Annotated in this window: 44 protein-coding genes and 1 pseudogene (2 of these 45 running past the window's edge); 19 read left to right on the top strand and 26 right to left on the bottom strand. The window is 64.7% G+C overall.

The window, feature by feature from the left end:
* Positions 1-1,916: the 5' portion of a TonB-dependent receptor gene (locus FSB78_RS10765; protein ID WP_422396729.1), read on the bottom strand. It extends 823 nt beyond the left edge of the window; the window shows 1,916 of its 2,739 coding nt (coding positions 1-1,916); its start codon is at positions 1,914-1,916; its stop codon lies off the left edge, out of view.
* 406 nt (positions 1,917-2,322) lie between these two features.
* Between FSB78_RS10765 and FSB78_RS10760 the strand changes: the two genes are divergently transcribed.
* The gene (locus tag FSB78_RS10760; protein WP_199743168.1) at positions 2,323-3,345 is read left to right on the top strand and encodes a LacI family DNA-binding transcriptional regulator; all 1,023 of its coding nucleotides are present in this window, start codon (positions 2,323-2,325) and stop codon (positions 3,343-3,345) included.
* A gap of 11 nt (positions 3,346-3,356) precedes the next feature.
* Here FSB78_RS10760 and FSB78_RS10755 read toward each other — a convergent pair whose 3' ends face one another.
* Positions 3,357-4,037, bottom strand: a complete 681-nt coding sequence (locus tag FSB78_RS10755) for a DUF6445 family protein (RefSeq protein WP_147082580.1) — start codon at positions 4,035-4,037, stop codon at positions 3,357-3,359.
* Positions 4,038-4,166: 129 nt separating this feature from the next.
* Here FSB78_RS10755 and FSB78_RS10750 point away from each other — a divergent pair, with 129 nt between their 5' ends.
* The 3 genes from FSB78_RS10750 (at position 4,167) to FSB78_RS10740 (ending at position 7,759) form a co-directional block, all read left to right on the top strand.
* A complete protein-coding gene (locus tag FSB78_RS10750; RefSeq protein ID WP_147082578.1) occupies positions 4,167-5,675 on the top strand; it encodes an MFS transporter in 1,509 nt (502 codons plus the stop codon).
* Positions 5,675-7,060: an alpha-amylase family glycosyl hydrolase gene (locus FSB78_RS10745; protein WP_147082576.1), complete on the top strand. Its 1,386-nt coding sequence runs from the start codon at positions 5,675-5,677 to the stop codon at positions 7,058-7,060. The genes FSB78_RS10750 and FSB78_RS10745 overlap by 1 nt, the downstream gene beginning before the upstream one ends.
* Positions 7,061-7,426: 366 nt before the next feature.
* Positions 7,427-7,759, top strand: coding sequence for a class I SAM-dependent methyltransferase (locus FSB78_RS10740; protein WP_147082574.1), 333 nt, complete (start codon positions 7,427-7,429; stop codon positions 7,757-7,759).
* An 88-nt stretch (positions 7,760-7,847) separates the two neighbouring features.
* Here the strand turns inward: FSB78_RS10740 and FSB78_RS10735 are convergent, their stop codons facing one another.
* From FSB78_RS10735 to FSB78_RS10725, 3 genes are all read right to left on the bottom strand, one after another.
* The gene (locus FSB78_RS10735; RefSeq protein WP_147082572.1) at positions 7,848-10,295 is read right to left on the bottom strand and encodes a prolyl oligopeptidase family serine peptidase; all 2,448 of its coding nucleotides are present in this window, start codon (positions 10,293-10,295) and stop codon (positions 7,848-7,850) included.
* A 209-nt stretch (positions 10,296-10,504) separates the two neighbouring features.
* On the bottom strand, positions 10,505-13,000 hold the full coding sequence (locus FSB78_RS10730; RefSeq protein WP_422396695.1) for a PAS domain S-box protein: 2,496 nt from the start codon (positions 12,998-13,000) through the stop codon (positions 10,505-10,507).
* Positions 13,001-13,335: 335 nt separating this feature from the next.
* The gene (locus FSB78_RS10725) at positions 13,336-14,079 is read right to left on the bottom strand and encodes an SDR family NAD(P)-dependent oxidoreductase (protein WP_147082570.1); all 744 of its coding nucleotides are present in this window, start codon (positions 14,077-14,079) and stop codon (positions 13,336-13,338) included.
* Positions 14,080-14,153: 74 nt separating this feature from the next.
* Between FSB78_RS10725 and FSB78_RS10720 the strand changes: the two genes are divergently transcribed.
* Positions 14,154-14,714: a TetR/AcrR family transcriptional regulator gene (locus FSB78_RS10720; protein WP_242008195.1), complete on the top strand. Its 561-nt coding sequence runs from the start codon at positions 14,154-14,156 to the stop codon at positions 14,712-14,714.
* A 53-nt stretch (positions 14,715-14,767) separates the two neighbouring features.
* Here FSB78_RS10720 and FSB78_RS10715 read toward each other — a convergent pair whose 3' ends face one another.
* Genes FSB78_RS10715 through FSB78_RS10705 form a run of 3 tightly spaced genes read right to left on the bottom strand, consistent with a single transcriptional unit; the run spans position 14,768 to position 16,708 of the window.
* Complete coding sequence (locus FSB78_RS10715) at positions 14,768-15,301, bottom strand: SRPBCC family protein (RefSeq protein ID WP_147082568.1); 534 nt, start codon at positions 15,299-15,301, stop codon at positions 14,768-14,770.
* 33 nt (positions 15,302-15,334) lie between these two features.
* Entirely contained in the window at positions 15,335-15,808 is a 474-nt protein-coding gene (locus FSB78_RS10710) for an AtaL-like protein (protein ID WP_147082566.1), read from the bottom strand.
* Between the two features lie 36 nt (positions 15,809-15,844).
* Positions 15,845-16,708, bottom strand: a complete 864-nt coding sequence (locus FSB78_RS10705; RefSeq protein ID WP_147082564.1) for an SDR family oxidoreductase — start codon at positions 16,706-16,708, stop codon at positions 15,845-15,847.
* A 104-nt stretch (positions 16,709-16,812) separates the two neighbouring features.
* Here FSB78_RS10705 and FSB78_RS10700 point away from each other — a divergent pair, with 104 nt between their 5' ends.
* Positions 16,813-17,703 carry a LysR family transcriptional regulator gene (locus FSB78_RS10700; protein ID WP_147082562.1) on the top strand — a complete coding sequence of 297 codons (891 nt, stop codon included), beginning with the start codon at positions 16,813-16,815 and terminating at the stop codon, positions 17,701-17,703.
* Positions 17,704-18,367: 664 nt separating this feature from the next.
* Here FSB78_RS10700 and FSB78_RS10695 read toward each other — a convergent pair.
* Positions 18,368-19,300, bottom strand: a complete 933-nt coding sequence (locus FSB78_RS10695) for an AEC family transporter (protein WP_147082559.1) — start codon at positions 19,298-19,300, stop codon at positions 18,368-18,370.
* The gene (locus tag FSB78_RS10690) at positions 19,297-20,778 is read right to left on the bottom strand and encodes an FAD/NAD(P)-binding protein (RefSeq protein WP_158638004.1); all 1,482 of its coding nucleotides are present in this window, start codon (positions 20,776-20,778) and stop codon (positions 19,297-19,299) included. The genes FSB78_RS10695 and FSB78_RS10690 overlap by 4 nt, the downstream gene beginning before the upstream one ends.
* Positions 20,779-21,013: 235 nt before the next feature.
* On the opposite strand from FSB78_RS10690, the gene FSB78_RS10685 reads away from it, so the two are divergent.
* Both FSB78_RS10685 and FSB78_RS19510 read left to right on the top strand, forming a co-directional pair.
* Positions 21,014-22,285 (top strand): PQQ-dependent sugar dehydrogenase, encoded by a 1,272-nt coding sequence (locus FSB78_RS10685; protein WP_147082555.1) that lies wholly within the window; start codon positions 21,014-21,016, stop codon positions 22,283-22,285.
* Positions 22,286-22,299: 14 nt separating this feature from the next.
* Positions 22,300-23,160 carry a hypothetical protein gene (locus FSB78_RS19510; RefSeq protein ID WP_242008193.1) on the top strand — a complete coding sequence of 287 codons (861 nt, stop codon included), beginning with the start codon at positions 22,300-22,302 and terminating at the stop codon, positions 23,158-23,160.
* A 252-nt stretch (positions 23,161-23,412) separates the two neighbouring features.
* On the opposite strand, the gene FSB78_RS10675 is transcribed toward FSB78_RS19510, so the two are convergent.
* The 6 genes from FSB78_RS10675 to FSB78_RS10655 form a co-directional block, all read right to left on the bottom strand.
* Positions 23,413-23,613, bottom strand: coding sequence for a hypothetical protein (locus FSB78_RS10675; protein WP_147082550.1), 201 nt, complete (start codon positions 23,611-23,613; stop codon positions 23,413-23,415).
* A 183-nt stretch (positions 23,614-23,796) separates the two neighbouring features.
* Positions 23,797-23,988 carry a DUF6538 domain-containing protein gene (locus FSB78_RS10670; protein ID WP_147082548.1) on the bottom strand — a complete coding sequence of 64 codons (192 nt, stop codon included), beginning with the start codon at positions 23,986-23,988 and terminating at the stop codon, positions 23,797-23,799.
* Between the two features lie 448 nt (positions 23,989-24,436).
* Positions 24,437-25,720: a DGQHR domain-containing protein gene (locus FSB78_RS10665; RefSeq protein WP_147082546.1), complete on the bottom strand. Its 1,284-nt coding sequence runs from the start codon at positions 25,718-25,720 to the stop codon at positions 24,437-24,439.
* Entirely contained in the window at positions 25,717-26,265 is a 549-nt protein-coding gene (locus tag FSB78_RS10660; RefSeq protein WP_147082544.1) for a hypothetical protein, read from the bottom strand. Before FSB78_RS10660 ends, FSB78_RS10665 begins: the two co-directional genes overlap by 4 nt.
* A 469-nt stretch (positions 26,266-26,734) precedes the next feature.
* On the bottom strand, positions 26,735-26,887 hold the full coding sequence (locus tag FSB78_RS19140) for a hypothetical protein (protein WP_158638003.1): 153 nt from the start codon (positions 26,885-26,887) through the stop codon (positions 26,735-26,737).
* Between the two features lie 437 nt (positions 26,888-27,324).
* The gene (locus FSB78_RS10655) at positions 27,325-28,374 is read right to left on the bottom strand and encodes an aldo/keto reductase (protein WP_147082542.1); all 1,050 of its coding nucleotides are present in this window, start codon (positions 28,372-28,374) and stop codon (positions 27,325-27,327) included.
* Positions 28,375-28,505: 131 nt separating this feature from the next.
* Here FSB78_RS10655 and FSB78_RS10650 point away from each other — a divergent pair, with 131 nt between their 5' ends.
* On the top strand, positions 28,506-29,399 hold the full coding sequence (locus FSB78_RS10650) for an AraC family transcriptional regulator (protein WP_199743167.1): 894 nt from the start codon (positions 28,506-28,508) through the stop codon (positions 29,397-29,399).
* A gap of 332 nt (positions 29,400-29,731) precedes the next feature.
* Here FSB78_RS10650 and FSB78_RS10645 read toward each other — a convergent pair whose 3' ends face one another.
* Complete coding sequence (locus FSB78_RS10645) at positions 29,732-30,910, bottom strand: hypothetical protein (RefSeq protein WP_147082540.1); 1,179 nt, start codon at positions 30,908-30,910, stop codon at positions 29,732-29,734.
* Between the two features lie 652 nt (positions 30,911-31,562).
* Positions 31,563-32,618 carry a sensor histidine kinase gene (locus FSB78_RS10640; protein ID WP_242008191.1) on the bottom strand — a complete coding sequence of 352 codons (1,056 nt, stop codon included), beginning with the start codon at positions 32,616-32,618 and terminating at the stop codon, positions 31,563-31,565.
* 337 nt (positions 32,619-32,955) lie between these two features.
* Between FSB78_RS10640 and FSB78_RS10635 the strand changes: the two genes are divergently transcribed.
* From FSB78_RS10635 to FSB78_RS10620, 4 genes are all read left to right on the top strand, one after another.
* Positions 32,956-37,920, top strand: a complete 4,965-nt coding sequence (locus tag FSB78_RS10635; protein WP_147082538.1) for an AAA domain-containing protein — start codon at positions 32,956-32,958, stop codon at positions 37,918-37,920.
* Entirely contained in the window at positions 37,917-39,386 is a 1,470-nt protein-coding gene (locus FSB78_RS10630) for a hypothetical protein (protein ID WP_147082536.1), read from the top strand. Before FSB78_RS10635 ends, FSB78_RS10630 begins: the two co-directional genes overlap by 4 nt.
* 382 nt (positions 39,387-39,768) lie before the next feature.
* On the top strand, positions 39,769-40,023 hold the full coding sequence (locus FSB78_RS10625) for a DUF6582 domain-containing protein (RefSeq protein ID WP_242008189.1): 255 nt from the start codon (positions 39,769-39,771) through the stop codon (positions 40,021-40,023).
* A gap of 463 nt (positions 40,024-40,486) precedes the next feature.
* Positions 40,487-40,903: a DUF1622 domain-containing protein gene (locus tag FSB78_RS10620; RefSeq protein ID WP_147082534.1), complete on the top strand. Its 417-nt coding sequence runs from the start codon at positions 40,487-40,489 to the stop codon at positions 40,901-40,903.
* A gap of 291 nt (positions 40,904-41,194) precedes the next feature.
* Here the strand turns inward: FSB78_RS10620 and FSB78_RS10615 are convergent, their stop codons facing one another.
* Positions 41,195-41,581, bottom strand: coding sequence for a hypothetical protein (locus FSB78_RS10615; RefSeq protein WP_147082532.1), 387 nt, complete (start codon positions 41,579-41,581; stop codon positions 41,195-41,197).
* Positions 41,582-41,900: 319 nt separating this feature from the next.
* Here FSB78_RS10615 and FSB78_RS10610 point away from each other — a divergent pair, with 319 nt between their 5' ends.
* Both FSB78_RS10610 and FSB78_RS10605 read left to right on the top strand, forming a co-directional pair.
* Positions 41,901-44,309 (top strand): phosphoketolase family protein, encoded by a 2,409-nt coding sequence (locus tag FSB78_RS10610; RefSeq protein WP_147082531.1) that lies wholly within the window; start codon positions 41,901-41,903, stop codon positions 44,307-44,309.
* Positions 44,310-44,404: 95 nt separating this feature from the next.
* Positions 44,405-45,385 (top strand): acetate/propionate family kinase, encoded by a 981-nt coding sequence (locus FSB78_RS10605; protein WP_242008187.1) that lies wholly within the window; start codon positions 44,405-44,407, stop codon positions 45,383-45,385.
* A gap of 36 nt (positions 45,386-45,421) precedes the next feature.
* On the opposite strand, the gene FSB78_RS10600 is transcribed toward FSB78_RS10605, so the two are convergent.
* The 4 genes from FSB78_RS10600 to FSB78_RS19280 all read right to left on the bottom strand — a co-directional run bounded on the left by FSB78_RS10600 (position 45,422) and on the right by FSB78_RS19280 (position 52,186).
* Entirely contained in the window at positions 45,422-46,567 is a 1,146-nt protein-coding gene (locus FSB78_RS10600; RefSeq protein WP_147082527.1) for a GGDEF domain-containing protein, read from the bottom strand.
* 418 nt (positions 46,568-46,985) lie between these two features.
* Positions 46,986-50,696 (bottom strand): AAA family ATPase, encoded by a 3,711-nt coding sequence (locus FSB78_RS10595; RefSeq protein ID WP_147082525.1) that lies wholly within the window; start codon positions 50,694-50,696, stop codon positions 46,986-46,988.
* Entirely contained in the window at positions 50,693-51,925 is a 1,233-nt protein-coding gene (locus tag FSB78_RS10590; RefSeq protein WP_147082523.1) for an exonuclease SbcCD subunit D C-terminal domain-containing protein, read from the bottom strand. The genes FSB78_RS10595 and FSB78_RS10590 overlap by 4 nt, the downstream gene beginning before the upstream one ends.
* An 84-nt stretch (positions 51,926-52,009) precedes the next feature.
* Complete coding sequence (locus tag FSB78_RS19280; protein WP_199743310.1) at positions 52,010-52,186, bottom strand: hypothetical protein; 177 nt, start codon at positions 52,184-52,186, stop codon at positions 52,010-52,012.
* Between the two features lie 23 nt (positions 52,187-52,209).
* Here FSB78_RS19280 and FSB78_RS10585 point away from each other — a divergent pair.
* Positions 52,210-52,644, top strand: a pseudogene (locus FSB78_RS10585) (OB-fold nucleic acid binding domain-containing protein); the annotation flags it as partial.
* A 467-nt stretch (positions 52,645-53,111) separates the two neighbouring features.
* Here the strand turns inward: FSB78_RS10585 and FSB78_RS10575 are convergent.
* The 3 genes from FSB78_RS10575 to FSB78_RS10565 form a co-directional block, all read right to left on the bottom strand.
* On the bottom strand, positions 53,112-54,260 hold the full coding sequence (locus tag FSB78_RS10575; protein ID WP_147082521.1) for a YaaC family protein: 1,149 nt from the start codon (positions 54,258-54,260) through the stop codon (positions 53,112-53,114).
* Positions 54,260-54,919, bottom strand: coding sequence for a hypothetical protein (locus FSB78_RS10570; RefSeq protein ID WP_147082519.1), 660 nt, complete (start codon positions 54,917-54,919; stop codon positions 54,260-54,262). The genes FSB78_RS10575 and FSB78_RS10570 overlap by 1 nt, the downstream gene beginning before the upstream one ends.
* Before the next feature lie 314 nt (positions 54,920-55,233).
* Positions 55,234-55,989, bottom strand: coding sequence for an SDR family NAD(P)-dependent oxidoreductase (locus FSB78_RS10565; protein WP_147082517.1), 756 nt, complete (start codon positions 55,987-55,989; stop codon positions 55,234-55,236).
* A 138-nt stretch (positions 55,990-56,127) separates the two neighbouring features.
* Here FSB78_RS10565 and FSB78_RS10560 point away from each other — a divergent pair, with 138 nt between their 5' ends.
* The 3 genes from FSB78_RS10560 to FSB78_RS10555 form a co-directional block, all read left to right on the top strand.
* Positions 56,128-57,015 carry a LysR family transcriptional regulator gene (locus FSB78_RS10560; protein ID WP_147082515.1) on the top strand — a complete coding sequence of 296 codons (888 nt, stop codon included), beginning with the start codon at positions 56,128-56,130 and terminating at the stop codon, positions 57,013-57,015.
* 97 nt (positions 57,016-57,112) lie between these two features.
* Positions 57,113-57,268, top strand: coding sequence for a hypothetical protein (locus tag FSB78_RS19135; RefSeq protein ID WP_158638002.1), 156 nt, complete (start codon positions 57,113-57,115; stop codon positions 57,266-57,268).
* Positions 57,244-57,671, top strand: the 5' end (the start) of a protein-coding gene (locus FSB78_RS10555; protein ID WP_338419968.1) for a DUF6602 domain-containing protein. Its footprint extends 580 nt past the window's final position; only the first 428 of its 1,008 coding nucleotides appear in the window; the start codon lies at positions 57,244-57,246; the stop codon falls past the right edge of the window. The genes FSB78_RS19135 and FSB78_RS10555 overlap by 25 nt, the downstream gene beginning before the upstream one ends.

Raw genomic sequence — 57,671 nt, 5'->3', positions numbered from 1 at the left:
TCGAGACGCGGACGGACCATCGTCTGCGACGCGCCCAGCTTCACATAGCCGCCGTCGATCAGCTCGACCGACATCGTGCCCGAGGGGAGGATATCGGTGTACTTCTCGGTCTGGTCGGCGGGGGCGATCGTGACCACGCTGTTCACGACGCTGGCGATCTGCCCGACCGAGCGCTGGTCGGAGCGGATGACCTGCACGCCGAGCGCGCCCTTCAGCGCCTTGCCGCCCAGCTCGCCGTCGATGTTGAGCTTGGCATAGCCGGTATAGACGTTCTCGATCACGCGGTTGTCGCGGACCAGCGCCGACGGCCGGTTGTCGAACGCCGGGGTCAGCGCGTTCGCGTAGACGGCGAGCGGATCATAGGTCAGCATCGCGGGGATGCCGAGATAGTCGAGCGCGACGTTCTTGCCGAGCAGCGCGTCGGCGGGGACCGCCAGGCTGGTCGGCGTGCCGCTGGTGACGGTGCAGCCCGTGCCCGCGCCCTTGGGGCACAGGAAATAGGACTTGTAGGCGCTGGTCTTCTCGCGACGGCTATAGTTGGCGCCGGCTTCCCAGCCCTTGACGATGCTGCCCTCGAACTCGCCGTTCAGGCTGGCGCGGAGCGACTTGAGGTCGTCCTTGAAGCTCGGCTGGTTGAGGAAGCCGGCCTGGACCACCGCGGTCGTGCCGTTGTTGCCCCACCCCTGCGGGTCGGTGAGCTTGAAGGTGTTGGTGTTGGTATAGTCGAGCGTCGGCACGATCTTGTAGGTGCCGTTGCCGTTCTTCGTCACCGTGACGCGGTCGGCGACGCCGCTCTTGCCGAAGCCGGTGCCGGTGTTGGTCTCGAGCAGGAAGTCGGTGCGCGTCGCGCGGCTCCAGCTCGCATCGACGTTGAAGTGGATGCTGTCGGTCAGCTTGAGGTCGTTGTTCCAGCCGAGCGACAGGTTCTCCGCCTTGCGCTGGTTATAGTCGTTGCGCTGCACCGCGAACACGTTGGTGAAGGTCGTCGCGGTCGCGAAGCCGTCGGCGACGGTCAGGCCGCTCTGCGCCGGATCGGAGAAGCCGAGCGGGAACTCGATGCCGCGCAGCAGCTGGGTTTCCTCGAAATGCGAATAGAGCGCGTCGAAGGTCGAGTGGAAATTGTCCGACGGCGCCCATTCGACCGTGCCGACCGCGCCGTAGCGCTTGAGCTCGTTCGACTGGACATAGGGCTTGGCGCCGCCGAGCACGAACGGCGAGGCGGCGGTGCCGCTGCCGGCATAACCCCAGGCGTTGTAGCGCTCGTTCTGCGACGGCGCCTGCGTCGCGGACACGCCGATCGCGATGCCCAGCGTGTTGTCGAGGAACTTGTCGACATAGGTCGCCGACGCGCGATAGCCGTAGCGCGACGAATCCGGGTTGAGGTTGTCGATGCCGTTCATCTGGCCGCGCGCGTTGATCGCGAAGATCCGGCCCGACTGTTCGAGCGGGCGCAGCATGCGCAGGTCGACCGTGCCCGAGATGCCCGCCGCGATCAGCGACGCGTCCGCGGACTTGTAGACGTTGACGTTGCGAAAGAATTCCGACGGATACTGGTCGTACTCGACGCCGCGGTTGTCGCCGACGGTGACCTGTTCGCGGCCGTTCAGCAGCGTGGTCGAGAAGTCGGGGCCGAGGCCGCGGATCGACAGGCGCTGGTCGCGACCCTCGAGACGCTGCGCGGTGACGCCGGGAAGGCGTGCGAGCGAGTCGGCGATCGACACGTCGGGCAGCTTGCCGACGTCTTCGGCGGAGACCGAGTCGACAATCAGGACGGACTCGCGCTTGATCTTGGCCGACGAGGCGAGCGAGGCGCGGATGCCGGTGACGACGATGTCGGCGTCGCCGTTGGTGGTGGCGGCGGCCTCGGGGGGCGCGGGCTCGGCGGGCTCCGGCGTCGGCGAGGGCGTCGTCGGCATCGCATCGATCTGCGCGGGGGCGGTCGGGTTCGCGGTCGGCGTGTTCGGCGAGGTGGCCTGCGCGAACGCGGCCTGGCCCGGCAGGATCATCGCGGCGACGAGCGCGGTCGCGCTGACGCGCAGCGCCAGCCGGCCAGAGGCGGAAAGGCCAGCGGTCGCGTCGACCGGTGCGCCGATGATGCGCGTAGCAAGATTGTTCATAATGTCCCCTTCGGCGGCGGAAATCCGCGCATCCTCGACCAGAAATTCAGTGTCCTCGACGTCGTTGCTGCGCGTCGATTGTCCCACCCCGGCTATATTTCCGGCAGGGTCGTTGCAAAAGAGACGAGCATACGTATTCAGGAGCTATGCCGGTCGCTCCCGCCCCGACTGTGTCCTTTGTGTCGCGTCGGCGGTCGCGCTGACGATGGGCAAGCGACCGACCTCGTTCGATATCGCGCAGCTGGCAGGGGTGTCGCAGCCGACGGTGTCGCGCGCACTGCGCGGGGTGAAGTCGGTCAATGCGCAGACGCGCGCGCGGATCGAGGCGATCGCGCGCAGTCTGCATTACGCGGTCGACAAGAATGCCTCGTCGCTGCGCAGCCAGGCGTCGAACACGCTGGCGCTGCTCTTTTTCGAAGAGGTCGCGGCGGACGATGCGACGATCAATCCGTTCTTCCTGTCGATGCTGGGGTCGATCACGCATGCCAGCGCGCGCGCCGGCTATGACCTGCTGATCTCGTTCCAGCAGCTGTCGGGCGACTGGCATGTCGATTACCAGGACAGCCGCAAGGCGGACGGGATCATCCTGCTCGGTTACGGCGATTACGAGGCGTATCGCGACCGGCTCGACCACCTGACCGAACAGGGGACGCATGTCGTGCGCTGGGGCGCAGTGGCGACGGGGCCGGCAGGAATCACGGTCGGCTCGGACAACCGCGGCGGGGGCGAGGCGGCGGTTTCGCACCTGACCGAAGGCGGACGGCGAAGGATCGCCTTCCTCGGCACCGCGGACGGACGCTATCCCGAGCTCGAGGAACGCTATCGCGGCTACCGCGACGCGCTGGCGGCAGCCGGCCTCGCGCCCGATGCGCGGCTGCAGGTCGATTCGATCACCGACGAGGATGCGGGGCAGCAGGCGATGGAGGACCTGCTCCGTCGCGACGTCGCGTTCGATGCGGTATTCGCGGCCAGCGACAGTATCGCGATCGGCGCGATGCGGGCACTCGCCGGCGTTGGACGCTCGGTACCTGGCGACGTCGCGATCGTCGGGTTCGACGATCTCCCCTCGGCGCAACTGACCAGCCCGCCGCTCTCGACCGTCGCGCAGGATTCGCGCCGCGCCGGCGAGGCGCTGGTCGCGCAGTTGCTCGCGCATCTGCGCGGCGAGACGGTCGACGCCGCGCCGCTGCCGACCCGCCTCGTCGTGCGCGCGAGCAGCGGGGGCTGAGCCCCCGGCGCTCAGTCGTCGAACAGGAACAGGTTGAGCGTCAGGCGCCCGACGAGCGGATCGGCACTGAGCGTCACGTCCGGCGGCAGGTCGGCGCAGTGGAGCGTGTTGCCCGCATAGACGAGCGCGCGGTTGAAGCGGCCGGGTTGCACTGCGATCCGTTCGTACAGTGGCGTGTCGCCCGCAATATACGCGGCTTCGGGCAGCCCATGCGTCGCGACGCTGGCCTCAAGCGCGGTCCTGAACCGGTCGAGTCGCGAGGCGTCGACGCTTTCGAACCCGGTGTCGCGCTGGCGGTAGAAGGCGGTGCCGCCCTTTTCGCCATGCCCCAGGAACAGCAGCACCGCGATCCGCCGCGCCTCGACCCCGTCGAAATGCGGCAGCCGCTGGATCGGGCCCAGATCGGCGGGCGCGGTGGTGACCAGCGAATAATAGGCCTCCGACACGGCCGGTGCAGGGTCGAGACCGAAATGCTCGGCGAGCAGAGGCGCGATCCGGCGGCGCATCGTCTCGGCGAGGCGCACCGGCACCTCGGCGCGCACGCCCGGATAATGCGGGCCGATCGCGCCCATCCGCAGGCTCGCCGCATCCTCGCGCAGCGCGTCGGGATCGGACCAGAACTCGTCGATCGCGATCAGCGGGCGGCGTTCCGCCCCCAGATACTGCACGGTCGTCTTCGCCGGATCGCTCATCGTGCTGCCTTGCCGCACCGAGGCCCGGTCCCGCAACATAATCGCCGCGACATTCGTATGCATGGTTGTGCGCGCCGCCGCTTCTCTGCACGCCTGTCCGCCAGGAACGCCGGGCGTTACACGGCGACCATGGGGAGTCGCGTCGTGACCGAGAAACCAGTCCAGGGCTTTGACGGCCTGTGGAACATCAGCTTCGGCTTTTTCGGCATCCAGATCGGCTTCGCGCTCCAGAACGCCAATATGAGCCGCATCTTTCAGACGCTTGGCGGGTCGCTCGACGACCTGTCCTATCTCTGGGTGGCGGCCCCGCTGACCGGGCTGCTGATCCAGCCGATCATCGGCCATTACAGCGACCGCACCTGGACCCGCTTCGGGCGGCGCCGGCCCTATTTCTTCGCCGGCGCAGTGCTCGCGGCGCTGGCGCTGTTCGTGATGCCCGAGGCGCGGGTCCTGTGGCTCGCCGCGGTCACCCTGTGGGTGCTCGACGCCTCGATCAACGTCGCGATGGAGCCGTTCCGCGCGTTCGTCGGCGACATGCTGCGCAAGGACCAGCATACCGCCGGCTATGCGCTGCAGACGATGTTCATCGGTGTCGGCGCGGTCGTCGGCTCGATCTTCCCCTTCGTGCTCGGCCATTTGGGCGTGTCGGGCGACGCGCTGTCCGGCGTGCCCGACACGGTGCGCTACAGCTTCTGGTTCGGCGGCGCCGCGCTGCTGCTCGCCGTGCTGTGGACGATCGGCAACACGAAGGAATACAGCCCGGACCAGATGGCAGCGTTCGCCGACCGCGACGAGGTGGCGATGCAGCCCGTCCGTGCGCTCGCCACGCGCAGCTTCGGCCGCAGCCTCGCCTGGATCGCCGCCGGCGTCGCGGTGATCGTCGCGGTGCCCGAGCTGGCCCTGCAGAAGGAAGTCTATCTGCTCGGTGCGCTGCTGGTCGCGTACGGCGCGGCGAGCATCGCGGCGATCCGCCTCGCGCGCGGAAACAACCCTGACAACGCGCTCAGCGCGATCGTCGGCGACTTCGCCGGCATGCCCCTCGTCATGAAGCGGCTCGCGCTCGCGCAGTTCTTCAGCTGGTCGGCGCTGTTCATCATGTGGATCTTCACCACGCCGGTGGTCGCGCAGTATATGTACGGGTCGAGCGACCCGACCAGCGCGGCCTACAACGCCGGTGGCGACTGGGTCGGCGTGCTGTTCGCGGTCTACAACGCGGTCGCCGCGGTTGCCGCCTTGCTGATCCTGCCGCGCCTCGCCGCGCGGATCGGGCGCGTGAAGACGCATATCGCGTGCCTGCTGTGCGGCGCGGCGGGCTTTGCGAGCTTCCTCGTGGTGCGCGATCCGATGCTGCTGATCCTCAGCGAGATCGGCGTCGGCATCGCCTGGGCGTCGATCCTCGCCATGCCCTATGCGATCCTCGCCTCCAGCCTGCCGCAGGCGAAGCTCGGCATCTATATGGGCCTGTTCAACGTCTTCATCGTCATCCCGCAGCTGCTCGTCGCGACGGTGATGGGGTCGGTGCTGAAGGCGTTCTTCCCGACCGAACCGATCTGGACGATGGCGTTCGCCGCGATCGTGCTGGGAATTGCCGCGCTGGCGATGCTGCGCGTGCCCGAAACCAAGGATGGAGTATCCTGATGCGCGCTCTCGCCGCCGCCCTGTCGCTTGCCCTCGCCGCAACCCCCGCGCTCGCCCAGCGCCCGCCGATCGACCAGCGGACCGAGGCGGACTATGCGCCGCGCCCCTATGTGACGCTGCAGAACGCGCCTTGGGCGAAGGACGCGGTGATCTACCAGATCAACACCCGCCAGTTCACCCGGGAAGGCACGTTCCGCGCGGCGCAGGCCGAGCTGCCGCGGCTGAAGACACTCGGCGTCGACATCCTCTGGCTTATGCCGGTCCAGCCGATCGGCGCGAAGAACCGCAAGGGCACGCTCGGCAGCCCCTATTCGGTGCGCGACTATACCGCGGTGAACCCCGAATTCGGCACCAAGGCCGATCTGAAGGCGTTCGTCGACGCCGCGCACAGGCAGGGCTTCCACGTCATCCTCGACTGGGTCGCCAACCACACCGCCTGGGATCACGCCTGGGTCACCCAGCATCCCGACTGGTACAAACGCGACTGGCACGGCGATTTCCACCCGACCCCGTGGTGGGATTGGACCGACATCATCGATCTCGATTATTCGAAGCCGGCGCTGCGCAAGGCGATGACCGAGGCGATGGCCTATTGGGTGCGCGACATCGGCATCGATGGCTACCGCGCCGATGTCGCGGGCTATGTCCCGCTCGATTTCTGGGAGGGCGTGCGCGTCGATCTCGAGGCGATCCGGCCGGTGTTCATGCTCGCCGAATGGAAGACGCCCGACCTGCTGATGCGCGCGTTCGACGCGACCTATAGCTGGCAATGGTACGAGACGATGGAGGGTATCGCAGCCGGCACCTCCGACGCGACCGCGCTCTACGGCTATTACAGCGAGAACGAAAAGGGCTGGCCCAAGGCGGGGATGCGGATGCTGTGGATCGAGAACCACGACATCAACGCCTGGCACAAGACGCAGTTCGAGGCGTTCGGGCCGATGCTCGACTCCGCAATCACGCTGGAGATGATCGGCGAGGGCATCCCGATGATCTACAACGGCCAGGAAGCGTGCAATCCGAAGCGGCTGAAGTTCTTCGAGAAGGACCCGATCGACTGGTCCAGGCCGTGCCGGCTCGACGCGCTCTACCGCGACCTGATCGCGTTCCGCAAAGGCCATGGCGCGCTCGCCAACGGCAAATGGGGCGCGACGATGATCAAGGTCGAGAACGACAAGCCCGCACAGGTCTTCAGCTTCGTCCGCCGCCAGGGCGACGACCAGGTGTTCGCGGCGTTCAACTTTTCGAAGACCCCGGTGACGGTAAACTTCCCGACCGCACTCCAGGCAGGCCGCTACGTCGAGTTCCGCACCGGTCGCAAGGTGACGCTGAGGGCCGGCGAGACCGTCACCCTGCCGGCCTGGGGCACGCTGCTCCTCGGCTGACGCCGAGGTTAGGGCGGAGGCCGTGTCGGATCGATGCAGCCCTGCCGGCCGTGTTCGTAGCTACGCCGGGGCTCGGACGAGATGATCGCTGCGAGCCCGTTTCGCGTGTGGTTCAGCCAGCGCTGGTGCTGTACCTGCCAGCGAAGGCATGCTGCCTAGCAAAGCGGGGAGCCGCGGTTGCCTGATATCCCGCGGGGTGGTCTCTGTACCTTTCTACTGTACACCGGACGGCTTATCCGCGCGACGCATCGACCGATATTGTGGCGTTTTCGCCGATCCAGGTTAACGGCCAACGCCTTATGCCGGTGCAGTTGCGGGTCGATCGCGCACCTCACATCGCGCTGGCAGGGTCCACCCCATCGGTCGATGTCGTTTCACGACCTCCATACTCCGCTGATCCGGGCCAGGGGCGCCACGGCGAACGCCTTCAACCGGTCCGTCTACGCAGGTCTGAAATCCGGCGGCCGTTACGTCGTCATCGATCACGCCGCCGCAGCCGGGTCGGGCGCCCGCGACACCGAGTCGCTGCATCGCATCGACCCCACGTTGGTCGTCGAGGACGTGCTGGAAGCCGGTTTCGTGCTGGACGCACAGAGCAACCTGCTCGCCAACGATACGGACACCCACGCGATCAGGGTGTTTGATCCCGCGGTAAAGGGGGAGACGGATCGCTTCGCCTACCGGTTCATCAGGCCCTGACGCCTATGCGCGCGGCAGGTGAGGTCGTCCCATCTTCGCCATCTATCGCCGTTTCGGCCGCGCTTTCGGACCGTCACCCGCGCATCGGTCACTCTCGCGCGGCGCTCGCCGCCACCGCCGATCCGGTCTGCTTCGGCTTGACGTAGCGGTCCAGCCAGTCGGTCATCTGCCACAGCGTCTCCTCGGTCGATTCCAGCGCGCGATAGCCATGTGGTTCGTTGGGCAGGACGACATAGCGTACCGTCGCGCCGTTGCCCTTCAGCGCCGCGTACATGCGCTCCGACTGGATCGGGAAGGTGCCGCTATTATCGTCCGCGCCGCCATGGATCAGCAGGATCGGCGCCTTGATCCGGTCTGCGTAGGTGAACGGGCTCATCTCGGTATAGGTCGGCGTCGCCTGCCAGTAGGTGCGCTGCTCGGCCTGAAAGCCGAACGGGGTCAGCGTGCGGTTATAGGCGCCCGACCGCGCGATGCCAGCGCGGAACAGATCGGTATGCGCAAGCAGGTTGGCGGTCATGAACGCACCGTAGCTGTGCCCGCCGACGGCCATTCGGGTACGGTCGCCGACGCCGGACTTGACCACCGCATCGACCGCGGCCTGCGCGTCCTGCTGCAGCTGCTTGACATAGGTATCGTTGGCCTCGGCGCCGCCTTCGCCGATGATCGGCATCGATGGATTGTCGAGGATCGCATAGCCCTGCGTCAGCAGGAACAGGTGGCTGATGCCGCGCGGGCGGACGAACCGGTTGCCCTGATCGACCGTCTGGCCTGCGACCTTCGCGTCGGTGAACTCCGCCGGATACGCCCAGAGCAACGTCGGCAGCGGCCCGTCGCGTTTCGCGTCGTAACCGGCGGGCAGGTACAGCGATCCAGACAGCTGGAGTCCGTCGGCACGCGGATAGGTGATCGTGCGCTGCGTGACACCAGCGAAGACCGGGGCGGGATCGGCGAACGCGGTGATCGCCTTCGCGCTGCCGGCCTTCAAGCCGCGGATCATGTAGTTGGGCGCAAGCTTCGCGCTCTCGCGCCGCGTCAGGATGCGCCGGCCACGCTCGTCGAGCAGTGCGACCACCGTTTCGTAATAGGGCGCCTTGGCGGTCCACAGCCGCGTCTGTTCGCCCCCGGCCAGCGGCATCGTGGCGAGGAAGGGGAACGCCCCCGCTTTCGTCGCGCCGTCGCCGGTGACGTACACGCCGTCATGCGCCGGCGTGAAGCGCATCACCGGCTTCCCGGCGGCATTCTCCTCCACCATCGGCTCGCCGGGATCCCCATATTGATCCTGATAGTTGAGCGTCGCTATCGTCCGCGTCTGGCCCGGTCGCGACGGCGCAACGGCTAGGCGATGCTCGGTCCGCGTGCGCCATTCGCGGTCGACGACCACCGCGAAGCCATCGTCGCCCCATATCGTCGTGGCATAGCGGGCCTGGGTCCGTGCCAGTTCCACCGGTACCGCAGCGAACGGCGCGGCCTGCATCATCACCGTGTCATGGAACGCGATCTTGGCGCGCGGATTGCCGCCGTCCAGCGCTTCGGCCCAGACCAGCGTCGCAGGCGCATCAGACCGCCAGACCGCCTCGCGCGGGCCCTTGACGGTGGCGTTGAAATCGACCGGGAGATCGTCGGCGAGCGGGCGATCGACCAGGGTCTTCACCGGTTGGCCATCCAACGTCGAGACGGCGATCTCGGTCGGGAAGAACCTGGCGGGCAGCAGATAGGAATATGGGCGCTTGAGCCGCTCGGTCAGCAGGTAGCGACCGTCCGGGGAGACGCTGAACTCGGTGATCAAGCCCGGCGTTCCGATCGGCTGCGCGGTGCCGGCAAGGTCGATCCGGACGAGTTGACCGGTGAAATAATGGTCGAACAGCGCCTCGTCATGCGCATCGCCGAGCAGATCCTCATAGGTCCGCGCCGCCGAGGTGCGACCGGCGCTTTCCTGGATCACCGGGCCGGTGGGCGTGCTGCTCGAAACGGGTGCCGCGCCGCGACCGGCGGGCACGGTATAGGCGACGAGCGCCTTGCTGTCCGGCATCCAGGCGAAGGGCGTGCCGAACGTGCCGTTCAGCCCCCGGGCGACCATGCGGGCGCTGCCATCGCGCTCGGCGATCCATAGCGAGAGGGCGTCGGCGTCTTGTGCGTAGAAGGCGAGGCGGGTGCCGTCGGGCGACCAATCGGGGGCGGCGAAGCGCAAGCCCGCGGGCAGCTTGACCGCGACGGTCCGCCCCGAGCCGACGTCCTTGAAGCTCAGCGCGTTCAGCCACTGCACGCGGACCTCGGCCTGGCCATTGGTGGCGGGATCGATGCGGTAGCCGCCCAGCCGCAAGATCGGTTTCGACAGATTGGCGATCGTCGGCAAATTCTCGCGCCCCAGAATCGCCAGCGTGCGGTGATCGGGGCTGACGGCGACGCCGGGGGTCGGCGGCGTCTCGAGTGCCTTGGCGATCGCATCGGGTGCGCGGTGATAGGCGCTGCCGCCGGGCGTCTGGGCGTAGGCCGTGGTGGTCAGGAGCAGGGCAATCAGGCAGGCACCGGCGCGCATTCGAATTCCTTTGTCTCTCCGTCACGCCGTCTGGCATCCGGGTCTGCGAGTGCCAACGACAACGCTAGATGCCGGAGCTTACGGGAGTTTGGTCGTGGAGCAAGGTATCGAACGGACCCTTGGCCTCTCGACGGACGCCGATGAACCAGAAGCGCGATGCAAACGTTCTTGGGGTGATCGTCTGAACGATAGCGGCATCCCCGCACGACCTAGCTCGAGCGGGAGGACTCGTTCATCATTCCGGCGATTTTTGCCGTCAATGCTTCCAGCGTGAAAGGCTTCGTCAACAGCTCCATCCCGGGTTCGAGATGGCCGTTCCCGACGGCGGCGTTCTCGGCATAGCCGGTGATGAAAAGCACCTTCAGACCCGGCTGCAACGATCGCGCAGCATCGGCGACCTGGCGCCCGTTCATACCGTTGGGCAGCCCGACGTCCGTGATGAGGAGCTCGACCTGCGTGACCGCCTGCAGCATCTTCAGTCCAGCGGCCCCATCGGCCGCACCGATCACGGTGTAGCCCGCTTCGCCGAGAACCTCGTCGATCAGATGGCGGATGGTCGCTTCGTCGTCGACGACCAGAACGGTTCCCTTGCCCACCGTCGCGGCGGTAGCGATCGCGGCCTCTTGCTCCGGCAAGACGGCATCGCCGTGGTGGCGTGGCAGGTAGATGCAGATCGTCGTTCCGATTCCCAACTCCGAATAGATCCGGACCTGACCTCCGGACTGGCGGGCAAAGCCGTAGATCATCGACAGGCCAAGGCCGGTACCTTCGCCGAGCGGCTTGGTCGTGAAGAATGGTTCGAAGGCGCGCTCGATGGTGTCCGCACTCATCCCGGTGCCGGTATCGGTGACGCAGATCGAGAGATATTGGCCGGGTGGCAGATCGCGTTCGCGGCCCGAACGATCGTCGAGCCATTTGTTGGCCGTCTCGATCGTCAGCCGCCCGCCATCGGGCATGGCGTCGCGGGCATTGATGCTGAGGTTGAGAAGAGCGTTCTCCAACTGGCCCGCATCGATGCATGCAGGCCAGAGACCGCCCGCACCGACGACCTCGATATCGATGGCGGGCCCGACCGTCCGGCGGAGCAGGTCTTCCATTCCTGCAATCAACCGGTTGATCTCCGTAGGCTTCGGATCGAGCGTCTGGCGTCGCGAGAATGCCAGCAGGCGCTGCGTGAGCGACGCTGCACGCCGCCCTGCGCCCTGCGCTGCAAGCACGAAGCGGTCGAGATCGTCGAGCCGCCCGCGGGCGACGCGCATCTGGAGCAGCTCGAGATTGCCCATCATCCCGGTCAGCAGATTGTTGAAATCATGTGCAAGGCCGCCGGTAAGCTGACCGACCGCCTCCATCTTCTGTGCTTGCCGCAGTTGATCCTGGGTATTGGCCAGTTCCGCTTCGCGCGCCTTCTCCGCGGTAATATCGCGTCCCGTCGCATAGGTCAGGTCGCCGGCGGGCGCGGCAACCCAGGCGATCCACCGGAACGAGCCGTCCTTGTGACAATATCGGTTCTGGATATTGGGCTGCTCACCCGCCTTCGCGGCCTGATAGGCGTCGATGGTGTCATCGTGATCGTCCGGCATGACGAACTCGTTGACATGATGTCCGACCAGTTCCTCGGGTTCATAGCCCAGCACCGTCGTCCACGCCGGATTTACCCGGCGAAAGACGCCGTCGAAATCGATGACGAGCATCAGGTCGGGCGATGTATTCCACATGCGATCGCGTTCGGCGGTCCGCTGCTCGACCTGATCCTCGAGCGTTTCGTTGAGGTCGCGCAAGGCCTCTTCAGCCGTCCGCCGGGCCGAGATGTCGTTGAAGAGAATCGCGATCCGACGGTCCGTCGCGTCGCCGATGCGAAAGGCGTAGACGTCGAACCAGCGACCGAGCGCCGCGGAGCCTTCCTCGAAGCGGACCGGTTCGCCGGTACGCGCGACGCGCCCGTAGATCTCGTAGAAGTGCTCCTCGAGGTCGGGGACCGCCTCACGCAGCCAGCGACCCCGGATCGCTTCGACGAAGCCGGTCTGGCGGTAGAAGGCGGGGTTCGCCTCGATGACGCGATAGTCTACCGGCGCCTGCCCATCGCCGAGGTCGACCTCGACGATGCAGAAGCCGGATTCGATGGAGTCGAACAGGGTACGATAGCGCGCGTCGCTGTGGGTCAACTGTTCCCGGCTGGCCTGAAGCTCGTCGTAGCGGCGATCCCGGTCGGCGACGGTGCGGCGCAGATCGAGCTGTGCCATGACCTGTCGCGCCAGGACGAGCAGCGTCTCCTGCTGGAGTTCGGTGAATTCTCGCGCGCGGTGATCCAGGACACAGAGCGTCCCGATGGCCAGTCCGTCCGCGGTCTTCAGCAGCGCTCCGGCATAGGCCCGGATGTGCGGATCCCCGGTCACCAGGGGGTTGCAGTCGAAGCGGCGATCCTTGGTAAGGTCGGGAACGACGAGGAGGTCGTCCTCCAGCAGCGCCTTGACGCAGAACGAACTTTCGAGCGGCGTCTCGCGCACGCCAAGCCCGACTTCCGCCTTGAAGAACTGTCGGCCATCTCCGATCAGGTTCACGACCGCTATGGGGGCATCGCAGAGCCTTGCGGTAAGCGCCGCCAGCTCGTCAAACGAGCGTTCGCGCGGCGAGTCCATCACGTCATAACACGCCAACGCCGCCAGCCGGTGCTGCTCGGGATCGTTGAACTCGGTGAGATTTGCCAATGGTCTAGTTTCTGTCCCGGGACGTGCGCCAATGGTGCATTATCACCTCCCTACAAACGGGCAACGCACAGAATATCGCCCGCGTCGGAACCTCTTGCGGACGCGTGACGCGATCCGAGGTGTATCATGCCGGACGAACGTCCGAAATCCGTGCGAACTTCGGACCGCATTGACGTCCGCTTGTGGGTCTTGCCGGAAGGGGGTTAGGCAAGGCAGCTTCCAACCAACTCACGTCGTTCGGCGAACGCGGTGTGAATGACCGCTTGAGCTGGAACCTGCCATTTGCCTACGCCGACGTCCGCTGCGCCAAACGCGTCCTCCACGTCAGTTCAGGCTCAGACCGCCGCGACACCGCCATCCACGAAGAGCTCATGCCCCGCGACGAAACTGCTCTCGTCCGACGCCAGGAAGAGCACGGCACGCGCGACATCGTCGAGGCGCGCAATGCGCCCGAGCGGAACCCCTTTGATGACGTCTTCCTCGGCGCCGGGCGTTTTGTCGAAGAAGTCCCGGATCAGCCGCGTCTCGGTGGCACCTGGCGCGATGACGTTCACGCGGATGCCCCGGTCCTTCAGATCGTTGGTCCAACTGCGCGCAAAAGAGCGAACCGCTGCCTTGCTGGCGTTGTAGAGCGACTGGCCCGGATAGGCCTTGGTACCCGCGATCGAGCCACTGAGCACGATCACGCCACCCTGCGCCATCAATGGCAGTGCCTTCTGCACGGTGAAAACCATCGCTTTGACGTTGAGGCCGAACGTGGAATCGAAATGGGATTCCTCGATGGCTTCGAGCGGGACGGGGTCGTGCATGCCGGCATTGGCGAAAACGACATCGACCCTGCCGTGGTCACGCTCGATGCGCGCGTAGAGCGTCGTGAGGTCGGCGAGGTTCGTTACGTCGCCCTGTACGCCGATCGCGCCGTGACCGATCTGGCGGACCGCGTCATCGAGCGAAGCCCGTCGACGCCCAGTGATGTACACCAATGCCCCTTCCTCAGCGAACTGCTCTGCGGTCGCCAACCCGATGCCGTCGCTACCGCCGGTAATCACGACGACCTTGTCTTCGAACCGCTTCGTCATCATACCGTCTTTCAAGTAAGTGGAGGAATGCTCCATTTAAAATATGGAGGACTCCTCCACTTAGCAAGCCGAGGATGAAAGATTTGATCGAGGCAGGCCTACGCGCTGATGCGGAACGGAACCGCCAAAGCATTCTCGTCGCCGCGGAGGAACTCTTCCTCGAGCGGGGCGCGGGCATCCCGCTGGAGGAGGTGGCGAAGCGAGCGAAGGTCGGGATCGGCACGCTCTATCGTCGCTTCCCGACGCGAGAATCGCTTCTGGCGGCCACCAGCAACGAGCGGTTCTTGTCGGTCGCGGAGACGAGTTGCGCGCGCGGTAGAGATCAGGATCCCGCGGACGCGATGCGCCAGTTTCTCGAAGAGCTCGCGATCAATACGAGCGTCTATCAAAGCCTCGCCGCCTCGCTGGGGACGGTCATTCAGCACGGCACGCCCGGCTGTATGGCAATCACGTCGGAAGGGCAGCGATTGCTTGGGCGCACGCAGGAGGCAGGGATCATTCGGAGCGATGCGACCTTCGACGACATCATCTGTGTGGTGAGTGCAATAGCGATCGCGGTCGAAAAGGACACCGCACCCGCGTCGCGCGTTGCGCATCTGGTGGACCTGCTCCTCAACGGCATGCTCGTGCGGTGACGCATCCGGGGCCCTGCACGGGCTGACGTCCCCGGGACCATGGGTGAGAGCCATCAAGGCGCCGCGAGATGCCGGGCGATGTTGGCCATGCAGACCGCCATGTAGCCCTTCCATTGCGCCTGCACGAACAGCCACAGCGGTACTCTGGCGATCCGGTTCTTCGCTGCGAAGGTGTAGGTCCACGTCACCGCGACTTCGCCGCCCTGCTGCTCGAACCAGAATTGTCCGACCGCCCCCGACATCAGATATTTGAGCGCGAAGCTCGGCTGCCAGATGCGATAGGCGAAATAGCGCGCGCGCTGGTAGTGAGTCACCCCTTCCCGGACGGTGCTGCCGTCCGCGAGGTGAACCGTCCGCGTCGAGCCCGGCTGGTCCCACGGGCCTGACACCTGCGAGGTGGAGACGATCCCGGGCAACAGGCCGTAGCCGGTGAGGATCTTGGGCAGGACATCCTCCGCCACGAGGAAGTCGAACACGTCTTCGATCCGTCCCGGGACGCGGATCTGCTGCGTCACGGCCGCGCTGAGCGCCGATGGTATCTGGGGTGCAGAATCCGGCAGCGACGGGTTGAGGGGTGCCGTGGTCATCTTGAGACTCCTTCGTCTGTAGCGGGGTGGGGGTCAGAGCGTGCCGTCGGCGAGCATCTCGCGGGTGCGCTTCAGCGTGGAGAGCAGCGCAGCCTTGTACCCCGTGTCACTGTCGAACTGCGCCTGCTCGGCCTGTTCCTCGGGGCCGCCGGGGGTTTGCCCGCGCAGGCCGAGATAGCAGTAGAATTTGAGCTGAAGCTGACCTGCCGCGTCCTCGAACACTTCGTTGACGATGGCGCCCTCACGCGGGCCGGTTGCCTGGAAGAAGGTGACCTTGGCGTGTCGTTCGAGCACGATGATCTCGCGCAGGTCGTGGCCGGCGATCGTCGCCTCGCGCACGAAGTGAGTGGCGCTCTGCTCGGTCACGTCGCAGCGGGTGCACAGGCCCGGCGGCAGGAACAGGCGCGCGTCGCGGGCCTTGCGCTCCAGCCCCTGCCACACCTGTTCGCGGGTCAGCGGCGTCTCGCCTTCGGGGTTCACGACGACGGTGGCGGTCGAATAGATCATGACGACGGTCCTTGTTCGGATAGGGGGGAAGGGGGTTCAGCCGACGATCTGCGCGATGTGATCGCGGTAGGTGCGCAAGGGGCGGCCGAGCAGCGCGGTCAGCCGGTCGACGTCGCCCGCCTCGGGGATCATGCCGTCGCTCTGGAAGCGCTCGGCCATCTGGCGCATGTCGTACGCCATCCAGCTGGGCATGAAGGCGCGCCAATTCTGTTCGAAGCCGATGGTGTCATTGCCGGGAAAGGCGATTTCGCGACCGAGCACGTCGGACCATATCGCGGCGGCGGCGGCGCCGGTCAGTGTGTCGGGCCCGACCAGGTTGATGTAGGTCGTCGGCAGCGGCTGCGGTGCCTCAGCGCGGCGGATCAGCTCGATCGCGGCGACCTCGCCGACGTCGCGCGCGTCGATCATCGCCAGGCCCTTGTCGCCGATCGGCATGGGATAGATGCCGTAGCCGGTGACCACGTCCTTCACCGTGATCTCATTGTCCATGAAATAGGCGGGGCGCAGGATCGTGGCGTGCAGGTCCATCGCCTCGATCATCCGCTCGACGCCGAACTTGCCGGCAAAATGCGGCACGTTGACGTAGATGTCGCTGTGGATCACCGACAGATAGACGATCCGCTCGATCCCGACCTCGCGGGCGACGTTGAGCGCGATCACCGTCTGTGTGAACTCCTCCGCGACGACGCCGTTCAGCAGGAACAAGGTCGACACGCCCGACATCGCGGCGCGAAGCGAGTCCACGTCGAGCAGGTCGCCCTGGACGATTGTCACGCCGGCGGGGAGGCTGGCCTTGGCAGGATCGCGGACAAGGGCACGGACATCGGCGCCGCGTGCGACGAGCTGGTCGACGACGTTGCGACCGATAGTGCCGGTAGCGCCGGTTACGAGAATGGTCATGGGGGTCACTCCTTGGTTGAGCCGGTTGGCATGTCCCAAATTAGTGATCCACACGCGCGCCAATAGACGCTATGTTTGGACAGCCCGTCTCACAGGTGGAACATATGGATCTCCTCGCGCTTGCCGATTTCAACCTGGTCGCGCGGCATGGCGGGTTCGGTAAGGCGGCCCGCGCCGCTGCACGCCCGAAGGCGACCTTGTCTCGGCGGGTGGCGGAGCTGGAGGCCAGCCTCGACGTGCGCCTGTTCGAGCGGGGCGCGCGCGCGCTCAAGTTGACGGAGGAAGGACGGGCGCTGTTCGAACGAACCGCCATCCTCCTCACCGAGCTTGACGAGACGGCGGCTGCCATCACGTCCCGCGGTCATGCCCCCCGGGGACGGCTGCGGATCAGCGCACCGTTGCTCTTTTCGCAGATCGCGATGGGCAGGATCGCAGCGGGGTTCGCGATCAAGTTCCCGGAGATACGCCTGGAAGTCACGACCGAGGACCGGGCGGTCGACATGGTCGAGGAAGCCTATGATCTGGTGATCAGGGTCAACCCCGCGCCGGATGATGCGTTGGTCGGACGCGCCTTCCTCCAGGATCGTCTCGTCGCGGTGGCAAGTCCGGACTTGCCTCGTTCGGCCGATACTCCGGTGCCGGCCGTCGTGCGCGGGGCGATCGGGCAACGGCAGACATGGGAGTTGGCAACTGCATCGGGCAAGGCGAACCTCCAGGTCGATCCTATCCTCGGACTGTCATCGCTGGTGATGGTGCGCGATGCGGTACGCGCGGGGGCCGGCGTCGCGCGGCTCCCGCTGTCGCTGGTCAGCCACGATCTGCTCGCCGGCACACTGGTGCATTGGGGTGACGTCGAAGGGCCGGGCACAGCGCTATGGGCACTATATCCCTCGCGCCGCTTGCTCAGCGCACGCGTCTCGGCATTCCTCGACCATCTCAAGGAAACCTTCCCGAAGGGGACGCCGGAGGAATTGGCCGCGTATAGTGCGTGGTGACGGGCGAGGGCGCGCTGGGATAAGGTCGAATGACAGTTTCTGACGGAAGCTGCCGTTCAACAAGATCAGGCGCGACGCGCCCACCGATCCTCACGCACGGCTAGCCAAGGTGACCCTCGGCAACCTTCGGTCGATGCAGTCCGGACTCGAACGCACCTCTGGCGAGAACCACGGTCAATGGGCATGGAGCCCCAACTGGATACGGTTCGCGCTGGCCCGCCCCTTTGTCGCTGATCCCGGTACGGCAATGCTCTACTCGACCGGGTCCACCCCCTGCTCTCGGCGGCGCTTACACGAGCGACGGGACAGAATACGCTCGCCAACGCGCGTGTTTTCGGCCAACTGGATCGATCAGAGCTGGGCACCGCGCGCCGTCCCGCGTGGAGTGGGAAGGAGTATGGCTTCGGCTGGTTCCTTACCAAGATGAAGGGCCATTTAGAGCGGTTCGCCTGGAGCCATGGTGGCCAGATGGTCTACGTCATCCCGATCTACGTATGACGGTCGTCATGACGTTGAACCCGAACGACGCAAGGGACACGGGGCACATCGATACGCTGCAGGGCATCGTCGAGAACGCGATAGTGCCTGCTGCTGAGCGGGGTGCGTCGTGAGTTTCGAGTAGCTGCCATCCGCTGAAAGTGGGGACAGCACAGGCAAACCGCGATTACCCCGTCGGCATGGCCGAGTGAAAGACGCCGACAACCAGCAGCACGAGAACAAGGGATACGGCGCTAGACAGCGCGACGAGGATCGCCGCCGCCTTGCGGTTCGTGTCGAGGAGGGTGGCGAACAGCGTCACGTTGCTGGCGACCGGGAACAGGGCGACGAGCCCGACGATCACGCGGTCGCGTGGGCCCAGTACGCCGACGAAGGCCGCTTCGAGTCCTAGCGCTGCGCCGATCAGTATCACGCCGGCGGCCTGCCTGACCGCGAGGATGCGCGTCATCAGCTTCGGCCGCCAGTCGTCGCGACCGGTTTCGGCAAGGTTGAGACCAATCACCGCCATGCCAAGCACCGACACCAATGTGCTGGCGATCGAGACGATCGGCGCTGCCGCGTCAGGCATCGTGACGCCGCCCCACCTGGCCAAGAGCGAGCCGATGACGACATAGACGAGCGGCACCCGCAACGCCTTGGTTGCGGCCTTGCGCGTACCTTCCTTGGTACGCGCAATGAGGAAATACCCGATCGTGTTGCCGTACAGCGCGCTGCCGATATACGCGCATACCACCGTCGATACGCCCACCTCGCCGAACAACGCCTGGCTGACAGGCACCCCGAAGAACGCGACGTTGAAGAACGAGAACGACGCCGACAGCAGTTTTGGATCGAAGTCGTCGCCGACCCGCTTGGCCAACCGGTATGCGGGAATGCTCATCAGGGCGGAGACGACGAACATCAGCGGCGGGATCACCAACAGCTGTCGTGTTTCCGCGCCGAGCACCTTGTCGATGACCAGCAAAGGGATGAGGCCGAAGACGAGGACCTTTGAACACAGCTTCGCTGCCCAGGGCACGCGGGCGCCGACGGCCCAGGCGAGCAGGATCACGCCGTAGAGCGGCAGCAGCGCCGCCGCGATGTTGCCGAGCGCGCTCATTGCTGGCGCAGGATATCGTCGACCGCACGACCGGCGCATTCGACGTTGAACCAGACCGCGTTGGTGTCGCGCAACTCGCCGTTCAACAATTGGCCGAGCGCGTATAGCCGTGGTGCATCGCGCGTGGCGGATATGATCCGACACGTCCCCCGGTGGGCGATGGCCCCACCGACCGGATGTGGTTGCAACCAGTCCTTCGCGAGCAGGTCCTTGACCAGGGTCTCCTTCATCTCGTCGAGCGTGGTGGCCTGGCCCGTAGCGTTGACGACGATCGGCGTGTCGAGCGTATCGCCATTCTCGTACCGGACCGTGAACCCAGTACCCGCCTCGTTGGCAACGGTCTCGTCGATCCGCCCGCGTACGCTGAGCAACCCGCGCGTCATCGCATCCGCCAATCGCCGTGCGTTCGCCATCGGCGTGACAAAGCGCGCCGCGGCGAAATGTGGCGCCAGCCATTGCCCGAACCGTTTCTGGTCGGCGGGTCGCAGCAAATTCCATATTGCCGTCGAATCATGGCGCGCGGCAGTGAGGATGCGCTGGAACGGTTCGTCTCCGGCTTCCGCTGCGGCAATGTCGTGCAGCAAGGCAGCCTCGGCGTCGCCGTCATAGCGGTCCTCCGCCTGCCAGTTGATCGCGCGTCCGGCAGCAGTCTCGGCTTCGAGACGAAAGAGGCGGAACAGGTCCACCACCGAGAAGGCGCGGCCCCGCTCGCGGATCAGCCGATGGACGTTTCCAAGCGTAAGGTGCTGACGCTCATAGCCTGTCTCGGGCGCAGGAATTTCGACGCGCGGTAGCATCCCCTCCTTCGATATCAGGTGGATGTGGCCGCGATGTCCGTTGTCGAGCAGTGTCATCACCGCGTCGATTGCACTCAGGCCGCTGCCGAGAATGACGACGGACTGATCCCGCTGGATGCCCTCAGCCATGCGGTGCGCGGGGTACGGGGAGTCGAAGTAACCAGGCGTACCGTTCAGATTGCCGAAGCGATCCGGATCGGGCGTGCCGATCGTCAGAAGAACGATGTCCGTCGCGATCGTCGACCCGTTGGTGAGCCGAACCGTCGCCGCGGCATGATCGCCCTCGATGGCGATAGCTTCCTCGCGGTGGACCTGGACGTCGATCCCGGCGGTGCGTGCCTGACCTAGCGCCCGGTCGAGAACCTCCTCCATATAAACGCGATACTCGCGACGCTGCGGATATTCGACGCCATCGGGATCGAGCGGGGTGCCCACTGCCGCGCGTCGAGCTTCCAACCAGGCTCGGAAATCGCCCGGCTCGTGGTCGTAGAGCCCCATGAGGCGGGATTCCGTGTTCAGGAGATGTCCGGGTTGCTCCGTGCCGAACGCCAGCCCGCGCGCAAGCTCATCGTCACGTTCGATCAGGTGGATCTTCCAACCTTCGCCCGGATCGTAGCTAAGCCGCGTTACAGCTTCGGCGAATGCGGCAACACCGCAGGCGCCCATGCCGATAATGGTCAATGTTTTCGGCATGAGATCCGTTCGCTGAGGAACGGCGACAACGCGCAGCAGCCTTTTCGTGCCACGGTCGACGTGAAAATTTTGTCATGTTTGATGCTTCGTGCGTTTCCGCGGCCATGGGACGTTGCACCGAGGGCTGGTCGCTCGGCTCCTAATTAATTCGCACGGCTGTCCGGCTCGCGGATATCCCTGATTGTCAGGGGGTTACACTATCGATCATAATCCGGGAGACATTATGAAAACGATCCTTGCCGTCGTCAGCGTTGTAAGTCTGACAAGCGGCGCCGTCGCACAGAAAACACCGGCAGTGGTGGGCTTGAAAACACAAGCAGAGCCCTATGCGACCGCGTCCGTAGTCAACCACCCCAGGACGATCGGCTGGCCCGAGGGACGTAAGCCAAAGGCGCCGCAGGGGTTTGAGGTGATAAAATTCGCTGGCGGACTGGACTATCCTCGCCAGGCGCTGTTGCTACCCAATGGCGATGTGCTGGTCGCAGAGGCTCGTACGAAGGCCAAGCTCGACGCCGAGCCGGACGTCCAGCGTGGCCAAGCGCTGTCGAAAACGACGGGCTTCAGCGCCAACCGTATCACCTTGCTACGCGACGCGAACCGCGACGGCGTCGCCGAACGGCGTTTCGTACTGATGGGCGGGCTCAACCAGCCGTTCGGGATACAGTACGCCAACGGGCGCCTGTATGTCGCCAATACCGACGGCGTCGTCAGCGTCCCGTTCTCGCCTGGTCAGACGCGCGTGACTGTCACGCCCCAGCCGCTCGTGTCGCTGCCCGCGGGTGGCTACAACAACCATTGGACGCGCAACCTGTTGCTCAGTCCTGACGGGCGAACATTGTACGTGTCGGTTGGCTCGGCTTCCAATGTCGGTGAGCACGGCATGGACGAGGAGACACGCAGGGCGGCAATTCTCGCGGTCGATCTTCGTACCGGACGGGAACGTCTCTATGCATACGGGCTTCGCAATCCTGTCGGCATGGCGTGGGCGCCTGGGTCGAATGTGTTGTGGGCCGCCGTCAACGAACGCGATCAGCTCGGCGACGATATCGCGCCGGACTATCTCGTCGGCGTGCGTGACGGCGGGTTCTACGGATGGCCCTACAGCTATTACGGCAAGCAGGATCCACGTCATGCGAACGACAAGCGCGAGTTGCTGGCGACGACGTTGATGCCCGATGTTGCCGTTGGTCCTCATGCCGCGGCGCTGGGCGTGGCGTTCGCAAAGGGAACGCCGGCCGCGCAACAGATTGCGTATGTCGCGCGGCATGGCTCGTGGAACCGGTCTGCGTTCATCGGGTATGACGTGCTCGCGGTACCGTTTGCAAACGGAAGACCAACGGCCGCGCCGCAGCCGTTCCTCACCGGGTTCGTTGCGGACGAGAAGAAGAATGAAGTCTATGGTCGACCGGTGAGCGTGCAGACGCGCGACGACGGTGCGATCTTCGTTGTCGACGATGCCGGGGATACCGTGTGGATGGTGCGACGCACGTCGTGACGACACCGGTATTCATGGTTCTCGCAGCGACGCTCGCCTGCGTCGTCACGCCACTTGCGTCGGCGCAGACCGTGCCGTTCATCGACACCGAGGATGCGACCCTGTCCGAAGTCGACGTGGGCGGCGGCGCCGTTCATCCGATCGTCTCGTTCGATGTCCGCAACGGCGATTACGCGCGCGGAGCGTATGACGACGATGACGCCGGCCTCGGCAGGGTTCCGGTCCATGTCGCGATCGGCGGCGCGGCTGTGCTGAAGCGCCGCGCCGATGGGGAGGGGACCCTGTTCCTGACAGGGCAAAGCTCGAACGGCTTCCATGCGCCGCGATCCGACGAAAGGTCCCGACCGCGTAGCTGGTACGAGAGCAATACGATCGTCGGTCTCGCATGGCGGCCAGTCGCTGGCCTGTCGGCAGCGGGAGCGTATGCCATCAAGGCCAGTCCCAACGGGGTGGCGGGCACGACCCATGAAGCCAGCCTGACGTTCCTCTACACCGGCAAGGACGCGGTAGGGTTTTTTGCACCTCGCTTTGCCGCGACGACGCGAACGAAGGGGCAGGGGGGCTTCTATACGATCGTCGGTATAGCCCCTGCGTTCCCGCTTACGCGCGCGGAGGACGGCCTGACGTTCACGGTGCCGGTTTCGGTCGGTGCCGGTTGGCGCAGCGTCTATGCAGCGGATAGCGGAGACAGGGTGTACGGCAGCGCCGGAATGAGCCTTGCCCAGCCGTTGACGATCGCTGGCGCAAAGGCGTCGTTGCAGGGCGAAATTCTCGCTCTCGTTCGTGACCGTCAGCTTAAACGGCTCGACACTCCCCGCGGCACGACTGCGTCTATCGTGCCGTTGGCAACGATATCGATCGCAATGGCTTGGTAACGTAGACCCCGCATGCGCGGGCCAACGACAACCGAGCGTGAGCGGGAGGGGGCGAACCCTGCCAAGCAATGCCGACCAGATACCAAGATGCATGGAGTGGGCCGGCGTCATGCCCTTCCATTCGGTCAGCAGCTCCCCGAGCAGCATGTTCGGACGAAGCCGGGTGCCGGTCGGTCGTAAGGGGGAGGCGATCACGACGCGTAGATCGGCCTGCTCCCGTTCGATCGCCGCCCTCACGGCCTCGATCAGCGCTCAATCGTTGTCCGCGTTTCGGACAATGTCCCCGAAGCCACTCTTGCTGCGGAACGATCTCTGGACCCAGAGGATCATGTGCTCGCCCATAAATAGCACGTCCTTGCGGGGACGCGTTCTGACGATGCGCATCCAGACGTCGCCCGGAAGGCTGGTGGGATCCATCGCGGCGAAACCCGCCGGCGAGGCGTCGAGGAACACCGAGACGCGCCCGCCGCCCAGCTTGGCCGCCGCCTCCTCGGCTCAGTAGACGTTGGACAGGGCGTGGAACTGGTCCAGCCGGCTGCCGCGGTGGAGCGCCGCCGCGCGCATCACTGCGGCGTCCGCCTGGGCCGCCGTGAGGAGCACGCCGGCGGTGCGCTCTGCCATCGCCGCGCGGGCCGCCTAGAAGCGCGCCGTGAGCTCGGCGTTGGCCGCCGCGAACGCCCGGCGCGCCTCGCCAAGGTCCTTCGTCGCCAGCGACTTCTTCCAGAGCTGGCGTCCGCCGAACTCCTCGCGGAGCGGCTTCGGGATCTGCCGCCGCCGATAGTATGTCCCAGTTTCAGGTTGCCGCCAGGGCTCCGCCATCGTCACCATTGTTGGTCCCGCTGTACCCGAAGGAGTTGAAGCCAACGTGAATGCTGCATTTCTGCGGATAGTGCGGAAGCTGGTGACCCCTACGAGAGGGGACCGAGGGTAGCGAAAATGGCGGAAAACCGTCATTCTCTGTACCCATGCCGGACGGTCTCTGTACCCATCCTCTGTACCCACCGGGCGGACGGCCCGCCCGGTTCCACGATCGGTGACTGGAGGCTTCGCCGGCGAAGGTCAACGCTGACCGACCATGGCGTCACGGCCCCTCCGGCGGACGATGGGCCAGCTGATCAAGCGCCCGTCGATCGCTGCGCCGTAGCCACAAGGGAGGGCTGCGGGGTGTTGACAGAGCCACCGATCATGTTCGTTGGGCTTCAGGATCGGGTGAGACCGGTAGGCCGCCTCCGGGGTTCTATGCAGCTCAAGCGGACGTCCATCTACCTGCCGCCGATCAGCGCGGGATGCGCCGAGGCAGACGGACCGAGGCGGGCTCCGCACTCATCGCCTCGGCATAGGCAACCCGCAACTGCTCGGGGTCTTTGTCGTCGTAGCCGAGCATGTGCCGCAGCAGGCGTGTGGTCACCTTGATTTTGCCGTTGATGATCCTGTTGTCGCCCACGCTGTACATCACATCTCGGTACGGCTTCTCCGTGAAGCTGCGCGGCAGCATCGCCAGCGCCGCGATCGCCTTCTTGCCGCCGCCCTCCTCCGCAATGAGCTCAGGAAGCATGCGGAGAAACACGTCTAGGCCGACGGATCGGAACAGGACGTTCTTCCTCGTGAAACGTTGGTCCTTGACGACCGACTTGGCAGGTTCGCCGGTTTTGGAGAAATAGTCCTTTAGCTCCGGAATGCCCGAGACAAACTTTTCCATGAAGGCTGCGACCCTCTCATAGTACTTAACTAAGTCAGCATCGCGCGGCCGGACAAAGCGGAGTTCCGCCCGTTGCTCGCGGGTCATCGAGTTCACGACGTTTGCAAGCAGGAAGGCGACAACATCGTAAAGCTTGATAATCGTCATGAAGTGCTCGGCATCGGTCTTCGAAAGGTTGGCAGTCCCGTACTTCACGAGCACTTGGCCTCGCGAAAAATAGGGATGCTCCTCGACTAGTTTACGCGTGATGATCGCCGCCGCGTCTGACTCATCAAGCGCGATAATCTCGGACTTGTTAACCGCCTTGGCCGTCTTATTGAGGGTGGTGAAGAGCTTTCTTGTCCTCTTGCGCCCTTCGGTATTGAGTTTGTGCGAGACGAAGATCACGGAGATCTGCTCGTCGCCCACCAATGCCTTCTCAGACACCGCCTTCTTGATTCCGCCGAGGCGATGCTGGCCATCCAGGGCGAAGAGTGTCTCGCCCCCGGCGAGGTAGAGGAAGCCGAACGCGGAACGGGCCCAGCCGTCCACGTCGCCGATGTCCCTATTCGCGCTGGAGGTCGGCGAAGAGCTGACGTTGAACTCCATCCATTCTGGATCGCCTCCGTAGACCGCAACTACTAGGGAGTTGAAGAAGTGGTCGCCCTCGTTGACGAGGTATCTACCGATCTCCGCCGCACGCCCCTCGCTCAACGCGCGCTGGATGAGATCGGAGAGCTGTCGCCCGGGCCGGACCTCGTTCACGTCGCTCGCGAACTGGATCCGCTCGGCGGCATCTCGCAGCCGCATGATGGTGGTGTAGTAGCTCCAGTCGCCGAGGCGCGCGGAGAGCGCGGGCAGGTGGATGGGGCCGATGGTCATGAGAATGCTCGCCTTATGGAACTGACCGATGCGTCGAAGTCCACGATGTTCGCGTCCGGCCAGAGCGCGGTGATCAGTTCGCTCTCGACCGACTTGATGTCCACAGTCGCCGGATCGAGCACGCAGTAGTAGAAGCTCGTGTAGCCGCGGTACCTGTATAGGAAGCTGCCAACCTTCTTACGGACCGTGTTGTCGAGTTCCGCGAGGTATTCGGCGTAGCGTACCCAGAGTGTCCGCGCGGTAGAGCCGGTCGCGCCGACCTCCCCGACGTAGAAGAGCCACGCGCTGGGTGGGAAGTCAGAATGCGGCGGATGGACGGCGAACGCATACAGCCCTGGTTTCTTGGGCACCTTGCTACGCGAGGCCTTGTCGAAAGGCACTGGAGTCCATTTCAGGCCGTGCCCTGAGGTATAGCTCCTCCAATAGGTCGGCGTCAGGCGGACCTGCTCGGTGTGCTCCTTCACCTCGGCCACCAGCTTCGCGTGCACGTCGGCCGGTGTTGCCTTCGGAGGCTTAGGCGCCTTCGACTTCGTAGTCGGCGTCACGCCCATCCCGATGCCTCTCCAGCTAGCCTAGGGCGCCGCATTCTCTCGTTCTGAGCCAAGTTCATGGTGCATGGTCTAGCAGGACCTTGCTGCGAGTTGCTAGTTTTGCTGATCGACGGCGTTCGGCACCATCAGCACGTCTTCGGCCCTCGTCGTGACGACCGCAACGAGGTTGTCCGACCGGCCACAAGCAGATGCTCGTGCTCCTGATGCCTAGCGGAATATGACTTAGGGCCTCGCCCGCTCTCGATGACGTGTTCGCGCCCCAGGACCGGTCCTTTCGCGACAACCTTATCGCCACGAGAATTGCCACTGAGATCTGAGCCAAGCGTAAACTGATCCTGTACTTAACGGCGCGGTCGATCCCATGAAATCCAGATTGGCGATGCGGCGGCGCTGAGAGGGACGTACCGCCAAGGTATATCCACCCAACAGGGTAAATCCTGCATCTCGCCAAGGTCCTCGAACCTCAAGCCATTCTCCACAGCGAGGTGCCAAACTTTGTCCCGAGCACGACTTTCGCACCGAAGCCAGCGGCGAGCTTTGCCGTAACCAGCCCGATGCCCGAACTGGCACCGGTGATCGCGACCTGAATTGGAAAGTGCTTCAGCCTAACGGTCAAGCGGAACCTCCGTTTCAGCAGCTTGTAGATCGTGATGGGCAGCCTTCGAACGCGCTTGCCGGTGGCCTGCGAATGCCGGTGCCTTCCGTGACGAGTGGCTGTCGTATAACCCTGGGAATCTGGGCATCGCGGGAAGGTACCGGAATCGTAAGAACTGTTCTTTCAGCGCGAAACGCCTTCGCTGATAACGCTGCAACCTACGGATTGAATTACGATCAGCCCGAACGCGCCATGCGCACGCTCGGACGGACCTGAACATTTGTCGAAAGTTAGGAAGCGTGAGCGGCTGGCCAATGTCCGAAATTAAGATGTGATCGCGCCGGTAGCTATTGACCAGAGCCGGTCGCTTACATCTGGTTTGATGAACGTCCGGTCCTGATGAAAGCTGCCGCTCGGCCTAGTTGAAGCTGTCTGGGCCATTAAATGTAGACAGGGGCTTAGGCTCCGCGCGGTTCCCGCTTGAGCTGGTCACCGCGGACCTTGCTCTGGAACTCGAATACCCAGCCGGGATATTCCCCAGGCAGCTTGCTGACTTCGTCGAGTGTGCTCAGTTCGGCGTCGGTCAGCGCCACCTTGGTCGCGGCGAGGTTGTCATCGAGTTGCTCCGGCTTCTTGGCACCGATGACGACGCTGGTGACGGCCTTTTGGTGGAGCAGCCAAGCGAGCGCGATCTGAGCAATCGAGACGCACTTAGCTTCCGCGATCGGCTTCATCGCATCGATCACGTCATAGCCGCGTTCCTCATTGACCGGGGGAAAATCAAAGGTGGCGCGGCGGTTGTCGCCATCCTTGGCGCCGTCGCGGCTGTATTTGCCTGATAGAAAACCGCCCGCCAGCGGACTCCACACCATCAGGCCGATGCCTTCGGATTCCACCATCGGCACCAGTTCACGCTCGAGATCGCGCCCGGCGATCGTATAATGTGCCTGAAGCGAAGCGAAGCGAGACAGGTTGAACTGGTTGGAAATACCGACCGCCTTTGCGATCTGCCAAGCGGCCCAATTGGAGACGCCGATATAGCGGACCTTGCCCTGTTGGACGACCGTTTCGAGTGCACGCAGCGTCTCCTCCATCGGCGTGATCTGGTCAAAGCCGTGGATCTGGTAAAGATCGATATGGTCGACTTGGAGGCGCTTGAGGCTCGCCTCCAGGGCGTAGAGCAAATGCGAGCGGGACGTGCCGCGCGCGTTCGGGCCGTCGCCCGTTGGCCCGAAGAACTTTGTGGCAACGATCACGTCTTCCCGTGCGATCCCAGCGTTGCGCAGCGCTTCGCCAGTGATCTGTTCGGAGAGGCCTTTTGAGTAGACGTCGGACGTATCGATGAAGTTGATGCCGGCATCGATCGCAGTCTTTAGCAAACCGTCAGCGTCTCCCTGCTGCAGGCCGCCCATGCTGCTGTAGATCCCGCTCCCGCCGCCGAAGGTCATGGTGCCGAGGCAGAGTTCGGAAACGAACAGGCCGGTGTGACCGAGAATATTGTAGCGCATAAGGTTCTCCTGGAGGAAACGGGCAGCCGATGTCCCCGCGATAGAGCGCGCGCACAGCTTCCTCGCGCCGGATTGTCGCAAACTTTTGCTCGATCCGATCACGAGTTGAACCAATCTGGTAGACGCTTGCCTTGACGTTCGGTGAAAAGCATATGGATTTTATGTGCGAAACGCTCGCCGATCTGGCCTACCGCCACGCCAATCAATCGGATGGCGCCTCGATCCCGCGCGTTAGCCTCCATGTCGCGCAAAAGCAGGGCTGGCCGATCGGGACCCTATACCAGCCCATGCTTGGCATCGTGTTGCGCGGCAGCAAGCAGGTGGTCATCGGCGACCGCACACTGCATTATGACGGCAATCATTTTTTCATTGCTTCAATTGACGTGCCCGCATCGCGCGTCACGATCGAGTATTTGCCTGAGGCGCCCTACGTCGCAGTACGGCTCGCGATCGACCAGGAGATCCTTTCGAACCTGGTTGTCGACGGACCTCAGAAAGACGAAGGCGATACCACCGCTTTCGCCGTGGGCGCGATGACGCCAGAACTGCTTGATGCCTGGTCACGGATGTTACGACTGCTCGATGCGCCAGACGAAATCGACATGCTGGCACCTTTGATCGAGCGTGAAATTCTGTTTCGCATTTTGCAGGGACCGCAAGGCGCGGTGCTTCGCCAGGCAGCGCGAGCGGGTAGCCGGATTTCACAAGTTCGGGATACCATCGCCCATTTGCGCACGAATTTGGACCGCGTCGTCAAAATTGAAGAACTGGTGGAGATCGCGGGGATGAGCGTGGCAACGTTTCATCGCCATTTCCGGGCGGCCACCGCCATGAGCCCCCTGCAATATCAGAAAACTCTCCGCCTGCAGGAAGCGAGGCGGCTACTGTTCGCCGACGCCGATGCGACAAGCGCGGCATTCGCGGTCGGATATGAAAGCGCCTCGCAGTTCAGTCGGGAATACACGCGAATGTTCGGCATGCCACCTGCTCGCGATGCTGCAAGGCTACGGGCCAGTAGGAACTAATAGACATGCACATCTGGCGTGAAGCCGGTTGATGCTGTCGCTCGAGATAATCGAGCTCCCCGAAACATCCTTTCCGAGAAATTCCGACGTCACCAAGGGCAGCTATCGTTTCCAGCCTCCCGAAACCCATCCGTCAGCAACGGCGAAGTCGGCTCGTTCGGCAACAGGACCGGAAGCCCCTCGACCGTCCGCTTACGCCGGATGCAAACAGGAGCGCCAACGCGTCGAATCCCGTCATCGCGAAGAACCAGCAGGCGAGAGGAGACTGCTTCCACCAGGGACCCGCGCCGCCATTGGCCCGATCGCGGGGGACGATCAGCCGATCGATCGGCTCATTTTTCTTGTTCATCGGTTTGGCCGCTCCGTCGCTTGAACAGCATCGTCTGCCCCTGGCGACCAAGCGACAGCATGTCTCCCTTCACGGTTATGGGAGCATTTCGCAGATCCACGACGCCGATGTCGTTCGGCATGAGGGTGTAGCTGATTAAGTTAGCTTTCTTGGCGTCGATCGGGAAGCGCGGTGATGTTAGTCCGTACGATGACATGGACAGTTGCACCCATCGCGGTTCGCGTTTCTCATCCTTAGCGAGTGCCCAGCCATCCGTCTGTGTGTAGTCGCTCGCCGGCTCGCCGCGGTCGAAGCCTACCAGAACGTCCACGCCTTGCACGCCACGACCCGAGGGCAGGGCGACCTTCACACGAAAGCCCCCCGCCGCGTCGAGCCTCGCCTCACCCTGCGTGATCGTCGGCGGCACCGGAACTGGATCGTTGATCAGAGTGATCCGGTTCCCGGCCGCGGTCCAACGCCCCTTGGCAGCTTCGTCGAGCGAGCCGACCGTCAGAAAATACTCGAACGTGCCATCGGCCTTCAGCCACAGACCCGACGCCAGTTCCATCTCCGAGTGCATGTATCGACCGACATGCCCGCTCGCCACGGCCGAGGCCAGCGACACGATCGGCGGTGGAGGTTTCGCCTCTGGCGCGATCTGGGCGTCCAGCGCCTTGATGACGGCTGGCCGCTGCTCCGCCTTCACCTTCTGCTCGTCGAGCGCGGACTTCAGCGTTTCAGGATCATCGTAGAGTTTGCTGGCGAGTTGAGCGGCCGGCTCGTTCTCGATACCCAGCGCGAGCAACGCAAACACGCCATGCGCGACGGTTGTGCCGGGTGCAGTGAGATAGATGCCGCCCTTTGGCGCTTCTAGCTGCGTGATGCCGCAGAGGTGTTCCAGGATCACACGAGGGAAGCTCTCCTTCTCCACTGGCTTGAACGCATGGTCGCCTGGGTCTGCCTTGATTGTCGGGGACGTGCCGTCCGGCCTGTACGCCGTCGAGCGCACCTCACGCTCCATGCGCCGCGTGCAGTCCTCTTCTACATCGACAGCGTAACGTACGGCACCGTGTTCGTCGGCCTTGGCCAGGTACAAGTTCACCCGTGCGGTGCGCTTATCCTTCGCCATCGTCACGGTCTTGCCCTCGAAGGTGATTACCACCTCCTCGCTCGCGACGATCATGCGCTCGTCCGTCAAGGCTTGAGCATTCGCCAAGGCCGGCAGAGACGCTAGTACCGCGGCGATGGCGGCAAAGGCCGATCCGGTGTCTCTCCCCACTCTGCTCATCTTCGCACCTCTTTGCATCTTTGTACGACTTGGGCCGCGGTGGGCAAGGAGCGATGCTTCTGACGATTGGTCTCTTCCGCGTCGGAAGTAAGGAAGATGGTAAACAAACGCTACGACCGCCGCCATACCGAACCGCTGCGGATTTGCGGAAAGCGTCTGGCCGTACAGGCGGGGAATGAATGACGACCGCTTCGAAGAACTGTTGTGAACTTCTGAACGGCCGCGGATAAGACGAGTTCCTGTTCGGTACCTGCCGCAGTTACACGATCGGTTTCGATGCCGTCGAGTAAGCAGAGCGGGTTTTCTATCCCGAGGTTCGATACAGCGGCCGACCATTTTATGTAGCAACGAGAAGCCCAGGTAACTTTCGGACTTCGGCGGGTCTCACGGAGCGCGGTCATGTTAACGGGCTTGGCAACACATCACGCGTGATCAGATCGTCGCCAACCCGAATGTGCCGAGGGGGAACTCGACGTCATCCTCCATCAGCGGACAAGCGGGACAGCCGACGGTGGAGGCTCACCTAGCCGCTCGGCTGCCTCGAAGTCTATTCCTCGGTTGCGACCAGATGCGCTGGCAGCGCCAAGGTAGCCAGCGTGCCGTCATGGTCGGCAATATGGAAGCGCCCTGACTGGCCGCGGGCAAGCGTAGTCGCGATCCGCAGACCCAAGCTCGTGCCCGCGTCCATTTCGAAATCTACAGGAAGCCCGTGGCCATCGTCCCGGATCGTTATTTCGAGGGCCCCAGTTGGGTCGCGCCAGACCTCGACGCCGATCAAGCCCGCCCTTTCATTGGCCAGGCCGTGCTCGATGGCGTTGGCGACGGCTTCGGCCACGATGAGAGCAGTGGGTACCGCCGCGTCCGGTTGAAGCCGGATTCGATCGTCTCCGGACACGCTGAGCGTCACGTCACAGCGGCCGCTCGCATCGACGACGCTGCGGCATAGTTCGTCCAGGAAGGGCACCAGTGGCTGAGCGGTACCCGATGGATCATAGATCTGTCGACTGATCCGACCGATGAGGGCAAGCCTCGTGCCTGCTTCGTCGAGCGCGGCTTTGGCGTCGACATCATTCAGTTGCCGTTTCTGCATCACCAGAAGTCCGGCTGCGACCTGAAGATTGTTGGACACGCGATGTTGAAGCTCGCGGAACAGCATCTCTCTTGTATTCGCGAGTATGCGGTTCGTTTCCCGCTCTCGTGCCAAGCGGCTATTCGCAACCTGCATCCAGTGCACGAGTGCGAGGTCGGTCGCGACCACCAACACGTAGAACGCCAAGGCAAAACCTGCGCCCTGGGTCAGTACGAAGCCGCGAGCAGGCGGAATGAAGAAGTACCATGCGACGAGACCGCATAGCAGCGCCGACAGGCTGCCCAGCCGGACGCCAAACAGGAATGACGTGATGATCACGGCAGGAAAGAAGGTGACGTAGGGAAAGCCGGGGGGAAGCAGCGGATCCGCCACCGTACGTAGCAGCCACGCCGCAGCCACGATCGCGAGTGTGGCCACCATCCCGATAACGGGACGTTCCCGCGCTATGGGAAGCCGCTCGATCCAGCGCATCGGACCCTGTGTGGCAACTGGTTCGATGGCCGATTTATTCATGGCGCCGGTAATACGACGCCGATCGTTTGGCGTCACCGTTTCATTGAGGTCACGTTACGACCGTCGATTGCGCAATCATGGCAGTCCGAGGCGTGTAGAAGGAGTAGAATGAACTGCCGCGAGGTGGTCAGACGTTCCCCACACAAGGTCAGGTGCCGCCTGGTCGCGTCGCAGCGCTCCGGCGCGAGGCCTTCGCATGGGCGATGGCGCGGCGCCAGCGTCGACGCGGAGTCCCGGAGTCGAGTTTATCCCGACGACGGCCAGACACCGGTTCATGAACGGTTGACGAGGCCCCTTCACTTGTGGACCTTCGGTACGCTGGGACCGGGGAAAGCATTTGAAGATCACGAACAACGGACGCGGCGTGCATCGTCGTGAGGTGAAGGGCGTCGAAACGCTCCAGGCCGGGCTGCCGGGCCATTGGTACGCATACACCAACCTTGACCTCGCGATGGCGCCCGGCGTCAGTCGCGAGCTCGACATCATCATCGTCACGGATGACCGCATCGTCATCGCCGACATCAAGGACTGGGACGGGCCAATCGAAAGCCGGGATGGGCGCTGGTTCAATCGAGGCAAGGACATCTGCGCCTCCCCCGTCCAGAAGATCGCCCAGAACGTCCGCGACATCCTCCCACTGCTCCAACTCCACCTCAAGAGGCACCTACCCCGGGGATCCTACACCGTGCCCAAGCTGGAGCGGATGATAGTGCTGACCGGCAGCAAGGAGCTCGGCGGCATCGCCGCGTCCGAGAGGGCGGGCGTCATGGGCGTCGAGGACTTCATCCGGTCGCTCGCGACGCGACAGCAGCGCGAGACGATCTTCGGACGCGTGCCCGCCTGGTTCAACACGCATCCCCTCACGTCTCCGGAATGGAAGGACCAGCTGTCGAAGTTCTTCAACGTCAAGAAGGGCGTCTTCCTACCCGGCCGACGCAGCTACGGGGGCTTCTTCGCGGCATCCGACGCCGCCGCCTTCCAGCACCCCGGTGGAATATATTCGGAGTTCGATGCGAGCGACGAACGCCAGTCGCCAGCGCTCGGGGTCCTTCGATTGTGGGACTTCTCCAAGGCGGCGACCGAATTCCAGACCGAGGAGGGGCGTGGCGAGATCGCGGGCAGGGAGCAGGCGGTCGTCGCCTATCTTCAGGACCGCAGCGACAGATGCGACGAGGTGATCCTCGACGGGAGGATGCGCGACCCGGATTTCGGAGTCGGCTATTGGGAGATCTACGACCGGCGCCGTCGCCTGACGCGTCTCATGGACTTCGCCGCAGTCGATCTGAAGGAGGTCTGCAAGTCCGACCGGATCGTACTCGCCCGCCAACTGATCTCAGCCCTCGATGCGCTGCACCTCGCCGAGGCCTCGCATCTCGACGTCGGCGGTCACAGCGTCTGGATCCAGCGCCCCTCGACCGTAAGGCTGTCCCACCTGATGGCGGCCAGCTATCCACAGGTGAACACGCTCGGTGAGAGCCGGTATCAGTTTCTTTCTAGCGGCGTCGTGCCCGAGGACATCCTCGGCGACAGGGGCACGTCGAAGCAGCGCGACGTGTTCCTCCTCGGAACCACCGTCCATCGCATTCTCTTCGGCCTTCCGCCCGTAGCCCAGGAAGGCGCCCCCCCGGAGTGGGATCCGTCGATTGACGCCACGGACGGTTACACGGAGCTGCATTCCTGGTTCGAGACGGCGATGGCGTGGGACCCGCGCAGTCGTTTCAAGAACGCAGGGACCGCCCTAACCGCATTCAACACCTCGACGGTTCAGCGGCCGACGGCGGCGGAAGTGCTGGAAGGTCTCGAGCGGCATCGCGGAGAAGTGCGGAGCCAAATGCAGCTCTACTCGAAGTATCCCGCCTTGGAGACCATCCGCGACGATGACTCGAAGGCGATATGGAAATCCAGCCGCGAGGGGAGCGGCCTCCTTGTGAAGATGTGGAAGCGCGCGTCGTGGGGCGATCAGACGCGGGAGGGCGGGCGAATCCTGGATTTCCTCGACCGCCTGCGGGAGATGGTGAACGCCCAGCCGCCCGGCTGCGCAAAGATCGTCGACGCGTTCTGGCTGAACGATGCCATCGTCGCCGTGCAGGAGTGGGTCGATAGCCCGGATCTGGCCACGCTGCGCGCTGATGCCACGGAGTGGACCGAGATCGGGCCGCGCGTGGAGTTCTGTCGGGCTCTTTGCGATCTCGTGGACGGCCTGCATTCCCGCAGGGTGGCGCACGGTGATCTGAAGCCCTCCAACATCCTCGTCGATCCGCTCGCGCCTGGAACACCGGTGCTCATCGATCTGGTGGACTTCGCGAGTGCCGCGGACGGCGAACTGCGAACCACCATGTATGCGCCCGAGGCCGGCGGCCGGTACGAGAGGGACCGGTTCGCGGTCACCCGCATCGTCGAACAGCTGCTCGAGCATGTCGAGGGCGATGCGAGGCTCAACGAGTTGGTCACGGACGCGATCGAGAAGATCAGAACGGCCGAGCCTCCCAACTCGACGCTCCTCCCCCTCATTGAGGCGCTCGAGGCCGCCGCGGTCGAGGAGGCCGACGAAGCGGCGCCGATACTTACCCTGTCGTGGCCGGGCCAGAGGAGCGGTGTCCTCCTTCCGGACGAGGGCCGGTACTTTCTGCGGCGGGCACCCTACCGCCGTGCGATCGTGATCAGGGGTGCCTGCGAGGAGATCGAAGTCGAGATCGACCCGGCAGCCCGCCCCTTCAGGATATCCCGCCGGCCGGTGGGGCAGGGGTTGATCTCCAGCGTCTCGAAGCACGAGTTCGGCGAACTCGACGCATTGATAGAGCTGGTCGAAGGGCCCGCCGGCGATCTGCAGGCGCTCATGCCGCTGTTCGAGCGTGCAGATGTCGTCGAGAGGCTCATGGCGCCCACCACGCAACTTCCCGCGAGCGTGGCCGGGGAAGATGAGGAGGACGCACAGGACGACGTCGTCGAAGACGTCCCCGGCGAGGCATTGGCTGAGATCACGGCGGATGCGCCACCGCCGACAGGCATCGTCGATGTGGCTTCCCTCTGGAACCGTCTCATCGATGCGGAGAAGGATCTGGTCACCTACGGGGAGGCCACCGAGGACAGCGGCTTCAACAAAGAGGCGCGCCGGCATCTAGTGCCCTTCGACCTCCTGGGCGGATCGTTCGACTACAATCGCCTTGACCGGGTCATGGTGGAACGCCTGGATTCCCGAGGGTCCTGGCGTTCAATAGCTTCTCTGGACGTCCAACGGTCCCGACCCGATGCGCTGTTTCTCGACGGGAGCCGCTTCGACGGTCGCAACGGGTCCCTCGTGAAGCAGTTCGACCAGCTTCGCTTCCGGAGCCGCTTCGAAGAGACCAGCCTGGATCGGCGCCATGCCGCGGTCTCCCGCATAACCAAACGAAATTCTCGAACCCGCGATCTGATCGACCTCTTCGATCCACGCCTGGCCGCCAAGCCGAAGACGCTGAACGAGCAGTTCGACGCTAAGGACCTCGAGAAACTATACGGTCTCAATTCGGTCCAGGCGGAGGCGCTGGCCAAGGTTCTTCGCACGCGTCCCCTCGCGCTTGTGCAGGGGCCTCCGGGCACCGGCAAGACGGTCTTCATCGCCGCCCTGGTCCATGCGGCTCTGACGTCCGGCCTGGTCCGCAACGTGCTACTTTCGAGCCAGGCGCACGAGGCGGTGAACAACGCCGCAGAGGCAGTCCTGAAGCTCTTTGCCAAGACGGGCGACGTTCCGAGCATTCTCCGGGTGGGGAATGAGAACGTCGTCTCGGATCGCCTCCTACCGTTCCACAGCGAACGCGTGGAACGTCTCTTCAAGGACGGTTTCCGCGCGGAGATGCGCGAGAGGCTCGCGATCGCCGGTCGTGGCCTCGGCCTCGATGAAGGGCTCATCGAGCAGCTCGTGCACATAGAGATCGCGATAAGACCGCTGGCGCGCCATCTGGAGGAGCTCGAGGACGAGGAGGACGCCGCCGCGCGCGAGAACGCGCTTAGGCTCACTCTGGAGCAGCAGCTCGATCCGCTTCGAATAGGCCGGGACGCCGTCCGCGACGTTCCCGCGGCGGCGCTGGTGGCGCTCCTGGTGGAGGCATGTCTCTCGCAGCTTCAGTTCGACCGTCGGCCAAGTCCCGACCGGATCGCACGATTCCACGCGGTCGCTGCCATGTCGCGCGAGTTCATAGCCAGCGTCTCGTCCGAACAGAGGAGCTTCGAGACCTTTCTCGCGGGGACCCGACAGATCGTGGCGGGCACATGCGTGGGTCTGGGAAGGTCGTCTCTCGGCCTCACGGCCACGCCGTTCGATCTGGTGATCGTCGATGAGGCCGCCCGTTGCACGGCCAGCGAGCTCGCGGTGCCCATCCAGGCCGGCGAATGGGTGGTGCTCGTCGGGGATCACAAGCAACTGGAGCCGATGCACGAGCGCAAGGTCGTCGAGGACGTCGCACAGCATTTGGGCGTCTCCGAGATCGAGGTGGCACGCAGCGATTTCGAGCGTGTGTTCGAGACATCCTACGGTGAGGCGGCCGGTCAGACGCTGCGGACTCAGTACCGCATGCTGCCGCCGATCGGAGACCTGGTGTCGTCGAGCTTCTACGCCAGATCGCCCCTCCAGCACGGAAGAACGATCCCGGAACTCGATCTGGCTTCGCTGCCGCGGGAACTGTCCCACCCTCTGGTATGGGTCGACACCTCCGATCTGGGGGAGCGCGGACGCCAGTCCGACACGGATACAAGGGGAAGCCTGTTCAACACCGCCGAAGCGGATGCCATCGTCCTCCTCCTGAAGCGCTGGTCGGAGCATCCGGAGTTCCTGGAGCATCTGCAGCAGCCCAGCCCCCATGCTCACGCCATCGGGATCATCTGCGCCTACTCGAAACAGCGGGATGTGATCAGGCGTAAGATCCAGGGAGCGAACATCTCCCCTATACTGAGAGCCGCCCTGAAGATCGACACCATCGACAGCTATCAGGGAAAGCAGAATCCGATCGTCATTGTCTCCCTTGTCCGCAACAATCGCGACGGCGGCATGGAGGGTGATACGAAGATGATCCGGCCGGGCTTCCTTTCCACGCCCAATCGCATCAACGTCGCGCTCAGCCGCGCCATGGATCGTCTGGTGATCGTCGGTAGTCGAACGAGGTGGAAGACAGGCTCGCCGATGGCCTCGGTCGCGGGCGGTTTCAGGCGGAAGGAGGAGGCGGGCGATGCGCTCGAGATATCGGCTGCCGAGCTTCTGAATGCAGCGCCCCCTGCGGGCTCGAGCGGACCGTCGGCCGCCACGACCGGCAAGGAGATGGCGGAGTGAGCGTCACACCACGCCCGAAGCTGACACCCCGGCCAACCCGGGTCGGGCTTCTGGAGGAGGCTGCGGACCGTCCTCTCCCCCTTGCGCTTCATGATTTCGCGCTTCCGTGCCGCCGCTTCGTGGTGGAGCACAAGATCGCGGAGGTCGGAAAGGTGTCAGTCACGGCTGAGTTCCTTCTGCGCCTCGTCAAGAACCTCGGAAGCTGCACGGAGGAGGAAGCGGCGTCGTTCTTCGGCTATAGTCGAAGGGAGATGTCGTACGTTCTGAACGAAGTCGAATCCGAGGATTTCGTAGAGCGCTCAAACGGCCGCCTCACTCTCACGGGTACCGGAAACGGACTCTTCAGCGCCGGCGACGACCAGCCCGCGATCTACGAGGTCGAAAAGAAGTCGGTTAGGGTCGGGTTCGACCTCCTGTCGCTGGCGCCGCAGGAGCGCTCGCCGCTTTCGCTGTTCGAGATCAAGTTGCCGGAACTGCCCGTCCAGGACGCGAAGCGGGTGTCCGATGCGACCGAGCACATCCCCAACTCGTTCCGGCGCTTCTACAGTGAACTCGCGGTCAGGACCGACCCCGCAACCACACCGCGGCGCTCGCTCTATTCGATAGACGCAGTCTCCGCCAAGGAGCGGTTCTCGGCGATCGTTCGAGTACAGGTCAACTCGACAGGGTTGCGGCCGACGGTCGGAGAGGTCGATCTGACGGATTGGCGGCCCGACTTCGAATTGGCTGACCGCGAGGCGATCTCGATGGCCGCCGCCAAGCTGGTGGAGAGCCTGACGGTGAACGCTCGCGGTGACGACGGCGAAGCGTATGATCAGCTCATCGAACTGGCGCCGGAGTTCATGAAGGACTTCACCCGGCGCGATGGCCTGTCCGTGGAACGCTTCTATCGCTACGCCTACGCGAGCCATGGCGATGTTCGATCGGACCGTCCGACCGTTCCGTTGCTAGGCTCGCTTTTCACGCTGGAGAACGCCCGCCGCTTCGTCGACGTGATCGGCTACGGATTGAAGCGGATGCAGCGCCCCGCGCAGGCGCTGTTCTGGGTCGTCCCGCAGGTTCCGCTGTGGGGAAGCTGCGCCGTCCTTCCCGAGATACTCGATCGGACAGTCGAGCGGTTGGCCGCGGCGAACGCGGACATGATGACGAAGAAGAGGATCGAGACGGCCGCACTGACAGCCGTCAGACCGGAGAAGTGGATAGGCGAGGCCTTCTCCAATGTCTTCGCCTCGGAGCGTCGGGCCCTGCCTGGCGGCCTAGAGCTGGTGCTCGTTCCCGGTGCCTTCGTGGCGGCGATGGTCCACGCCCCTATCGGCGCCGCGAGCGGGCTGGCCGTGCCACTCGGGTTCACGAGCTTCGACCCGAAGGTCGTAGCTCGGGCCACCGATCTGCTGCGACGCACCGGAAAGATGTTCCATCTCACCGAAACGCTCCTAGAGGATCTGGAGCCGATGACGATAGGGTAGGGGAGGGTGAGCCCGCCGTGCCGGGTTAGCAAAGCCGGCACGGTGCGAGCCGAGATCGCGGGGCCATACCCACCGGCCCATGAAAAATTCGTTGTAAGAATCACCGGCCGCGGCTGCTCTCATAGCGTTGCCCCGATGTACTGATGGCCCGCTTCCGCGGCGGTACAAACCCGATCGTGTGACGACGACGCCCGGTGGTTGACGCGAGATCGTACGACTGACGCTGGAACTCGCGGACGCGTTGCCTTTGTCGTCCAAGACGATGTCCCACGCGATCGAACGCAGACACGTGTGGAGTTCGAAAAAGTTAGCGAACGGTCGATGAATCTCGAGTGCGCGCCTGTTGATCCACTGCGCTCGTCATGCGTTTGGGCTTCGCAACGTGAAGGAGACGGTGATTGCCGAGCTGAGCACGAAGGACCGCGAGAAGCTGGATAAGGGATCATTTGCCTTTCCCGAGCAGGAGAAGGAGCCGCTTGAGAACGCCAGCCACGCTCGCAACGCAGTCGCCCGGTTCAGCCAAGTGAAGGACGTCACCGATGAGGAGCGAGATGAGGCGTGGAAGCGGATCAAGACCGATGCGGGGAAGTTCGACGTCGAGATCAGCGAGAAGGATTGGCGAGAGATGGGAACGTGATTCATCGTCGCTGATCACCGGGAGCGCGGTGGGAGAACGCGAGCGTCGCCTGTCGGTCAGCACCGATCTCCTCTGCGACGAAGCCTCGATTACGCGGCATCGTCAGTAGCACGGCCTCAGGCAGCGTGAGGTTCAGGCACCGCACTTTGGCGATCCGAAAAAGAAGCTCAAGGACCAGTGGCTTTTCACCAAGCGCGATGAACTAATCTTTCGCATTGCGGGATCTGGTGCAATGCGCCGGAGGTGGGGACGCGTTCATGATGCTAACGATGCCGCCCGGACAGAACATCGCGCCGTACCATGATTGGCGGATCGCAGTCCTCGATCGGAGTCAGCAGACCGATTGGCGGGACCCGACCGGGCCGGCTGTGGGCATCATCCGAACCCTGCCCACCGGAACCCTCGACGTCGTTCAGGTCGGCTAGGCTTTGCACGCCGCTGGTGTGCGGAACGGAGAATCCATTTGAACACAGAATTCGCCCACGCCTTCGTCGATCATCTCGCCAAGCTGCTCGAGCTGGTCGGCGTCGCGATTATAATAGGCGGCGTCGTGCTGGCGGCCTTCCTGTTCATACGGTCAGGGTTTCGAAGCGGTGGTTGGCAAGTCGCCTACCAGGCGTGCCGCTCCAACCTTGGCCGAAGCATCCTCCTTGGGCTCGAGCTGCTGGTCGGTGCCGACATCATCTCGACGATTACCGCACCGCTCACGTTCCAAAGCGTCGCGCTCCTCGGCGGCATCGTCATGATCCGCACCTTCCTCAGCTTCTCGCTCGAGACGGAGATCGAGGGTTGCTGGCCGTGGCAGCGCGCCGGCCGCGATCGTGGCGACCGGGACCCACGTGCACGATCACCCGACACGACATCGTCGAGGCGCGGTTAGGATGTCGACTCAACGTACGTTGGGCGATCAATCCACAGGGCGGCAGCAGAGTCGCGGTCGGCGCTTCCGGGCAACATTCAAAAGAAGCCCGTAAGCGGGAGACCTGACGGCTGCGCCGCGAGTGAGCGCAGATGAACGTTAAGCGTGACATGCTAAATCGGCCGCCTAATTTGCAGAGGCGCTAAATCGAGTTCGGGCTGGGCGTCCTAATAATTGGATCGGACCACTAACATAGGTGGTAGCAGACTTTCGATGCGTTCGCCCGATGATAGGCGGCAGCTCCGCCATGCGCTACTTGCCGTTAAGAACGCGTTTTGCCTCGAACACGGCATCGGCGGCTTTTCCCCCGACGCGGTCAACATCCTTGTTGAACTGCGCAACGACGCGGGGTGCCGTCAACCCGTCCAACCCCTTGCGCAACAGCCCGTTATACTCTTGGCGACTATCGGCCTTGGCAAAGGTTCGGGCTTTGAATTCCGAAAGGGCTGCCTCGAATTTGAGGCGGTCCCTCGGCCCCAGATCGGCCTTAGCAGCGCTTAACGTTCGGTCGAACGCCTCTGCGCTGGTACCGTCGATGACCGTCGGCTCATCGCGACCGAGGCTGCAACCCGAGACCAGCAGGCATGCGGTAAGCAGAAACCACGGTCGCATATAGTAGTCCTTCGATCCGGAGTTCATTCGCTCTCACCACCTTCTGCCCGCATGGTCCAGACTGAACTTGTCTAAGACGGTCGACGCGGCGGCCGCGGTACCGCTGACGTGAGCGTCTGACATCGGGTGCGGGCGGATTGGCGCGCGTTCGCATTCCGGTCCAGCGTGCTCATCGCCCAGCCGGAGGAGCGTTCGCCGCGTCGCTGCATCGGCCAGTCCCGTAATGCACCAGCAAGAACGGACGGAGGGACCGTCGGGAACGTCGGGTTCATGGGAGAAACGTACATGTGGGTCATAATACTGCTAGGACTATCGGCTCGCGAAACACTTTCGGAGGACAATCGCTATGACGAACGGTGCATCACGCCCGGCTGATCCTACCGCGGCGGCGGTCTCCGTAACGGCGACGAGGCATCCGCTTTCCGAGGACATGCTCCGGCGGATGGATGGATACTGGCGCGCAGCGAACTATCTCTCGGTGGGACAGATCTATCTGCGCAGCAATCCCATGCTCGATGAACCGCTCGCGATCGAGCACGTAAAGACCCGGCTGCTCGGGCATTGGGGAACGACGCCGGGGCTGAACATGCTCTACGTCCACCTCAATCGCGTGATCGTCGCGCGCGAGCTCGACATGATCGCGATCATCGGCCCGGGGCATGGCGGGCCGGGGCTGGTCGCCAACACCTATCTCGAAGGCTCGTACACCGAACGCTATCCCGCGATCGAGCGCAGCCGAGGCGGGATGGACCGGCTGTTCCGGCAATTCTCCTGGCCCGGCGGCATTCCGAGCCATGTCGCGCCCGAGACACCGGGGTCGATCCACGAGGGCGGCGAGCTCGGCTATTCGCTCGCCCATGCCTTCGGCGCGGTGTTCGACAATCCGGGGCTGATCGCCGCCTGCGTGGTCGGTGACGGGGAGGCAGAGACCGGCGCGCTAGCCACCAGCTGGCACAGCAACAAGTTCCTCAACCCGGCGCGTGACGGCGCAGTGCTGCCGATCCTGCACCTGAACGGGTTCAAGATCGCCAACCCGACCGTGCTGGCGCGGATCGGTCCCGACGAGCTGACCGACCTGATGCGCGGCTATGGCTATGACCCGCACTTCGTCGAGGGGGACGACCCGGCCGAGGTGCACCAGCTGCTCGCGGCGACGCTCGATACCGTGCTCGACCGCATCGCCGCGATCCAGTCCGCCGCGCGCTCGGGCGACGAGGTCGAACGGCCGCGCTGGCCGATGATCGTGCTGAAGACGCCCAAGGGCTGGACCGGCCCGAAATTCGTCGATGGCTTGCCGGTCGAGGGCACCTGGCGCGCTCACCAGGTGCCGATCGCCGACTTCAAGGATCCGGAACACCTGCGCCAGCTCGAGGCATGGATGCGCAGCTACCGGCCCGAGGAACTGTTCGATGAAGCGGGCACGTTCCGCGAGGACTATGCCGCGCTCGCCCCGACCGGTCATCGGCGCATGGGATCGAACCCGCACGCCAATGGCGGCGAACTGATGAAGCCGCTGTCTCTGCCGGATTTCCACGCCTACGCGATCCCGCAACCGGGGCCGGGCACGGTGAAGGCCGCGGCGACGGCAGCGCTGGGCGGCTATCTCCGCGATGTCATCGCGCTCAACGGCGACTCCGCCAACTTCCGGCTGTTCGGTCCCGACGAGACCGCGTCGAACCGGCTACAGGCGGTCTACGACGTCACCGGCAAGGCCTGGATGGCGGAGACGGAGGCGAACGACACCGATCTCAGCCGCGACGGGCGCGTGATGGAGGTGTTGAGCGAGCATCTCTGCCAGGGCTGGCTGGAGGGTTATCTGCTGACCGGCCGGCACGGGCTGTTCTCATGCTATGAGGCGTTCGTGCACATCGTCGATTCGATGGTCAATCAGCATGCCAAGTGGCTGAAGGTCACGCGGGCGATCCCGTGGCGCAAGCCGATCGCGTCGCTCAACTATCTGCTGACGTCGCATGTCTGGCGGCAGGACCATAACGGCCTGTCGCACCAGGACCCGGGCTTTCTCGATCACGTCGCGAGCAAGAAGGCCGACGTCGTGCGGATCTACCTGCCGCCCGACGCCAACTGCCTGTTGTCGGTGGCGGATCACTGCCTGCGCAGCCGCCATTACGTGAACGTGATCGTCGCCGGCAAGCAGCCCGAGGCAAATTGGCTGAGCATCGACGACGCCGTGCGCCACTGCACCGCCGGTGCCGGGATCTGGGACTGGGCCAGCGATCCGGGTGAACCCGATGTCGTGATGGCCTGTGCGGGCGACGTGCCGACGCTGGAGACGATGGCCGCGGTGATGCTGCTCCGCGACTATGTGCCCGACATCCGCATCCGCGTCGTCAACGTGGTCGACCTGATGGTGCTCCAGCCGCAGTCGGAGCATCCGCACGGGCTCGACGAGCGCGCGTTCGATGCGTTGTTCACGACCGACACGCCGGTGATCTTCGCCTTTCACGGCTATCCCGCGCTGATCCACAAGCTGACCTACCGCCGGACCAACCACAACAATATCCATGTCCGCGGATACAAGGACGAGGGCACGACGACGACGCCGTTCGACATGGTCGTGCTCAACGACCTCGACCGCTACCGCCTCGCGCTCGATGCGATCGAGCGGATACCGCGTCTGCGCGACCGGGTGGCGGACGAGACCGCGCGCTACTGGGCGCTGATCGAGCGGCACAAGCTGCACGTCTATCAAGAGGGCGACGACCTCCCCGAGATCCGCGACTGGCAATGGGGGTGAGTACGGGCCGGACCGACATCCTGACGCTCAACGAGGGGTCCTCCTCGCTCAAGTTCGGCCTCTATGCGGCTGGACCGGATGGCGTCGAGCAGCGCGTGGCGGGGGAAGTCGAGGGCCGGCAGCCGGCCGACCTGTTCGACCGGATCGACGCGGCGCTGGCCGGCGTGCGGCCGGCGGCGGTCGCACACCGCGTCGTCCATGGTGGACCCGAGCTGTTCGACGCCGTCGCGATCGATGACGGCGTTCTCGCGCAGCTGGAGCGGGCGACGGCGTTTGCGCCGCTGCACGGCCCCGCCGCGGTGTCGCTGATCCGCGCATCGCAGGCGCGATACCCGGAGGTGCCGCAGATCGCGTGCTTTGACACGGGTTTCCACGCCGATCTCCCTCAGGTGGCCGCGGTCCTGCCACTCCCGAAGGCCTTCCGGGCGGAGGGCGTGCGTCGCTACGGTTTCCACGGGCTGTCCTGCCAGTCGATCGTCCACCAACTCGGGCCGGACCTGCCGGAGCGGCTGATCATCGCCCATCTCGGCAGCGGCGCCAGCGTCACCGCAGTCCGGGAGGGCAAGTCGATCGACACCAGCATGGGCCTGACGCCCTCGGGCGGGATCGTCATGGCATCGCGCGCGGGCGACCTCGATCCGGGTCTGTTGCTGTACCTGATGCGCGAGCGGGGCATGGATGCGGCGGGCGTCGAGGATGTCGTCGACCGCCAGTCCGGGATGCTCGGCATATCAGGGATATCTGGCGACCTGCGCGCGCTGCACGTTGCAGCCGGGACCAATCCTGACGCGGCCCTGGCGATCGCCATCTTCTGCCGCTCGGTCGCCAAGCAGATCTCCGCGATGATGGCCTCGCTCGGCGGTGCGGACATGATCGTCTTCACCGGTGGGATCGGCGAAAACGATGCGATCGTCCGCGCCGCGATTTGCCATGACCTCGGTTGGGCGGGTGTCGAGATCGATTCAGCCATGACGGACGGACAAGGGGTCGTCGTGCGGGTGATGGCGTCCGACGAAGGTGCCGCAATGGCGCGTGCTGTTTTTGGTCTCACGAACACCGCGGGCGGAGCGCGCTAGGCAAGGTCACGAGCTGACTATAGGCGATGGCGCCGGCTACCAGGCGATCGCCGTCGGCATCAACGGGGCATCTTGCGCTCCGCTTGATCCTACGCCGCCGCCGGCACGCTTGACGCGGTAGAGCGCTGCATCGGCGACCTCGATCAACGTTTCCAGCGATGTGCCGTATGGCGGCGATGTCGCGTAGCCGAGGCTTACGCCGATCTCGACGATCGTGTCGTCGATCCGATATGGCGCCGCCAGCGCGCGCGCCAGGCGCCGCGCGAACATTTCCGCTTCTTCCGCGTGACCGATACCGGCCTGCACGACCGCGAACTCGTCGCCGCCCAGGCGGGCCGCGATATCGCCGGGGCGAACCGTTGCCGCGATGCGGGCTGCCAATTCGCGCAGCAGCGCATCACCGACCGGATGGCCGAATCGGTCGTTGACGGGTTTGAAGCGATCGAGGTCGAGACAATGCACGGCAACCATGGGAACGTCGCGATGGGACTGAAGCAGGTCCGCGAACGCTTCGCGCAGGCCGAACCGGTTTGCGAGGCCGGTGAGCGCGTCATGCCGCGCTACCATCGTCATCTCGTTGCGCAACGAGATCTGCTGCCGCGCCAGCCGATACGCATACCGGATCGTCTCAAGGCTGCCGACAAGGAACGCGAAGAACATGGCCGCGAGGATGAGACGGCCGACGCCGCCCCCCGACGCCGCAGCCAACGCGATCGGGACTGTCGCCAGCGTAACGCAGGCGGCGCAGATCCGAGGCCGGATATAACCCCTGGCCACCGCGCCCGAGCAAAAGCCGAACAAGAGCCCCGTCGCCAGCATCTGCGGGATCGGTTGAGGCGACACGAAGCTTGCCGCACCCAACAAAGCCAGTGAACCCGCAAACGACAACGTCGACAGGCCCAGCCTGAACTGCCAGTTCGCGCTAGCACGCCGATCCGCTAGCTGATCGGCCGATTGCCGACGATAGGCGAGGATGACGCCGAGACGACCTATCGATGCGGCCATTCCGCCGGTCAACGCTATCCAGGGCAGCGCTCCGCCGATCTCAAGCGCGCAATACGCGCCGACGGCGAGGAAGATTGCGGACATGATTGCGGCCGGCACCAGCATCGTAAATGAGGTGGCGATCAGTTCGACGTAGACAGGCGTGGGCTCGGGAGGGCCTGGTTTGAAATACCGCATCCACCGCTTTAGGCGCGTTATCTATCTAAGGCGTTAACCGGCATGCCGCAACAACGCACTCGCGCGCACCGCGTTCAGGATGAATTGTCAGTCATCTCCGGCGTGCGGGTGGCCCGCTGGGGTAGCGCACCACTGGTTGCCGCGCGCTCGATGAAAAGCGTCTGAAGTTGGGATCAAGCTGAAGCCAAGGAAACAGCCGATTTGAGCCGTGCTGGTCGCGGCAGCTTCCGACCAGATCAGACATTCAGCGTCGTTGATGTGAGCGGCGGCTATTGCTGAAACCCGCCATTCGTGTCGCGCGATCCAGCCGGTTGGCTACGCGCCTTGATTCCGGATGTCCACGCGGCCGCTCCGCGAACCCCGCAGCCTGTCATTGCGCACCATTCGATCCTTCTGTGTCGGTGTGGTCGGCGCTTCATCATTCACTCTGCACCTCGATCGCGCTGCTGCCGTTCGACGCCGGTGTGACCGCGATCTTGACCGCGATCCTCTCCTTCACGTCGTCGATGTGACTGATGACGCCGACGCGGCGCCCGGTCGCGTGCAGTTGTTCGAGCACGCCGATCGCCTGGCCGAGGCTGGCGCTGTCGAGCGCGCCGAACCCCTCGTCGATGAACAGGCTCTCAACCCGCAGTCCCTGGCCGGTCGACATCTCGGACAAGCCGAGCGCCAGCGCGAGGCTGACTAGGAACCGCTCGCCGCCGGACAGGTTGGGAAGACCGCGGATCTCTCCAGCCATGTCGTTGTCGACCACCTGCACCATCATTTCACCGCCGGGCGCGCGCTCCAGCGAATAGCGCGGCTTGAGCTCCTCGAGGCGGGCGTTCGCGTGGAGCAGCAGGCGCTCCAGCGTCAGCCCTTGCGCGTATTTCCGGAACTTGTTGCCGGTCGCGTCGCCGATAAGGACGTCGAGCTGGAACCATGGATGCGCGACGGTGCGCTCCTGCTCGAGCGTCAACCGCAGTGCCGCCGTCGCGTCGCGCGCGCGGTCGTCCTGACGTATCACGAATTCCGCGTCGCTCAGCTCGGCCCGCGCCGCAGCCTCGGCGGTCACGGCCTCGCGGAGCGCCTCCTCAAGCGCCTCCCGCTGGACCGCCGGCGCCTCGGTCGCGGCATGGGCGTCGCGGTCTTCCACACGCGAGCGGAGCTCGGTCTCGGCGACCACGGCGGCGCGGTCGATCTCGGCCAACGCCTTCGCCTCCGCATCGAGTGCGGACGCGCCGTCGGCCGCAGCCCGCTCGACCAGTTCTAGGCTGACCTGCCTCGCGACCAGTTCTGCCTCGAAGGTCCGGGTCCGCGTCGCCGCGTCGGCCTCTTCGAGCTCAAGCGACTTGATCGCCTGCCCGTGGCGCGCCTGCGCGGCGGCGGCGGCCGACCGGGCACCGTCGCACGCGATCCGCGCCGCCTCGCGTTCCGTCGAGGCCGCCTCGACGGTCTTGACGATGCGGTCGGCAACGGTTTCGACGGTTTCCCTGCCGAGCATCGGCGCGCGCTCTCCGATCAGAGTGTTGCGTTCGTCGCCGCACGCGCGTTCGGCCTTCACTGCACCTTCGAGCCGGGCGGCCTCGCGACCGTGGTCGATCTCGGCATCGCTCGCGGCCTTGCCGAGTCCGGGTAACCCGGCGTCGATCGCCGCCATCTCACGGGTCTTCTCCAGCCATACGCCGACGAGGTCATTCAGCGTAGCGACTGCCGTAGTGTCGGTGCGCCAGTCGAAGAGCGGGTTGAGTGCGGCATCCAGACCCGCGGCAACCTGTTCGAGCCGTTTGCCTGCATCGCCGAGCCGCTCCGCGTTGCGCCCCGCCTCGGTCTCCAGATCCCGGACGGTCTGCCTGGCAACACGCTCCTGCTCGACGGCCTCCAATGAGGTGGTACGGGCGGCGTCGAGCGCTGCCGAGGTCCGCTTCTCATCCTCGCGCGCCCGCAAGAATCCAGCGCGGCGTTCCTCGACCACCCGCAGTCGAGAGGTCACCTTGGCGCGGATCGCCTGCGGTCCGATCGCGACGTTTATCGCGCATGGGCCCAAGGCCTCCTGCAGCTTCGTCAAGAGGGCGTCACGCACGTCGGCTGCGGTCGAGACCGCCTTCTCACCCTTCTCGATTCGCACCGTGACGGCGGCGCGGCGGGTCCCATCTTGACCGATCCGATCGAGCAGGACGGCTCGCTCGTAGCCGAGCGCCGCGATCTCCGCCGCCAAATTCGCGACGCGATGAGCGTCCTCGGTCGCGCGGCCATGGATCAAGCCGGCCAGCGCCTCGACAGCGTGGTCGGTCCCACCACAGACCGGGCAGGGCTCGCCCGCCACCAGTTCCGCCCGAAGCCGCTCGGCGGCATCCCCGGAAGCGGCGGCGGACAGCGCGCCCGCCCTAGTCGCCTCGGCATGGCGCGCCCCGAGGACCGGAGACGCGGCATCGATCTCGCCCTTGCGCTCGTTCGAAGCCGAGAGTTGGGCGTCGATACGCCCGAGTTCGGCGCGGTCGGCGTCGATCGCATCGCTCTGCCGTCCGAGTTCAGTTGCCGCGCGCTCGAACGACAGCAGACACGGCTCGACCCCGGTCAGCCTGTCACGCTCTGTCTCCGCGTCGGCGGCGGCATCGAGCGTCGGCAGAGCGACGCGAGCAATCCTGCCGCTTTCCTCCGCCGTCGTCAGCGCCTCGCGGGTGGCGTTCGCCGACTTCTCGGCCTCGACCATTGAAACGTGGGCTTCCGACAACCGGGTGACAAGCGTGCCGGCTTCGGCCTGCAGCGTGCCCGCGCGCTCCGACAGATCGGCATGTTCGATGAGGTCCGCGGCGAGATCGTCGCGCCGTGCCAAAAGCGGACTGCGCGACTTGTTGGCATCGAGCCAATCGGCCAGCAACGTGCGGCCAGCCGTCGCCTCGTCCCGCTCAGCGGTGGCGGTCGCCAGGTGCGCAGCGCTTGCCTCGACGTCGCCGGCGGCGGCCTCTCGCGTGGCCGTCAGCGGCGTCAGCTTTGCACCGAGCTCGGCGATCCGGGCATCAAGGGCGCGCGCGGCCTCGAGGTGGGGCCGCTCGCGCTCTCGGTCCAGCTCGGCAAGTCTCAGCTTCTCGGCGGCGACACAGTCGATGGCCAAGGCCTCAGTTTCGCGTCCCCGTGCAGCGACGGCCTCGCGGTCGAGCTCGGAGATGCGCAGCTGCGTTGCGGTGACCTTCGCGTTCGCGTCGGCCGCCGCCTGCCATGCCGGGACGATGGAGAACGCGACCCGCCGGTTGGCCATGTCGACGCGCCGCGGCTCGGCCTCGGACCGCCTGAGTTCCGCCGCGCCACGCGCCTGCTCGGCCACCTCGACGCGCACGGCCAGTTCACCTGCCCGCGCGTGCCAGTTCCGATCACGCTCGCGCGCCGCCAGCACGCCCTTCGCCGCCTCGTGCTCGCCGCTCGCCTTCGACAGGCGGTCCTCGGCCTCGGCGCGCTGGATGTCGTCCAGGCCGTTCTGCGCGGCGATGCGCATCTCGATGGCGTTCAGCGCCTCGCGAAGGCGGTCGGCCTTGGCGCGCGCAGCCACGCCGAGGCGTGCGTAGAGGTCGGTGCCGGTCAGCTTCTCTAGCAGTTCGGCCCGCGTGTTCGAGTCAGCCTCAATGAACGCGTTGAAGTCGCCCTGCGCGAGCATCACCGCCCGCCCGAACTGCTGGGCGGTCAGCCCGACCTTGCTGCGGATCGCGTTCAGCGTCTCCGTGCGCGTGCCGCCGTAGACTTCGCCGGTATCGAGGTTGGTGAAGGTCTGCTGGACGAGCTGGAGAGCACCGTCGCTCCGAAGCCGCGCGCGCTTCACGTACCAGCGGGCGCGGTAGCGGCCACGGTCGAGACCGATGAAGTCGACCTCGGCGAACCCCTCGCCAGCGCGGTGGCGGAGCAGGGCGCGGGGATCGTCCGCCGAGAGGGTCTCGCCGCCGGCCGCGCCGACCTGGCCGCGCGCCGCCGATGCCAGGCGAGGCACGTGGTTGAACAGCGCGAGACACACGGCGTCGAGCAGCGTTGACTTGCCGGCCCCGGTCGGGCCCGTGATCGCGAAGATGCCTGCCGACGCCAGTGGCTCGGACTCGAAGTCGACCTCGAACTCGCCCGCGAGGCTGGTCAGGTTCTGACCGCGTATCGCGAGCACCCTCACAGCTGGGTCTCCGACTGCACGGCAATCACCAGCTCGGCGAATGCACGGGCGAGGGCTTGGTTGGGCTCGGCCGCGTGGCGCTCAGCATGGAGCGCGGCGAACACCGCCGAGGGCTCGAGCGCATCCAGCGCCTCGCCCCGCCCGGCGAGGCCGTCGCGCACCGGCGCGTCAGGATAGATCGAACGGATGCGGGTGAGGCGGACCGGCTTGCCCTCGAGCGCCGCGTGGACACGGGCGGTCACCCCTGGCTGAGGCCGGTCGAGCAGCACTGTGACCTCGACGAACGGCCTCCGGCCGAGCGTTTCAGGCTCGCCGAAGTCGAAGGCGGCGAGCGCGAGTTCCACCTCCTCGAACGACTGCGCGCCAGCAGCCGGAAAGGACACGAATGCCGCCAGGCGGGGGATCTCCAGGACGCTCACCCGCGGCTCGCCGTCGCCCAGGTCAACGACGGTGACCGAGTGGTGGTAGTCGCGCTCGGCCAGCGAGAGCGGGATCGGCGAACCAGCGTAGCGGATCAGCGTCGAGCCGGCGACGTCTTGCGGACGGTGCAGATGGCCGAGGGCGACATACGCGGCGCGCGCGTCGAACAGCGTGGAGGCCTCCGCCTCCTCGCCGCCGATCACTATCCTGCGCTCGGAATCGATCGACACGTCGCCACCCGACACATGGAGGTGGCCGGTCAGGACGACCGGCAGGCCGACTGCCCTTGCCTCGGCGGCGATCGCGACCTCGGCATAGAGCGAGGCAAGGTCGCCACGACCGAGATCGCCCGGCCGGCAATACGGGATGGCGGCCAAGAGGGCGGCGGGACCCCCGCCACGGCCCGCGAGCGTCACGAACAATCCGTCCAGATCGAGCGCACCCTCGCATCGGGGCAGCTGGCCGACGAGGTGGACGCGGCCGCGCCCCAGCAGCGCGCCGGGCAGGTTGATGCGCGCGGCCGAGTCGTGGTTGCCACCGACGATGACGATCTGCAGCCGCGGATGCGTCGCGAGCGCGTCGCGGAGGAAACCGTAGAAGCGCGCCGTTGCGGTGACCGGCGGGTTCGCCACGTCGAAGATGTCGCCAGTCACGACGAGCGCGTCGATCTCGAGCGTGCCGATCTGCTCGAGCAGCCAGCCCAGGAACGCATCGTGCTCCTCCTGCCGGTCATGCCCGTGGAGTTCCTGGCCGATGTGCCAGTCCGAAGTGTGAAGGAGACGCAATGCGTTAGAGGGGCGTGACGACATCGTCCACAGCTACCCGAATAACTGGGAAAATGGCAGCCTCAGACAAGCCATGCGCCGATCGCCCAAACCCGCCCCGCGCGCGGTTCAGCCACCCGCCTGCTCGAAGGCGCAATCGTCGCACTGGTTGGCGGCAGTACAGTAGCAGACCTGGCGCCTGCCGTCGGGATAGTTGGTCGCCGAGCAGGGCCCGGAATGGCCCGGGCCGCAGTTCCCGATCACCACGTCGAACTGGTTCGCCTTGGCCTTGTCGTGCGCCTGCACGAGGTCGCGCCCATGCTTGGGCAGGTCGCCACGTCGTGGTCGCCGGCATCATCCTCGTTCGTCAGAAACCCGGCAGCGCCAAGGGCGTGCTGCTCATCACCCTCGAGGATGAGACCGGCATCGCCAATGGCATCCTCTGGCCGGACCGGTTTGAGGCCCAACGCCGCACCGTGATGTCCGCATCGATGATCGGCATGAAGGGCAGGGTGCAGAAGGAAGGTGAGGTGATCCATGTCATCTGCGATCGGATCATCGATCATGGCGATCTGCTCCATCGCGTCGGCGAGATGTCCTTTCCGCACGTGACCGGCAGGGGCGATGGCGCGCGCCATCCAGGGTCGCCCGATCGCGGCGACAAGGGTTGGAGCCCAGGTCCGCGCAACTGCTACTGGCCACCTCACGCCGATGGCATGGATCCGGAGGAGGTCATGCGGTTCAAATCCCATGACTTCCGATGAGCGCGGTGTCACTGCCCAGGCATCAACGAGTCGTCATCGCATTGTCGGTCCACATCCTGCGCGGGGGCGCTCGTTGCTCGGAAGCCCGGGTCGATGGGGTAGAGATCCGGTTGGCACTGCGATGCCTGCTGCACCATTGCCCGGAACGCTGGCCGCTCGAACTCTAATGGGATGCCGCTCAGCAGGATAACGACATCGGGCGTGCCCAAGGCGTCACCGCAGCGTTCAAAGGTATCATCAGACAGTTGCGTCGATCCGGATGCTATGAGGAAAGCCCGCAGCATTGATGGTGCGCAGGAAGATGCAAGATCCTGCGGCCAGCGACGGTCCGGTGACGGTAAGGCGGGAGGAGGTCTTTGCCTACGCGATCCCATCCGATCCAGATCCCGTGACTCGCCGCCGCATCGCCTTGGAGATCTCGGCGACTGGTGCGAATGCTCGGGCCTGTCTCGTCCCTGCCTCCATGCCTACAGGATGCTCGGGCGTGCGACGTCGCGCCGAGAGATCTCCGATGCCATCAGATATAGAAATTGTAGCGGCTGGCCGGTCACGAAGTCTCGGATGCGTGGACCGTAGTTCCCACGCAGCAACTCGTCGAAGTGGTGGGGCCGGTACCTGGTGATCGAGCCGAGCCAGTATGTCATCGCGTACATCGAGAGCAGCTGCGGCAGTCGCTGATCCGCTTCAGTCGATGGTGACAAGTAGAGATAGTAGCGACGGTATGGCGGTATGACGGTAACGGTCATCCACAGGGACGGCCGCAACGCGTCGATGAGATGCTGGAGCTCAGGTAGCGGATCGCCATCGACCGGGCGCCGAGGCGTGATCTGCTCGAACCGAACGCGTTTCGGTCGGTCGCACCTCACCTGGCGAAACGTGCCCGCCAACCCGGCGCGAGACAGCATGTCCTGAGGTTCTATGCCGAAGCGCGACAGATCCTCGCGCAGCATGTCGATGCGCAGCCACACGTCACCCGAGGCGGGATGGTGACGGAACGCGATGTCCCTGACGATGAAGAAGCGCTCGGTTTCGTCCGCCGCCTCCGCCCACAAGCGGTGACCTGAAAGGATCTGCGGTACCACCGAGGCGAGCCGATACTTCCCGGCAAGGGCAGGGCTCTGGCCTGGGAGCGTCATCGCGATTCGCTCGAACACCTTCAAATCGGTTGCGAATGGCCGGCCGGGTTTGACTGTCGACAGAACGGCATTCTCGACCCCGTGGCCCGCCGCGTGCTCCTCCCACAATCCGTGAAGCGACCGCTCGAAGGTCGCGACGCCGCCCCGGGTCAGGCAATACGCCTTCATCAGGTTGAGATAGCTGTAGTACAGCGCGAGGGGCCGGGCGGCCTCGTTGCCTTGACTGGTGCCGACCTCGAAGAACGCACTGGCCTGCCCGAGGCACGCCAACGCCTCGGGCAGACGCGCTGGCTCACACTCGCTTTCGATCGACTGCCTGATGATCGCCCAAGGGTCGAGAGAGAAGAGGCGGGTGCTGGGGACGTTGATCGTGGCCGAGGCTCGTATCGGCCAGAACGAGAAGTCGAGCTTCCGGCCCTGCGCGGATAGGGCGCTGCCATCCCGCTCGCCATCAAGCCCAGCCTCGTCGGCCGGATACATCAAGAACCGCCAGCCGCGTGGGCAGACGGGTTCCGCGGCTTGGTGACAAACAGCCGCTCGTCACCAGGCGAGTTGGCGTCGAGCAGCCGCAAGGCCCCGGACGACAGCTGTCGCACGAATTCGACCGCGTCCACCTCCCGACTGTCGTCCCTGCGCCTAAACGCGAGCCTGAAGGTGGCCTCGGCCGCCTCCTCTGCAAAGGTGTTCTCGAACCGATCGGTGCCGTGGGCCGCATCGAGTCGGCTACGCTGCTCCGGCTCGAAGACGGTGATCAGTCTTATCTCCGCATTGCCCCAGCCTTCGTCGCGGTACTCCCGGTGCTTGAAGGTGTTGGCGACAGCCCGGGCCAGGGGGAGATCGGGAAGCCACAGATCGATCTCAGCCCGGAAAGCGCGCTCATCAAGCGAAGCTCCGGCTAGGCCAGCGGCCTTCTGGAGATCTTGCCGGAGCCAGTCGGTTACGGCGGCTGCCGAGATGCACGCGCTCTGCAGGAGATAGACGCAACCATCGACGTCGATTGGCGGATCGCTGTTGAGGCGACTCTGGAACTCGGATGACTCCCAATCGAGCTTGGCCCAGATGTCGTGCGCCTGATCGTGGAAGAGCAGGCGGTCCGGCTCATCCGCCCATTGGTGCCGGTTGACCCTGCGTCTGCCCATCGTCAACTCCGTGCACGGCGATCATCGCCGAAGCGAGCGTGCGATATACACGGCATGCCACTTACGGCGCCAGCGCCGTAGACACATGCTCGGACCTCAATGCTTCGCAGGACACTTCACCAGGGTAAGAGGGAAGTGGCACGGTACGCCCAGGTGGTGCGCGGGTGAAGCGCCTTGCCGGGATCGGGGAGCGATCTGCGGTCCATTGCTTCATGATAAAAGCCACCAGTCGCGGTCGCCCAGTAGGTGACGTGTCGACAATCGTCATTGCAATCAGCCATTGAGCGGCGGCGTGTCACACAATCCTGCCGCATCTATCCAGGCTTGTAGCCGCCAGACGCCGACAGCCATTCGCCCGTCACCCAGGCGGCGTCGTCGGACGCGAGAAAGACCGCGACCTTGGCGACGTCTTCAGGCGTTCCGAAGCGGCCCAACAGCGTGCGGTCGATGACATGCTGCTCGAACGGACTTCCCATAACTCCGGCGCTACGGATGCCTTCGGTCTCGGTGGCGCCGGGGGCCAACGTGTTGACCCGGATGTTCCTTGGCGCGAGCTCCGCCGCGAGAGACCGCGTTATGGTATCGATTGCCCCCTTGGTGCCGGAGTAGACCGACATGCCAGCCTGTCCCGCGACGCTGTTGACCGAGCCGATGTTGACGATGCTGCCGCCGGACGCATCGAAACGGCTGACGGCCGCTTTGATCATGAAAAGCGTTCCAAGTACATTGGTGTCGAACTGGCGTCGGAAATCCTGTTCGTTGACGTCTTCGATCGGAAGAACGGTATAGACGCCGGCATTGTTGACGAGGATGTCGATACGCCCGTGGCGTTCGACGGCAAGATCGAACAAGGCGTTTACGTCAGCCTCGTTTGCGACGTCTGTCTTCAGGGAGACGGCACGACCGTTGGCAGACGCGATGGATCGCACAACCGAGTCAGCTCCCTCACTGTCGCTCGCATAACCGATGACGACACTGGCGCCCTCGGCCGCCATCGCCTTGGCAATCGCAGCGCCGATGCCCTTCGAAGCGCCACTAATCACTGCGACCTTGTCTTGAAGTCTACCCATGGGTTGTTCGTCCTTCTAGGTGGCTGACATTGCGTGTATGCGGTTCCGCACCAGCGATACCCTTGGAGGTTAAATGCGACAGGCTGCGCAGGATGATAAGTCGGTAATGCCGCATCCCTCCGATGCGAAAGCGCACCAATGAGGCAGTGGGACGAGGTTCGCATGTTCCTCGCCGTCGCTCAGGGAGGGACGGTCAGAGCAGCGGCGGACCGGCTTCGCCTCAACCATGCGACGATCCTCCGGGGCATCGCGCGTCTCGAAGAGGCTCTGGGCGTCAAACTCTTCGACCGCTTGCCGGCCGGCTATCGGCTGACTGATGCCGGCAGCGACATCGTCGAGCTGGCGGAGCAGATGCAGACGGCCTCGGCCCGGATCGAAGCTCGCGTCTTCGGTCTGGATCAGAGCGTATCGGGCAAGCTGCGCTTCACCATGCCACCGTCCTTCGCGACGCATTTGCTCATGCCTGACATCACTCGCTTCCGCACCGATCATCCTGACATTGGCCTGGAGATCGCCGCGTCAGGCATACTCGCCGACCTGAGCAACCGGGAGGCCGACGTTGCGCTGCGTGTCGTTCTGGACGCCTCGTCGATCCCTGATTATCTCATCGGTTCACGCACGCACGGCTTCCACTCTGCCTGGTACTATCACCGCGACTTCATCGCGAATGACACGGCGTCTCAACCGGCATGGCTATTACGCGAAGGGGCATCGATCCCGGTGACCTGGCCGTCCGCAGCAGGATTGAGCGCTTCGCCGACCCCTGTGCGATTTGCGGACATGCGCTCGCAATTCGCAGCGGCCCGCGCGGGGATGGGTATCGCCCGCCTCCCGTGCTTCCTCGGTGACGCCGATCCCATTCTGGCCCGCGTGCAGGGCTGCCCGATCGAACGCGACGGCGAAGTATGGCTCCTTACCCATTCGGAAACTCGCTCCACCCGCCGCGTGAGGCTCCTCCGCGACTTCCTTCAGACCGCATTGCAGCAACACGCCGATCTGCTCGAAGGCCGCGGAGGGAATGGCTGACCCAACCATCGTCCGACCGATTGTGGCACCGGAGGTGAACGCTCCTAGAACCGGAATTCATGGGTCACGGAGGGCAGGCGGAGGAAGGTGGGCCTCGTTGAACGTCAAGTACCTGACCCACATCGACGACTATGACGTCACCGGCGTCGACAAGCGTCTGTCGACGGCCGTGGCCGGAAGCGGCGGCTGGCGAGATCTGAGCTTTGTATCCGCGTTAGTTGCGGTAGGATGCCTTCTGGAATCTGTTCGATAGAAAGCACTAAGTTGTCCGGCACGCGAAACAGACCGAACCTGGCTGCGATCGCCGCAGCCTACGCTCATGATTTCATCGGAGCGCTGAGGTGGGGCGAGGGTGGCGGCAGACCAGATGGTCAAGGCGCCCCCCGAGAAGCCATGGTTGTACGGTATCTCCGCGAAAGCCTCGGGTCGTCCATTGGCGTCTGTAAGGGTCATATACTGTATCCCCACATGTCTAACGGCGTTTTGGACGTCAGCCTGAGTTCTGAATTCGACGTAATCTTCTACGATAGGCAGCGGGCTCCGGCCTATCTGAAATCACCTGACGGAGCGGTGCGGATCGTACCCTATGAAGATGTCTATGGAATCGTTGAGGTGAAATCGACCTTGTCCGAGACGACGGCTGGAGATTGTTCGAA

It is taken from the genome of Sphingomonas ginsenosidivorax, from assembly GCF_007995065.1.
Classification (GTDB): Bacteria; Pseudomonadota; Alphaproteobacteria; order Sphingomonadales; family Sphingomonadaceae; genus Sphingomonas; species Sphingomonas ginsenosidivorax.
Note: the sequence above shows the minus strand (reverse complement) of the source record. Positions and strands in the feature narration are given on the sequence as shown.

Excerpts from the sequence above, each read along its gene's own strand:
- FSB78_RS10760 (WP_199743168.1), top strand. The coding sequence starts at position 2,323 with ATGGGCAAGCGACCGACCTCGTTCGATATCGCGCAGCTGGCAGGGGTG.
- FSB78_RS10755 (WP_147082580.1), bottom strand. The coding sequence starts at position 4,037 with ATGAGCGATCCGGCGAAGACGACCGTGCAGTATCTGGGGGCGGAACGC.
- FSB78_RS10750 (WP_147082578.1), top strand. The coding sequence starts at position 4,167 with ATGGGGAGTCGCGTCGTGACCGAGAAACCAGTCCAGGGCTTTGACGGC.
- FSB78_RS10745 (WP_147082576.1), top strand. The coding sequence starts at position 5,675 with ATGCGCGCTCTCGCCGCCGCCCTGTCGCTTGCCCTCGCCGCAACCCCC.
- FSB78_RS10740 (WP_147082574.1), top strand. The coding sequence starts at position 7,427 with ATGTCGTTTCACGACCTCCATACTCCGCTGATCCGGGCCAGGGGCGCC.
- FSB78_RS10735 (WP_147082572.1), bottom strand. The coding sequence starts at position 10,295 with ATGCGCGCCGGTGCCTGCCTGATTGCCCTGCTCCTGACCACCACGGCC.
- FSB78_RS10725 (WP_147082570.1), bottom strand. The coding sequence starts at position 14,079 with ATGACGAAGCGGTTCGAAGACAAGGTCGTCGTGATTACCGGCGGTAGC.
- FSB78_RS10720 (WP_242008195.1), top strand. The coding sequence starts at position 14,154 with ATGAAAGATTTGATCGAGGCAGGCCTACGCGCTGATGCGGAACGGAAC.
- FSB78_RS10715 (WP_147082568.1), bottom strand. The coding sequence starts at position 15,301 with ATGACCACGGCACCCCTCAACCCGTCGCTGCCGGATTCTGCACCCCAG.
- FSB78_RS10710 (WP_147082566.1), bottom strand. The coding sequence starts at position 15,808 with ATGATCTATTCGACCGCCACCGTCGTCGTGAACCCCGAAGGCGAGACG.
- FSB78_RS10705 (WP_147082564.1), bottom strand. The coding sequence starts at position 16,708 with ATGACCATTCTCGTAACCGGCGCTACCGGCACTATCGGTCGCAACGTC.
- FSB78_RS10700 (WP_147082562.1), top strand. The coding sequence starts at position 16,813 with ATGGATCTCCTCGCGCTTGCCGATTTCAACCTGGTCGCGCGGCATGGC.
- FSB78_RS10695 (WP_147082559.1), bottom strand. The coding sequence starts at position 19,300 with ATGAGCGCGCTCGGCAACATCGCGGCGGCGCTGCTGCCGCTCTACGGC.
- FSB78_RS10685 (WP_147082555.1), top strand. The coding sequence starts at position 21,014 with ATGAAAACGATCCTTGCCGTCGTCAGCGTTGTAAGTCTGACAAGCGGC.
- FSB78_RS19510 (WP_242008193.1), top strand. The coding sequence starts at position 22,300 with ATGGTTCTCGCAGCGACGCTCGCCTGCGTCGTCACGCCACTTGCGTCG.
- FSB78_RS10670 (WP_147082548.1), bottom strand. The coding sequence starts at position 23,988 with ATGGTGACGATGGCGGAGCCCTGGCGGCAACCTGAAACTGGGACATAC.
- FSB78_RS10665 (WP_147082546.1), bottom strand. The coding sequence starts at position 25,720 with ATGACCATCGGCCCCATCCACCTGCCCGCGCTCTCCGCGCGCCTCGGC.
- FSB78_RS10655 (WP_147082542.1), bottom strand. The coding sequence starts at position 28,374 with ATGCGCTACAATATTCTCGGTCACACCGGCCTGTTCGTTTCCGAACTC.
- FSB78_RS10645 (WP_147082540.1), bottom strand. The coding sequence starts at position 30,910 with ATGATCGTCGCGAGCGAGGAGGTGGTAATCACCTTCGAGGGCAAGACC.
- FSB78_RS10640 (WP_242008191.1), bottom strand. The coding sequence starts at position 32,618 with ATGAATAAATCGGCCATCGAACCAGTTGCCACACAGGGTCCGATGCGC.
- FSB78_RS10615 (WP_147082532.1), bottom strand. The coding sequence starts at position 41,581 with ATGAACTCCGGATCGAAGGACTACTATATGCGACCGTGGTTTCTGCTT.
- FSB78_RS10610 (WP_147082531.1), top strand. The coding sequence starts at position 41,901 with ATGACGAACGGTGCATCACGCCCGGCTGATCCTACCGCGGCGGCGGTC.
- FSB78_RS10600 (WP_147082527.1), bottom strand. The coding sequence starts at position 46,567 with ATGCGGTATTTCAAACCAGGCCCTCCCGAGCCCACGCCTGTCTACGTC.
- FSB78_RS10590 (WP_147082523.1), bottom strand. The coding sequence starts at position 51,925 with ATGTCGTCACGCCCCTCTAACGCATTGCGTCTCCTTCACACTTCGGAC.
- FSB78_RS10575 (WP_147082521.1), bottom strand. The coding sequence starts at position 54,260 with ATGTATCCGGCCGACGAGGCTGGGCTTGATGGCGAGCGGGATGGCAGC.
- FSB78_RS10570 (WP_147082519.1), bottom strand. The coding sequence starts at position 54,919 with ATGGGCAGACGCAGGGTCAACCGGCACCAATGGGCGGATGAGCCGGAC.
- FSB78_RS10565 (WP_147082517.1), bottom strand. The coding sequence starts at position 55,989 with ATGGGTAGACTTCAAGACAAGGTCGCAGTGATTAGTGGCGCTTCGAAG.
- FSB78_RS10560 (WP_147082515.1), top strand. The coding sequence starts at position 56,128 with ATGAGGCAGTGGGACGAGGTTCGCATGTTCCTCGCCGTCGCTCAGGGA.